Annotated in this window: 56 protein-coding genes (2 of these 56 running past the window's edge); 32 read left to right on the forward strand and 24 right to left on the reverse strand. The window is 45.5% G+C overall.

Features of this window, described 5'->3' with window-relative positions:
* From OH459_RS13185 to OH459_RS13215, 7 genes are all read left to right on the forward strand, one after another.
* Positions 1-150, forward strand: the final stretch of a protein-coding gene (locus OH459_RS13185; RefSeq protein ID WP_017189624.1) for an HAD family hydrolase. The gene continues 585 nt to the left of window position 1, outside the view; 150 of the gene's 735 nt are visible here — the last part of the coding sequence; its start codon lies beyond the left edge, outside the window; its stop codon occupies positions 148-150.
* A 4-nt stretch (positions 151-154) separates the two neighbouring features.
* On the forward strand, positions 155-1108 hold the full coding sequence (gene tal / locus OH459_RS13190; protein ID WP_049534852.1) for a transaldolase: 954 nt from the start codon (positions 155-157) through the stop codon (positions 1106-1108).
* Between the two features lie 12 nt (positions 1109-1120).
* On the forward strand, positions 1121-3118 hold the full coding sequence (gene tkt, locus OH459_RS13195) for a transketolase (protein WP_269987087.1): 1998 nt from the start codon (positions 1121-1123) through the stop codon (positions 3116-3118).
* Entirely contained in the window at positions 3118-3813 is a 696-nt protein-coding gene (gene rpiA / locus OH459_RS13200; protein WP_017818469.1) for a ribose-5-phosphate isomerase RpiA, read from the forward strand. Before tkt ends, rpiA begins: the two co-directional genes overlap by 1 nt.
* Before the next feature lie 59 nt (positions 3814-3872).
* Positions 3873-5279, forward strand: coding sequence for a Sapep family Mn(2+)-dependent dipeptidase (locus tag OH459_RS13205; RefSeq protein ID WP_188014539.1), 1407 nt, complete (start codon positions 3873-3875; stop codon positions 5277-5279).
* Positions 5280-5282: 3 nt separating this feature from the next.
* Positions 5283-6869 carry a PTS transporter subunit EIIC gene (locus OH459_RS13210; RefSeq protein WP_005453012.1) on the forward strand — a complete coding sequence of 529 codons (1587 nt, stop codon included), beginning with the start codon at positions 5283-5285 and terminating at the stop codon, positions 6867-6869.
* 101 nt (positions 6870-6970) lie between these two features.
* Positions 6971-8383 carry an alginate export family protein gene (locus tag OH459_RS13215; RefSeq protein WP_005453010.1) on the forward strand — a complete coding sequence of 471 codons (1413 nt, stop codon included), beginning with the start codon at positions 6971-6973 and terminating at the stop codon, positions 8381-8383.
* Positions 8384-8535: 152 nt separating this feature from the next.
* Here OH459_RS13215 and OH459_RS13220 read toward each other — a convergent pair whose 3' ends face one another.
* Complete coding sequence (locus OH459_RS13220) at positions 8536-9012, reverse strand: peptide-methionine (S)-S-oxide reductase (protein WP_045421786.1); 477 nt, start codon at positions 9010-9012, stop codon at positions 8536-8538.
* A 159-nt stretch (positions 9013-9171) separates the two neighbouring features.
* Here OH459_RS13220 and OH459_RS13225 point away from each other — a divergent pair, with 159 nt between their 5' ends.
* Both OH459_RS13225 and OH459_RS13230 read left to right on the forward strand, forming a co-directional pair.
* Positions 9172-9561, forward strand: coding sequence for a VOC family protein (locus OH459_RS13225; RefSeq protein WP_269987093.1), 390 nt, complete (start codon positions 9172-9174; stop codon positions 9559-9561).
* Between the two features lie 91 nt (positions 9562-9652).
* A complete protein-coding gene (locus OH459_RS13230; protein WP_005436345.1) occupies positions 9653-10393 on the forward strand; it encodes a DeoR/GlpR family DNA-binding transcription regulator in 741 nt (246 codons plus the stop codon).
* Here OH459_RS13230 and malI read toward each other — a convergent pair.
* Entirely contained in the window at positions 10390-11412 is a 1023-nt protein-coding gene (malI, locus tag OH459_RS13235; protein ID WP_005453001.1) for a Mal regulon transcriptional regulator MalI, read from the reverse strand. The genes OH459_RS13230 and malI overlap by 4 nt on opposite strands.
* Positions 11413-11649: 237 nt before the next feature.
* Here malI and malX point away from each other — a divergent pair, with 237 nt between their 5' ends.
* From malX to manA, 3 genes are all read left to right on the forward strand, one after another.
* A complete protein-coding gene (gene malX, locus OH459_RS13240; protein ID WP_269987096.1) occupies positions 11650-13221 on the forward strand; it encodes a maltose/glucose-specific PTS transporter subunit IIBC in 1572 nt (523 codons plus the stop codon).
* Positions 13222-13313: 92 nt separating this feature from the next.
* The gene (locus OH459_RS13245) at positions 13314-14492 is read left to right on the forward strand and encodes a MalY/PatB family protein (protein WP_269987098.1); all 1179 of its coding nucleotides are present in this window, start codon (positions 13314-13316) and stop codon (positions 14490-14492) included.
* Positions 14493-14513: 21 nt separating this feature from the next.
* On the forward strand, positions 14514-15701 hold the full coding sequence (gene manA / locus OH459_RS13250) for a mannose-6-phosphate isomerase, class I (RefSeq protein ID WP_269987100.1): 1188 nt from the start codon (positions 14514-14516) through the stop codon (positions 15699-15701).
* Positions 15702-15802: 101 nt separating this feature from the next.
* On the opposite strand, the gene OH459_RS13255 is transcribed toward manA, so the two are convergent.
* The 3 genes from OH459_RS13255 to OH459_RS13265 form a co-directional block, all read right to left on the reverse strand.
* Positions 15803-16696: a DMT family transporter gene (locus OH459_RS13255; protein ID WP_005452998.1), complete on the reverse strand. Its 894-nt coding sequence runs from the start codon at positions 16694-16696 to the stop codon at positions 15803-15805.
* A gap of 134 nt (positions 16697-16830) precedes the next feature.
* Positions 16831-17634 carry an alpha/beta hydrolase gene (locus OH459_RS13260; RefSeq protein WP_005452997.1) on the reverse strand — a complete coding sequence of 268 codons (804 nt, stop codon included), beginning with the start codon at positions 17632-17634 and terminating at the stop codon, positions 16831-16833.
* 188 nt (positions 17635-17822) lie between these two features.
* On the reverse strand, positions 17823-18179 hold the full coding sequence (locus OH459_RS13265; protein WP_269987103.1) for a VOC family protein: 357 nt from the start codon (positions 18177-18179) through the stop codon (positions 17823-17825).
* A 259-nt stretch (positions 18180-18438) separates the two neighbouring features.
* Here OH459_RS13265 and OH459_RS13270 point away from each other — a divergent pair, with 259 nt between their 5' ends.
* The 3 genes from OH459_RS13270 to sodC all read left to right on the forward strand — a co-directional run bounded on the left by OH459_RS13270 (position 18439) and on the right by sodC (position 21058).
* Positions 18439-19953 (forward strand): catalase, encoded by a 1515-nt coding sequence (locus OH459_RS13270; RefSeq protein WP_009697912.1) that lies wholly within the window; start codon positions 18439-18441, stop codon positions 19951-19953.
* 100 nt (positions 19954-20053) lie between these two features.
* Positions 20054-20518 carry an ankyrin repeat domain-containing protein gene (locus tag OH459_RS13275; protein WP_009697911.1) on the forward strand — a complete coding sequence of 155 codons (465 nt, stop codon included), beginning with the start codon at positions 20054-20056 and terminating at the stop codon, positions 20516-20518.
* A gap of 27 nt (positions 20519-20545) precedes the next feature.
* Positions 20546-21058, forward strand: coding sequence for a superoxide dismutase family protein (sodC, locus tag OH459_RS13280; RefSeq protein ID WP_017818482.1), 513 nt, complete (start codon positions 20546-20548; stop codon positions 21056-21058).
* Positions 21059-21157: 99 nt separating this feature from the next.
* On the opposite strand, the gene OH459_RS13285 is transcribed toward sodC, so the two are convergent.
* Together OH459_RS13285 and OH459_RS13290 are read right to left on the reverse strand one after the other, a co-directional pair.
* Positions 21158-21811 carry a nicotinamidase gene (locus OH459_RS13285; protein WP_269987107.1) on the reverse strand — a complete coding sequence of 218 codons (654 nt, stop codon included), beginning with the start codon at positions 21809-21811 and terminating at the stop codon, positions 21158-21160.
* Between the two features lie 31 nt (positions 21812-21842).
* On the reverse strand, positions 21843-22568 hold the full coding sequence (locus OH459_RS13290; protein WP_009697909.1) for an NUDIX domain-containing protein: 726 nt from the start codon (positions 22566-22568) through the stop codon (positions 21843-21845).
* A 390-nt stretch (positions 22569-22958) separates the two neighbouring features.
* Here OH459_RS13290 and pncB point away from each other — a divergent pair, with 390 nt between their 5' ends.
* Positions 22959-24269: a nicotinate phosphoribosyltransferase gene (gene pncB / locus OH459_RS13295; RefSeq protein ID WP_005452976.1), complete on the forward strand. Its 1311-nt coding sequence runs from the start codon at positions 22959-22961 to the stop codon at positions 24267-24269.
* Between the two features lie 65 nt (positions 24270-24334).
* Here the strand turns inward: pncB and OH459_RS28270 are convergent, their stop codons facing one another.
* The gene (locus tag OH459_RS28270) at positions 24335-24517 is read right to left on the reverse strand and encodes a hypothetical protein (protein WP_005452974.1); all 183 of its coding nucleotides are present in this window, start codon (positions 24515-24517) and stop codon (positions 24335-24337) included.
* 227 nt (positions 24518-24744) lie between these two features.
* Between OH459_RS28270 and OH459_RS13300 the strand changes: the two genes are divergently transcribed.
* The 3 genes from OH459_RS13300 to OH459_RS13310 all read left to right on the forward strand — a co-directional run bounded on the left by OH459_RS13300 (position 24745) and on the right by OH459_RS13310 (position 26209).
* Complete coding sequence (locus OH459_RS13300) at positions 24745-25104, forward strand: hypothetical protein (protein WP_005452972.1); 360 nt, start codon at positions 24745-24747, stop codon at positions 25102-25104.
* A gap of 18 nt (positions 25105-25122) precedes the next feature.
* The gene (locus OH459_RS13305; protein WP_009699273.1) at positions 25123-25470 is read left to right on the forward strand and encodes a GlpM family protein; all 348 of its coding nucleotides are present in this window, start codon (positions 25123-25125) and stop codon (positions 25468-25470) included.
* A gap of 220 nt (positions 25471-25690) precedes the next feature.
* On the forward strand, positions 25691-26209 hold the full coding sequence (locus OH459_RS13310; RefSeq protein ID WP_005452967.1) for a glycine zipper 2TM domain-containing protein: 519 nt from the start codon (positions 25691-25693) through the stop codon (positions 26207-26209).
* A gap of 81 nt (positions 26210-26290) precedes the next feature.
* Here the strand turns inward: OH459_RS13310 and OH459_RS13315 are convergent, their stop codons facing one another.
* Positions 26291-27382: a transporter substrate-binding domain-containing protein gene (locus OH459_RS13315; protein WP_033007722.1), complete on the reverse strand. Its 1092-nt coding sequence runs from the start codon at positions 27380-27382 to the stop codon at positions 26291-26293.
* Between the two features lie 295 nt (positions 27383-27677).
* Here OH459_RS13315 and OH459_RS13320 point away from each other — a divergent pair, with 295 nt between their 5' ends.
* Positions 27678-28337: an alpha/beta hydrolase gene (locus OH459_RS13320; RefSeq protein WP_009697903.1), complete on the forward strand. Its 660-nt coding sequence runs from the start codon at positions 27678-27680 to the stop codon at positions 28335-28337.
* 121 nt (positions 28338-28458) lie between these two features.
* Here OH459_RS13320 and OH459_RS13325 read toward each other — a convergent pair whose 3' ends face one another.
* Positions 28459-29364: a DMT family transporter gene (locus OH459_RS13325; RefSeq protein ID WP_009697902.1), complete on the reverse strand. Its 906-nt coding sequence runs from the start codon at positions 29362-29364 to the stop codon at positions 28459-28461.
* Between the two features lie 94 nt (positions 29365-29458).
* Between OH459_RS13325 and OH459_RS13330 the strand changes: the two genes are divergently transcribed.
* Together OH459_RS13330 and OH459_RS13335 are read left to right on the forward strand one after the other, a co-directional pair.
* On the forward strand, positions 29459-30343 hold the full coding sequence (locus OH459_RS13330) for a LysR substrate-binding domain-containing protein (RefSeq protein WP_269987114.1): 885 nt from the start codon (positions 29459-29461) through the stop codon (positions 30341-30343).
* A 76-nt stretch (positions 30344-30419) separates the two neighbouring features.
* Positions 30420-30806: a universal stress protein gene (locus OH459_RS13335; protein WP_038899338.1), complete on the forward strand. Its 387-nt coding sequence runs from the start codon at positions 30420-30422 to the stop codon at positions 30804-30806.
* 68 nt (positions 30807-30874) lie between these two features.
* On the opposite strand, the gene OH459_RS13340 is transcribed toward OH459_RS13335, so the two are convergent.
* On the reverse strand, positions 30875-31687 hold the full coding sequence (locus tag OH459_RS13340; RefSeq protein ID WP_269987117.1) for a 5'-methylthioadenosine/S-adenosylhomocysteine nucleosidase: 813 nt from the start codon (positions 31685-31687) through the stop codon (positions 30875-30877).
* A gap of 193 nt (positions 31688-31880) precedes the next feature.
* The gene (locus tag OH459_RS13345) at positions 31881-32390 is read right to left on the reverse strand and encodes a copper resistance protein NlpE (protein WP_269987119.1); all 510 of its coding nucleotides are present in this window, start codon (positions 32388-32390) and stop codon (positions 31881-31883) included.
* 198 nt (positions 32391-32588) lie between these two features.
* Here OH459_RS13345 and OH459_RS13350 point away from each other — a divergent pair, with 198 nt between their 5' ends.
* Positions 32589-32804, forward strand: coding sequence for a hypothetical protein (locus OH459_RS13350; protein ID WP_005452947.1), 216 nt, complete (start codon positions 32589-32591; stop codon positions 32802-32804).
* Between the two features lie 69 nt (positions 32805-32873).
* Here OH459_RS13350 and OH459_RS13355 read toward each other — a convergent pair whose 3' ends face one another.
* The 3 genes from OH459_RS13355 to OH459_RS13365 form a co-directional block, all read right to left on the reverse strand.
* Positions 32874-34115 (reverse strand): quaternary amine ABC transporter ATP-binding protein, encoded by a 1242-nt coding sequence (locus OH459_RS13355; protein ID WP_029788248.1) that lies wholly within the window; start codon positions 34113-34115, stop codon positions 32874-32876.
* The gene (locus tag OH459_RS13360; protein ID WP_029788247.1) at positions 34108-35007 is read right to left on the reverse strand and encodes an ABC transporter permease; all 900 of its coding nucleotides are present in this window, start codon (positions 35005-35007) and stop codon (positions 34108-34110) included. Before OH459_RS13360 ends, OH459_RS13355 begins: the two co-directional genes overlap by 8 nt.
* Before the next feature lie 88 nt (positions 35008-35095).
* Complete coding sequence (locus tag OH459_RS13365; protein WP_005452943.1) at positions 35096-36088, reverse strand: ABC transporter substrate-binding protein; 993 nt, start codon at positions 36086-36088, stop codon at positions 35096-35098.
* 341 nt (positions 36089-36429) lie between these two features.
* On the opposite strand from OH459_RS13365, the gene OH459_RS13370 reads away from it, so the two are divergent.
* The 4 genes from OH459_RS13370 (at position 36430) to OH459_RS13385 (ending at position 37716) form a co-directional block, all read left to right on the forward strand.
* Entirely contained in the window at positions 36430-36720 is a 291-nt protein-coding gene (locus tag OH459_RS13370) for a DUF134 domain-containing protein (RefSeq protein WP_005452940.1), read from the forward strand.
* The gene (locus OH459_RS13375) at positions 36717-37214 is read left to right on the forward strand and encodes a NifB/NifX family molybdenum-iron cluster-binding protein (protein WP_005452938.1); all 498 of its coding nucleotides are present in this window, start codon (positions 36717-36719) and stop codon (positions 37212-37214) included. Before OH459_RS13370 ends, OH459_RS13375 begins: the two co-directional genes overlap by 4 nt.
* On the forward strand, positions 37214-37420 hold the full coding sequence (gene nqrM / locus OH459_RS13380) for a (Na+)-NQR maturation NqrM (RefSeq protein WP_005452936.1): 207 nt from the start codon (positions 37214-37216) through the stop codon (positions 37418-37420). The genes OH459_RS13375 and nqrM overlap by 1 nt, the downstream gene beginning before the upstream one ends.
* Before the next feature lie 101 nt (positions 37421-37521).
* Entirely contained in the window at positions 37522-37716 is a 195-nt protein-coding gene (locus OH459_RS13385; protein ID WP_005452934.1) for a hypothetical protein, read from the forward strand.
* A gap of 71 nt (positions 37717-37787) precedes the next feature.
* Here OH459_RS13385 and fusA read toward each other — a convergent pair whose 3' ends face one another.
* The 5 genes from fusA to OH459_RS13410 all read right to left on the reverse strand — a co-directional run bounded on the left by fusA (position 37788) and on the right by OH459_RS13410 (position 44490).
* On the reverse strand, positions 37788-39812 hold the full coding sequence (fusA, locus tag OH459_RS13390; RefSeq protein WP_009703549.1) for an elongation factor G: 2025 nt from the start codon (positions 39810-39812) through the stop codon (positions 37788-37790).
* A gap of 309 nt (positions 39813-40121) precedes the next feature.
* On the reverse strand, positions 40122-41108 hold the full coding sequence (gene dgcA / locus OH459_RS13395; protein WP_269987127.1) for an N-acetyl-D-Glu racemase DgcA: 987 nt from the start codon (positions 41106-41108) through the stop codon (positions 40122-40124).
* Between the two features lie 38 nt (positions 41109-41146).
* Positions 41147-42151 carry an N-acetyltransferase DgcN gene (dgcN, locus tag OH459_RS13400; RefSeq protein WP_269987129.1) on the reverse strand — a complete coding sequence of 335 codons (1005 nt, stop codon included), beginning with the start codon at positions 42149-42151 and terminating at the stop codon, positions 41147-41149.
* A gap of 179 nt (positions 42152-42330) precedes the next feature.
* Positions 42331-43215, reverse strand: a complete 885-nt coding sequence (locus OH459_RS13405) for a LysR family transcriptional regulator (RefSeq protein ID WP_269987131.1) — start codon at positions 43213-43215, stop codon at positions 42331-42333.
* 171 nt (positions 43216-43386) lie between these two features.
* Positions 43387-44490 (reverse strand): mechanosensitive ion channel family protein, encoded by a 1104-nt coding sequence (locus OH459_RS13410; RefSeq protein ID WP_009703553.1) that lies wholly within the window; start codon positions 44488-44490, stop codon positions 43387-43389.
* Positions 44491-44839: 349 nt separating this feature from the next.
* Between OH459_RS13410 and OH459_RS13415 the strand changes: the two genes are divergently transcribed.
* Entirely contained in the window at positions 44840-45187 is a 348-nt protein-coding gene (locus OH459_RS13415; RefSeq protein ID WP_005452917.1) for a helix-turn-helix domain-containing protein, read from the forward strand.
* A gap of 65 nt (positions 45188-45252) precedes the next feature.
* On the opposite strand, the gene lldD is transcribed toward OH459_RS13415, so the two are convergent.
* Positions 45253-46392, reverse strand: coding sequence for an FMN-dependent L-lactate dehydrogenase LldD (gene lldD, locus OH459_RS13420; RefSeq protein WP_005452916.1), 1140 nt, complete (start codon positions 46390-46392; stop codon positions 45253-45255).
* A 291-nt stretch (positions 46393-46683) separates the two neighbouring features.
* The gene (locus OH459_RS13425; RefSeq protein WP_005452915.1) at positions 46684-48375 is read right to left on the reverse strand and encodes an L-lactate permease; all 1692 of its coding nucleotides are present in this window, start codon (positions 48373-48375) and stop codon (positions 46684-46686) included.
* Positions 48376-48531: 156 nt separating this feature from the next.
* Here OH459_RS13425 and OH459_RS13430 point away from each other — a divergent pair, with 156 nt between their 5' ends.
* Complete coding sequence (locus OH459_RS13430; protein WP_005452914.1) at positions 48532-49431, forward strand: LysR family transcriptional regulator; 900 nt, start codon at positions 48532-48534, stop codon at positions 49429-49431.
* A 137-nt stretch (positions 49432-49568) separates the two neighbouring features.
* Positions 49569-51608, forward strand: coding sequence for a prolyl oligopeptidase family serine peptidase (locus tag OH459_RS13435; RefSeq protein WP_269987134.1), 2040 nt, complete (start codon positions 49569-49571; stop codon positions 51606-51608).
* 280 nt (positions 51609-51888) lie between these two features.
* Here OH459_RS13435 and OH459_RS13440 read toward each other — a convergent pair whose 3' ends face one another.
* Both OH459_RS13440 and OH459_RS13445 read right to left on the reverse strand, forming a co-directional pair.
* Complete coding sequence (locus OH459_RS13440; RefSeq protein ID WP_050932550.1) at positions 51889-53520, reverse strand: ABC transporter ATP-binding protein; 1632 nt, start codon at positions 53518-53520, stop codon at positions 51889-51891.
* A gap of 101 nt (positions 53521-53621) precedes the next feature.
* Entirely contained in the window at positions 53622-54119 is a 498-nt protein-coding gene (locus OH459_RS13445; protein ID WP_005452911.1) for a hypothetical protein, read from the reverse strand.
* 197 nt (positions 54120-54316) lie between these two features.
* Between OH459_RS13445 and OH459_RS13450 the strand changes: the two genes are divergently transcribed.
* Both OH459_RS13450 and OH459_RS13455 read left to right on the forward strand, forming a co-directional pair.
* Positions 54317-56677 carry a Lon protease family protein gene (locus tag OH459_RS13450; RefSeq protein WP_017189598.1) on the forward strand — a complete coding sequence of 787 codons (2361 nt, stop codon included), beginning with the start codon at positions 54317-54319 and terminating at the stop codon, positions 56675-56677.
* Between the two features lie 227 nt (positions 56678-56904).
* Positions 56905-57671 carry the beginning of a methyl-accepting chemotaxis protein gene (locus tag OH459_RS13455; protein ID WP_005452908.1) on the forward strand. 862 nt of this gene lie beyond the right edge of the window, so only the first 767 of its 1629 coding nucleotides appear in the window; the start codon lies at positions 56905-56907; the stop codon falls past the right edge of the window.

A 57671-nucleotide genomic window follows, 5' to 3' on the forward strand; every position in this document is an offset into this window, starting at 1 on the left:
GGAGTTACAGCGGCTCGAGCGGCAGGTATTTCAACAGTTGCGGTAACCAATTACCTGACTCAGCACTTAGATGTCTCGCATGCAGACATTGTTTTATCGTCAATGAGTCAAATTTCGCTAGCGCAATTGATTATCAACTTATCGAGATAGAGTTATGAACAAATTAGAACAATTGAAAAAATACACAACGGTTGTTGCTGACACTGGTGACATTGATGCGATTGCTGCATTCCAGCCTCAAGATGCGACGACAAACCCTTCATTAGTGCTTAAAGCGGCAGAGATGCCTCAATACGATCACTTGATTGTGGATGCGATTGAATGGGCGAAAAAACAAAGCGCAGATAGAGCACAGCAGATCATCGATGCAAGCGATAAATTGGCGGTCAACATCGGCGTGGAAATCTTAAAAACCGTACCAGGGCGTATCTCTACTGAGGTTGATGCTCGCTTATCATTTGATAAAGAATCCAGTTTGGTGAAAGCGCGAAAATTGATCGCCATGTACCAAGAAGCTGGCATTGAGAAAGCGCGCATTTTGATCAAGCTGGCGTCAACATGGGAAGGCATTCGTGCAGCAGAAGTACTCGAAAAAGAAGGCATTAACTGTAACCTAACGCTGCTGTTTAACTTTGCTCAGGCAAAAGCGTGTGCAGAAGCGGGGGCATTCCTTATCTCTCCATTTGTTGGTCGTATCTTAGATTGGTACAAAAACAATACTGTTCAAAAAGAATACCTTCCACATGAAGACCCGGGTGTTGTCTCGGTTTCTAAGATTTACAACTACTACAAAGATCATGGCTATAACACTGTGGTTATGGGCGCTAGCTTCCGTAATGCTGACGAAGTGCTCGCTCTAGCTGGCTGTGATCGTCTAACGATTGGTCCTGCAATCTTAGATCAACTTGCAGCGCAAGAGGGTGAGGTTGAACCAAAGCTTTATGCTCAACGCACGAATGTGAACCCTGCGCCAACGGCAATGACTGAAGCTGAGTTCCGTTGGGAAATGAACCAAGATCCAATGGCGACAGAGAAGTTGTCTGAGGGTATTCGTAACTTTGCCGTAGACCAAGGCAAACTAGAAGCAATGATTGAAGCACGTCTGTAAGGAGCAGTGAAGATGATCTCTCGAAATAAACTTGCAGACACGATTCGTGTATTGAGTATGGATGCGGTGCAAAAAGCTGGCTCTGGTCACCCTGGTGCACCGATGGGCATGGCGGATATTGCGGAAGTTCTGTGGCGTGATTTTCTAAAACATAATCCCACCAACCCTAATTGGCCGGATCGTGACCGTTTTATTCTTTCTAACGGTCATGGCTCTATGCTGATTTACAGCTTATTGCATTTGTCTGGCTATGATTTGACGATGGCAGATATTCAATCTTTCCGTCAGTTGCATGCAAAGACGGCGGGACATCCAGAATATGGTTATGCACCGGGGATTGAAACAACGACTGGTCCGCTAGGTCAAGGCATTACCAATGGGGTTGGTATGGCACTCGCTGAGAAGGTATTAGCTGATCAGTTTAACCGTCCTGGTCATGAGATCGTTGACCACCACACCTATGTGTTTATGGGTGATGGCTGCATGATGGAAGGCATTTCCCACGAAGCTTGTTCGTTAGCTGGCACATTAGGTTTAGGCAAGCTGATTGCGTTTTGGGATGACAATGGCATCTCAATTGATGGCGAGGTTGAGGGATGGTTTTCGGATGATACGCCTAAACGTTTTGAAGCATATGGTTGGCACGTCATTGCGGATGTTGATGGTCATAACGCTCAATCAATTCGCCAAGCGATTCTAGAGGCTCAGGCAGAAACCAGTAAGCCAACGTTAATTTGCTGTAAAACTATTATTGGCTTTGGATCGCCAAACAAATCAGCAAGCCACGATTGTCATGGTGCACCGTTAGGTGAAGAAGAGGTAGCGCTAGTACGTCAAAACCTAGGTTGGGAATACGCCCCGTTTGAAATCCCGCATGAAATCTATCAAGCGTGGGATGCCAAAGTTGCAGGTAAAGATGCGGAAGCACAATGGGCGAATCGCTTTGTGGAATATGAATTGGTATACCCAGAGCTGGCAGCAGAGTTTAATCGTCGAGTAAAGGGTGACCTACCAGAAAACTGGGCTCAAATCAGTGAAGATGTGATTAAAACTTTGCAAGCCAACCCTGCGACTATCGCGACTCGCAAAGCATCGCAAAACGCGATTGAGGCCTTCGGCGCGCACTTACCTGAATTCCTAGGTGGCTCGGCAGATCTAACTCCATCAAACCTAACGAATTGGTCTGGTTCAAAAGCAATTACCGCTCAGGATGCTTCAGGTAATTACCTTAGTTACGGAGTTCGTGAATTTGCCATGTCAGCCATGATGAATGGCATTGCTCTCCACGGCGGTTTTATTCCTTATGGCGGCACATTCTTAATGTTTATGGAATACGCACGTAATGCATTGCGTATGGCCGCATTGATGAAGCAACGCAGCATCTTTGTCTACACGCATGATTCAATTGGTTTGGGTGAAGATGGTCCAACGCATCAACCTGTGGAACAAATCGCATCACTGCGTTTAACGCCAAACATGAGCACATGGCGTCCTTGTGACCAAGTCGAGACCGCAGTCGCTTGGAAAGCCGCTGTCGAGAGAACGGATGGTCCAACTTCACTGATTTTCTCGCGCCAGAATCTTGTTCAATTTGAGCGCGATGAGGAGACATTAGAAAACATCGCGAAAGGTGGTTACATCTTGTCCGACTGTGACGGTGAACCTGAGCTTATTCTCATTGCCACGGGTTCTGAAGTTGCTCTTGCTATGGACGCAAAGGCGCAGTTGAACAATGTTCGCTGTCGTGTGGTTTCGATGCCTGCAACCGACGTGTTTGACGCGCAGAGTGCACAATACCAACAACACGTTCTCCCAACCAATGTGACCAAGCGTATCGCGATTGAAGCTGGTATTCGAGATTATTGGTTTAAGTACGCGGGCTTACAAGGAGAGATCATCGGTATGACGAGCTTTGGTGAGTCTGCACCAGCTGATCAGCTCTTTGAAATGTACGGCTTTACTGTGGCAAACGTTGTGGATACTGCCAAGCGTATGATGGAGAACGCGTAATGGAAACTTTCATCACAAATACGGTGGATGAATGTGTCAGAGTCAAGGCTGCGAAAGCAGCCTTGGACCACATTTTACAAAATGTCACTCCAGATACGGTTATTGGAATTGGTACAGGTGCAACAGCAGAAGTATTTGTCCAATTATTGGCAGCTAGTGGCGTGGCGTTTGCTCACTGTGTATCAAGTTCAGAACGCTCTTCTAAAGCCATCCAGAGTTCAGGTTTGAAAGAAATCCCTCTCGCAGACTGCTTGTACGTGGATTATTACGTTGATGGCATTGATGAAGGGTTAACAAACGGCATCACAATCAAAGGTGGAGGCGCGGCTTTAGGGCGAGAAAAAGTCATTGCCTCTATGACTAAGTGCTTTATCACCATCTCAGATGAAGGACGTTTAGTGGAGACGCTAGGGAAATTCCCTCTGCCAATTGAAGTCCTCCCAGCGGCGAAAATGCCAGTTATTCTCGCCTTAAAATCCCTTGGTGGCCGTCCTTTGCAACGCCCTGATTGCGTTACTGATAATGGCAATATTATTTTGGATGTTTCTGGTCTAGATATGAGTGAGCCAACCGAATTAGAACAGCGACTGAACTCCCTTTCAGGTGTGGTTGAGAATGGCATATTTTCTCAATGCCGTGCGCACTATATGGCGTTTTCAAATACACAAGGCGTTCGTTGGTTATCGGTAAATTGAGAGCCTGATAACAAGTTTATTAATAACCTCTTCTTGGCTAGGGATTTAAGGGATTAAACATGATGGAAAGCAAGTTTTCGACAGAAGCAATCGAGTATCTTGAACAGCATATTGATGAGTTACTTAACGATTTATCTGAGCTAGTTGCTATTCCATCAGTACGTGATTTGACGACACAAACAGAGAATGCTCCGTTTGGTTATCAAATTAGACAAGCGTTTGATTACTTAATCAAATTTGCTGAAAGAGAAGGTTTAGAAGTGCGTGATCACCAAGGTTATGCTTTGGATATAAGCTTTGGGCAAGGTGATCAAGAAATCGCTCTGCTGCACCATGTTGATGTGGTGCCAGCAGGGGATGAGATGCTATGGCGAACGCCGCCATACCGTATGACTAAAATTGATAACATGGTTTTTGGACGAGGCGTAACAGACAACAAAGGTCCACTGATTGCTAGCTTGTACATCCTCAAGTTGTTTAAACAACTTACTGTCCCTCTCAATAAGAAAATAAGAGTCATTATTGGTGGTGCAGAAGAGACAACTTGGGAATGTGTAGAGCATTACTTTCAACACAATCCGCAGCCAGAATATGGTTTTTCTCCAGATGGCGACTTCCCAATCGTCAACGGTGAAAAGGGTATTTTGTATGCGTCATTGGAGAAGCAATTTTCTGCCAGAAGCAGTGATAGCGCATGCCAAATTAGACGCATCGAGAGTGAACGAGATAGAACATCCACTTGTCACTTTTTGGTGCTTGAATTGGCAGGCTCTAGTGCTGAAAAAGTAGCGCATCAGTTTGCTGCTTTTGCTGATGTGATTGACTGTCAGTCACATTACCGCGTTGAGATTTCAACGCCGTGGGAGAAATCCCGCAACCCGCATAAAGTTGATAACTGCATGGACAAGTTCGTCAACGTTATGCGTCATGTGGAAGGATTAGATCCAAACTCTGCCAGCTTGGTCCACTTGCTTGATTCCCACTTTGCAAATGACTACGTCGGGCATAAGTTAGGTCTATACCATAACGATGATGAGATGGGATACACAACGTGTTGTGTTTCTGCCATCAACATGGATTCGCATGGCTACAATTTGGATTTTGATTTTCGGTTTCCTAAAGGACTGAGTATCGAGAGAGTTCGTTCCCAATTACTGGCTTTATCCCAACAAGCTGGTGTGAACTTTGTCGAACATCAGTACTTACCTCTATCCTACCTCTCTCCCGAAAGTGCCCTTATCCAAGCGATGGGGAAAGCTTATTCCGATGTTACTGGAACGGATGCAAATTGCTTTAGTAAAGGCGCGGCTTCGTACGCGCGTGCATTGGAGCATGGAGTAGCTTTTGGACCAACTTTCCCTGAAGAAGTGACCTTTGTGCACGAGCCAAATGAACAGCTCAACCTAGAGTCACTAATAAAAGCAATAACGATATACGTGAAAGTTCTCATATCACTTCAGGAGTAAATTATGAGAGATAAGGTTCAAGCACTTGCCGGCGGTATGATGGTTTCCATCATTGTACTGGTCATTGCAGGTATTTTTATAGGGATAGGCGCTGGCGTTGTAAACCAAATGTCAGCTCAAGACTCTGTCATTTTTGCGTTCTTCAAACTGATGCTCGATCTTGGTTTGATGGTAATGCGAAACCTACCACCATTCTTTGCGATTGGTTTAGCCTTTGCCTTGTCAAAATCTGAAAAAGGTTGGGCAGCATTTACAGGCTTTACCATGTTTATGTGTTTCAACGTCGCGATTGGTTCCATTGCCGCTTTTAACGGCTGGACACCGGAAACGACCAGTGTTGATTACCTTGTTAACAACATGGGTTACGACAAAGTTGCCGCACAAAATTTCAATTCACTATGGGGTGAAAACCTAGGCGTATTCTCATACAACATGGGGATCTTTAGCGGGATCATTGTGGGCTGTATCACAGCGGCACTGCACAACCGTTTCTACAAATTTGAAATGCCAGCAATGTTGAGCTTCTTCTCTGGTCCACGTGCTGTCGTAATCTTTGCTTATCTTGCGATTATGCCGATCAGCTTTGTCGCTTATCATGCTTGGCCACCGATCGCGGGTGGGCTGCAATCTATCACGACGCTTATTACTAGCTCGGGTATCTTTGGCTCTTTCCTATTCGGCGTGTTTGATAAGGGGTTACTACCATTTGGTCTCCACCATCTCATCGCCTTCCCAATTGAATACACTCGTGTGGGTGGGGTAATGGAAATTGATGGCGTTGTGTACGAAGGTGTACGTAATATCATGAATGGTCAAATGAGCTCCCCTGAGGCAACTGGTTACATCACACATAACTTTACTAGTGGTCGTATTCCAATTCAGATTGGTGGTCTTACAGGTGCGGCTTATGCGATGTATGTCACCGCGAAACCACAAAACAAAAAGAAAGTCGCTGCGATTATGATCCCTGCCGTATTTACTGCAGCAGTTATCGGGATCACAGAGCCACTTGAATACACTTTCTTGTTTGTTCAACCATTCTTGTTCTTTGCTGTGCACGTGCCATTAAATGGTTTGGCTTATGTCATTACTGAGATGTTTGGCGTCTCTATTCATGGTAACCAACTGTTGTTTATGGTGCCAAACCTACTACAGCCAGAGAAGGTACATGCTTGGGCGTTGCTATGGATTATCCCACTGTACTTCGTTGTTTACTTCTACACCTTTAAGTACGTGATTCTGAAGTTCAACTCTAAAACACCAGGTCGTGAAGAGGACGATGATGCAGATATCGCTCTTTACTCAAAAGCAGACTTCAAGAAGAAAAAAGAGCAGAACTCTGCAGGTCTTCCAGTCGAAATTATTAAAGCGCTGGGTGGTGCTGAGAACATCGATAACGTTTCAAACTGCGCCACACGCTTAAGGGTTTCCCTACATGATGAAACGTTAGCGGCAGCAGATGATGTCTGGAAAAAACAACTGAATGCAATTGGCGTGGTGAGAATGCCAAAAGGAATTCAGGTCATCTACGGTGCGAACGTTATTACCATTGCGTCAGGTATTAAAGAAGCGCTGGGCGTCGACTCTTAATCATTCCCCCCTACAAATAAAAAACCAATAACAAGTGAACCCTCCTGTGGTGCGAGCACCACGGGTAGGGATTTCTGTACCCAAAATATGGAAATATAATTATGAAAAATATAACAAAAGTGTCCCTAACCTTGCTTGCAGTGAGTATTTCTGGTGCGCTACACGCAACCGAAGCCCCTACATGGTCTGAAAGAAACCCAATCGTGTTTTGGGGTGATCGTGCAAATGAAGATTGGAGCTACGTAGACAATCTTGCGGAGAGCGAAAAGAGCTTTTCAGAGAAGTTAAAACGCCTTGATATTACTGATGATGGAGAGTGGAAAGTTTCATTTAGCGGTAACATTAAAGCGGCTTTTGATAATCGTTGGAATCATATGTATGACTCTGATGTACGTAAGAAAAATGAGTTCCGTAGCCGAATGCAGTTTGCTACTGATGTGACATACCAAGATTGGGCTCGAATCTACGGTGAAATCCGCACCAACTACACCAACTTAGATAACCCTGGTCCGGTAGATGATGCTGGTACTGATTTCCACCAACTATTCACAGAGTTCAAGTTGCTCGATGATGGTGAACAGTATTTGAGCACACGTTTAGGACGCCAAGAGATCTACCTCAATGAATGGCAAATGATGAACCGAGAACCAACACCCGTGCAATCGAGTTGGAATGCGGCGAGTGCCAAATACAGAGTGAATGGCATCAACTTTGATGTTTATTACGGTGAAGAAGTCTTCCCATTACGCAAAGATGGCAGTTGGAGTGGGAACTGGGATGACAAAACCAACGGAAAAACCTCCACAGGTATCTTTGCGAATTGGCGCACGGACTATGGCGCAATGCAGGCTTATTTCATGAGCAATGACGTGACCAACAGTTCATTCGTTAATGCTCCTGATGGGGATGTGGATATTCAAGTGCTGGGCTTGCACGCACATGATTTTGTTCGTGAAGGCTTCGGGTACATGGTTGATGGTGTTTATCAGTTTGGTGACCATGCTGGCAAAGATATTTCAGCGTATATGGCTTATGCAGATCTGAACTACAACTGGAGTGCAGATTGGAATGTACGTGCAGGTTTAAACCTTCATTATGCATCGGGAACAAGCAAGGATAGCGATAAAGTGAACACGTTCAACCCACTATGGACGGGGGATCCTCTAGGTTTTGCTCATGACGGGGCTTACGGTAACGCGATGCAGGTTGGCGGTTATTCAGTTATTGAGTACATGCCAAAACAGAGCATTATCACTGGCTTTATGTCAACGTGGCGCGCCGATACAGACGATGCGATTTATACCTTAAATCAGGATATTTTGTTCGGTGAAAACTCTGATGAAAAATACGCTTACACTCAATTTTATCTGCAGTTCCACAACTACATTACGGGCAACCTAAAAACGGAGTTGAACCTGTACTATGCGTTGGATAGTGACTATACGCGTGATGTTGTCGGTCCTCAAAGCGACAACATTACTCGTGCCGAAATCGCAGTGATCTACAACTTCTAGTATTGCGATAGACGATAAATATCCAAGCATACTGCTTTTATCTGTCCTATTTGCCTTGATTAAGGCACGTCATGTTTTTTAAGCAGCAATTTTGCCCAGTCGACATGCTGGGCTTTTTTATTGGAAAATTGGGAAGTGCTCAGTGGATACCATTAGTTTTGCTTGTACTTATGCAGCAAATCTAACGGGATATGGCAGTAGTCGTTTGGAAAGCGTGTGAGTCGGTCTTGATGCTCATCATCACTTGGCACGTAGTTCGTGAGTGGCAGCACTTCTACGGCGATCTTATCGGCATCTGGTCTTGCAGCGATAAATGCTTTGGCAATCGCTAGGTGTTGTTCGTTTTGACTATAAACACCGGTACGGTACTTCTCACCTACGTCTTCACCTTGCTTGTTAACACTGTGCGGGTCGATGATCTCAAACAGATACCCCATTAAAGTTTCAACCGACACTTGTTCAGGGTCGAACTGGGTTTTCACGCATTCCGCGTAGCCATCGTATTCAGATTGAGTGTTGTCTGTTGAGCCATTTGCTCGTCCTGCTTCGGTGCTAATTACGCCCGGAAGGTGGCGCATAAATTCTTGAACACCCCAAAGGCAGCCGCCTGCGAAGTAAATTTCTTCCATCATTCTGTCCTGAAAAATCTTTGCGCCATTATGGGCATCACTTTCATACAAACACAACTCCAACCATAAAACAGGAACAACTCAGAAGTGATTTGCTCTCTTTTTTGTGCTGCGTTTCCTCGTTAGATTGAACGCAGTTAAGAGCTAGGGGGAATCCTAATGAAAATTGAACATATCGCGATTTGGACTGAACGTTTGGAAGAGCTTAAAGCCTTCTATGAGAAATACTTTAACGCGGTGTCTAACGATAAATACCACAACCCAACTAAGCAGTTTTCATCTTACTTTCTTTCGTTTGAAAGTGGTGCACGACTGGAGTTAATGTCGATGGAAGGTGTGACCGCATGTGAAAAATCTCATGCGATGCAGGTAACAGGGTTGGCACACTTTGCCTTTTCTCTAGGATCAGAGCAGGCAGTGGATCAATTGACCAAAACCTTATTGGATGATGGCTACCAATGGATCGACGGTCCGAGACAAACAGGTGATGGTTACTACGAAAGCTGCATCTTAGATCCGGATGGCAACCGTCTTGAGCTTACGGTGTAACGCGACTTAGCTTATTTCTATCGTTCACAGGCTGCTTTCATATGAAAGTGTTCGGGCGTATACTGCAAGCTCATCTATAAGGAGCGAGCCTGTGAACTCAAGACAAAACGAAATCCTGCAATTGGTTAATGACCGCAAACGCGTTCAAGTGACGGAGCTTTCTGACATCATTGGCGTGTCGGGCGTGACGATCAGGCAGGATTTGAATTTCCTTGAGCAACAAGGCTACTTGAAGCGTGTTCATGGCGCTGCGACGGCGCTACAAAGTGACGATATTGATACGCGACTCGAAGTGCGCTTCGACATCAAACAAGCGCTAGCCAACAAAGCGGCAGATTTGGTATCACCAAATGAAACCGTGTTAATCGAAGGTGGCAGTGCCAATGCGCTCTTGGCTCGCACATTGGCTGAACGTGGTGATGTCACCATCATTACTCCATCGGCGTACATAGCCCATCTCATCCGAAACACTTCAGCCAACATCATCTTGCTTGGTGGTGTGTACCAACATCAAGGCGAGAGCTTAGTTGGACCGCTGACTAAGCTGTGTATCGAGAATATTCACTTCAGCACGGCTTTCCTGGGTATTGACGGCTTCCATCAAGATACTGGCTTTACTAGCCGAGACATGATGCGCGCAGAAATCGCCGAAACCATCATTGCGAAAAAGCGTCGTAACATCGTGCTGACGGACTCAAGCAAGTTTGGGCAAATCTACCCATCTTCGATTGGTAAAACGAGTGAAATCTCGGTGCTGTTAACCGACGAAGCCGCTCCGAAAAGCGACCTCGAACAACTGAGAAAGCAAGGTGTGGAAGTGGTGTTGGGTTAAGCCGACTCACGAACAATGAGTTTAGGAGGCAGGATCAAGCTGTAAGGCTCGCTGTCTTCTTGCTTCAGTTGATTGATCAATCGTTTTGCTGCTTGTCTTCCCATCTCTCTTGCATTGGAATTAACGAAGGTGAGCGGTGGTTCAATTAACTCTGCTTCTTCAACGTCATCAAAACCAATCACCGATACTTGCTCGCCGATAAACTGATCTTTACCGATGGAACGTCCTGCTCGATGTATACCATAAACCGCGCCTAGTGCTGTCGAGGAATGGTGACAAAGAACCGCAGTAATCTGTGGATGTTCCAACAACAATTGCTGCACAGTTTGAGCGGCAGACGCTTGGCTTTTCTCACACTCGACCACCCATTCTGGTTTGAAAGGCAAACCAAACTGCATCAGAGTTGAACAATACCCACCAATACGCTCAGCACGACACAAAGAACTGCTCGCGCCGCCGACATAAGCGATTCTGCGATGCCCTTGCTTAACCAGATGCTCCGTCGCTAACTTGGCAGCGTACATGTTGTCTGGTCCCACGTAGTCGATTTGCTTATCCACCGAAGCGCGTGAAATGCACACCATTGGCAGGTTGTGCTGCTTGAGGTTTTCGACGTTGAACTGCTGGCTTTCACCAATCGGGCAAAATGCAATACCTCCGACACCTTGGCGTGCCATGGTTAATACACACTTCTCAAACTTTTCTTGGCTATCCCCACTTTGAGCCAGAAACAGCATGTAACCTTGCTGCTCGATTTCCTCACTCAATCCTGCTGCGACTTCTGCGTAATAGGGATCACTGATGTCTTTGAGGATCAATCCAATGATTTCACTGGAATTGGAGCGTAGGTTGGCAGCGGCACGGTTACGGATATAGCCGAGCTCTTCAACCGCAGCGTTGACCTTTTCTATTGTGTCTGGAGAGATCCGCCCTTTATTCCCCAACACCATAGAGACGGTGGTAACTGACACGCCAGCATGTTTAGCGACTTCTGTAATGGTCACTTTTTTTGACGACATAGATTCACTTTATGGATTAGAAAAACGTTTTATCATCAAACTGTAACCCTATTAGGTTGATTTTAAAAGCCCTACACAGTTTGTGGAAAAAGATATCTAACTCGATCACAGAATTTTTGGTAAAACGTTTTATCAAAATTTTTAGCAGCGTATATTGAGTGCATAAAAACAACACTTCATGCGCACATAATGTGATGTGTATGAGCCCTACAAGTTCTCAATTTCCGGAGACAAACTATGTCTAAAAGCAATAAATCGACCATGTGGGAGTTCTTGCAAAGCCTCGGCAAGACCTTCATGTTGCCAGTCGCGCTGCTGGCATTCTCAGGTATTCTTCTTGGTGTCGGCAGCTCGTTTTCTAGCGCCGCTATCAAAGAAGCCATCCCATTTTTAGACAACACCCCTCTGCAATACCTGTTTATGTGGATGACCAAAATCGGTCTTGTCGCATTCATTTACTTGCCTGTGATGTTCGCCGTTGCTATCCCGCTTGGATTAGCGCGTGAAGAGAAAGGCGTAGCAGGTTTCGCGGGTTTCGTTGGCTATGCTGCGTTCAACCTTGCGATCAACTTCTTCCTAACCGTCGCTGGTGTACTAGACAGTGAAGCGAAACGTGCCGCTTACGGTGTGAAAAGCATTATCGGGATTGAATCGATTGATACCGGTATTCTTGGTGCGGTGATCGTTGGTGTGATTGTTGCGAAACTTCACCAGCGTTTTTACACCTTCAAAATGCCAGATGCGCTAGCGTTCTTTGGTGGTGCTCGTTTTGTTCCAATCATTTCTGCATTGGTACTGGGCGTTGTCGGTGTGTTTATCCCATTTGTATGGCCTTACTTTGCTGCAGGCATCAATGGTATCGGTCATGTGATTGAAGGCGCGGGTGATTTCGGTCCAATGCTGTTTGGTACAGGCGAACGTTTATTGCTGCCAATCGGTCTTCACCATATCTTGGTTGCGCTGATTCGATTCACTGAAGCAGGCGGTACTATGGACGTCTGTGGTCAAACCGTGTCTGGCGCATTAAACATCTTCTACTCTGAATTGTCTTGTCCTGACACAACGGCATTTACACCGGAAGTCACGGCATTCTTGTCTCAAGGTAAAATGCCAACTTTCCTAGGCGGTTTACCGGGTGCAGCTCTTGCGATGTACCACTGTGCTCGCCCTGAGAACCGCTCAAAAATCAAAGCACTGCTTATCTCTGGCGTTGTAGCATGTGTGGTAGGTGGTATCACTGAGCCGCTTGAATTCTTGTTCCTATTTGTTGCGCCAGTGCTTTACTTCGTCCATGCGATTCTGACTGGTTTAGGCTTTATGGTGATGGGCTTGCTAGATGTCACCATCGGTAACACCGACGGCAACCTGATTGACTTCTTGGTGTTCGGTATCCTGCAAGGCACGGCGACGAAATGGTACTTAGTACCGCTGGTGGCGGGTGTTTGGTTCGTGGTTTATTACTCAGTGTTTAAGTTTGCGATCACTAAGTTCAACCTAAAAACACCAGGTCGTGAAGTCGACACGGCGGAAGTGGACAAAGAGCTTGAAGCCGCATTCATCAACGAATCTGGTAAAGGTGCCGCAGTATTGGCAGCTCTTGGTGGCAAAGAGAACATCACGGCTCTGGATAACTGCATCACTCGTCTTCGCTTGTCTGTTAACGACATGAGTTTGGTCGACGACGCTAAGTTGAAAGCCAACGGCGCGCTGGGCGTAGTGAAGCTTGATGAGCACAACCTGCAAGTCGTTATTGGTACACAAGTTCACCTAGTGAAGAACGAAATGCAAGCCATCATGTCTGCAAGCTAATCACTGCCTTGATAGATGCTCCCCCTCGGCACAATCTCCATCCTCCCCCCCAATGAGATTGTGACGAGGGACCTTAATATTGGAATATTCGTATGACTCAGAATTTCGACTTTAATACACCGATTGATCGCACTGGCACTTACTGCACGCAGTGGGACTACGTTCAGGATAGATTTGGTAAAGCGGGTTTATTGCCATTTACCATTTCAGATATGGATTTTGCTGCGCCAGAGCCGGTGATGAATGTGCTTAAACAACGTTTAGAGCATCCGGTATTAGGTTATAGCCGCTGGAACCATGAGGATTTTAAGTCCGCGATTCGCTACTGGTATCAAACTCGTTTTGACTGCGAAATCGACACTCAGCAAGTGGTGTACGGACCATCGGTTATCTACATTGTGTCAAAGTTGATTGAGCAATGGAGCCAGCCGGGACAAGGCGTGGTGTTCCATACACCAGCTTATGATGCGTTCGACAAAATGGTTGAAGGGCAAGGTCGTGCGTGCGTTCGCAGTCCGCTCATCAAGCAGCAAGGTCGATTTGAAATTGACTGGCAAGATCTGGAAACCAAACTCGCTGACCAGAACAACACTGTGCTGTTGTTGTGCAGCCCTCATAACCCAACAGGGCGAGTGTGGAACCAAAGCGAATTGGAAAAGATGGCGGAGCTTTGTAACCAACACCAAGTCAAAGTGATATCGGATGAGATCCACATGGACGTGAGCTTTAAGCGTCACATCCCTTACGTGGGGTTTGGTTGTTCACAAGATTGGGCTGTCGTCACATCGGCGTCTAAATCATTCAATATTCCAGCCTTGAATGGCGCGTATGCGTTGATCGCGGATTCACCAACTCGCGAACGTTATCTGCATAAACTCAAAGAGGTGGATGGTCTTTCATCGCCTTCTATCATGGGCGTGCTTGGTACGATGGCGGCTTATCGTCATGGAGAGCCTTGGCTAAAGGCACTCAACGAGTATGTATTGACTAACCATCAATACGTGAAAGAAGCACTGGAAAGCGCCTTTCCTGAGGTGAGCTACCTTGTCCCAGACGCGACCTATTTAGCATGGATTGACTTATCTGTTTTGAATCTAGATATGATGCTGCTTAATCAAGCGTTAATTGAACAGTTCAATGTCGCCATCATGTCTGGAGATGTTTATGGCGAGTCCGGTAAAGGTTATCTCCGACTCAATCTGGGCTGTCCGAGAAGCAAAGTCGAGCAGGGCGTTTCAGCCTTGATTCAAGCGATCAAATTGCAGCGTTAAAACACCGCGGGAGAGTGTGAGATGTCACTGTTCAAGCTAGATAACGTGATTCAAAACTACGCTTGGGGAAGCAAAGAGTCGATTTCTAAACTGTTTGGCATCGACAATGCGAACCATCAACCTCAAGCTGAAATTTGGATGGGAGCGCACCCCAATGGTTGCTCGCGCATCGCAGCAACTGGTGAGTTATTATCTGATGTGATTGCGAGAGACAAAGCAAGCATGTTTGGTGATTACACCATGATGCGTTTCGGTGAACTTCCGTACCTATTCAAAGTGCTTGCGGCGGATTCTCCGCTCTCGATTCAAGTTCATCCTAACAAGCGAAAAGCTGAGCTTGGTTTTGCACGAGAGAATGAACAAGGTATTCCACTTGATGCTCCTAATCGCAACTACAAAGACGCTAATCACAAGCCAGAGTTGGTCTACGCACTGACTTTCTACAAGGCGATGAATGGCTTTCGTCCGATAGAACAGATACTGACGCTGTTCCGCCAATTTGGTATTCGCAGTTTAGATGGTAAGGTGGCAGCGTTAGCCGAGCACCCAAATCAAGACGGGCTGAAAGACTTCTTCACGGCGATCATGACCTTGAGCGAAGCTCATAAAATTCAAGCCTTGGCAGAATTGGACGCAGCATTAGAGCGTGGTCCAAAGACGGCATTGGAAAGAGAAGTGCTCAGTTATGTGGCGGAATTTCAAAAGCATTACCCGAAAGACATTGGATTGCTGTCTCCGCTGATGTTGAACACGATAGAACTTGCACCTGGTGAAGCGATGTTTCTCCATGCCGAAACGCCTCATGCGTATGTGCAAGGTACAGCGTTGGAAATCATGGCGAATTCTGACAACGTGCTTAGAGCTGGGTTAACGCCCAAGTACATTGATGTGGATGAGCTTATCGCAAATACGGCATTTCACACCACGCAACCGGAACTGATTAAGCTGTCGCCAATTCATAAAGAGGGCAAGTTGAGCTATCCAATTCCGGTAGATGATTTTGGTTTTGATATTCTCTCTTCCGATGGCGAATGCAAACAACAGTTTGTGCGTGGTGCAGAGATTGTTTTTTGTGTTGAAGGCAGAGTTGAGGTCATGACATCAGAGGCAAGTCTGACCCTTAAAGCCGGAGAATCTGCATTTATCACTAACGATTGTAAGTTTTACCAATATCGAGGGAGTGGCTTGCTAGCAAGAGCGTATAACTGAGTGCTTTGTCTATCTCATGCACTGAGACCGCTATTACCGCGGTCTCAAATGGTTTGATGTTACTTGGGTATAAATATGGTGACTGCGTACTACAACGGTTGTTATGCCACTCTTTGTTTTCGCTTTGCCAGCATTGCAGCAGGAGAGAAACCTGTCACCAACATGGTTCCGCCTAGCACCAAAATTGTCCCTATGATGGTGTTAAAACCGACAGGTTCACCCAGAATCAAGTAACCCCATAAAATACCGAAAACGGGAACAAGGAAAGTGACGGTCAAGGCAGAAGCAGGACCAATATCCGAAACTAAGCGGAAGTAGAGTAAATAAGCGAAACCGGTACACACAACGCCAAGAGCGATGACGGAGCTCCATTCAAAACTGCTCGGTTCAGCGCGCATCGGTAGAAAAGGTAATAACGGTAGAACCCAAATAACCGCTGCCCACATACTGCCGTGTGCATTGTCGAAAGCTGGAACTTGCGGAGCATTTTTAGTGTAGTTGGTTGCAATCCCATAGCTGAAAGAAGCCATTAGGCTTGCCCCGATGGGGAAGATAGCCTCTCTGCCGATGGTTGAAGAATCTAAGCCGACAAGTACAGCCACACCACCAATACCAATCATCATACCTAGAATGGCTTTTGCCGTTAAAGGACTGCGATACCAAACAAAACCAATTAACGCGCCCCATATCGGTGCGGTTGAGTTGAGAATGGCTAAGGTCGACGCATTCAGTGTTTGAGCAGCGTAAGCAAAAAGCAGAAAGGGCACGGCGCTGTTAAATAAGCCAATAATGAAAAAGTGCTTAATGTGTTTTGTGAAGGCAAGTTTCTTTTTGAGATAGAAAGCTATCAAGAGCAATGCTATTGCCGCAAATGCAACACGAAACTCGATTAAGTAAGCCGGTCCGAACGTATTAGCGGCGACTCGCATAAACAGAAACGAGCCACCCCAAATAGCAGCGAGACAAAGTAAGCGAAAAAAACTGGCTGCAGTCATGATACATCCTTGGTCGAGGTCTAGCGCCCCATTGATTAATTGTTGCGCTAACAGTGGATTAAACCAAGGATGAGATCAACCAGAAATGCAATGTCAGTTCCGAATCTGGCTACCACTGACTTATTTTGATGGTCTTAAATTTCTTCTTTTGGAAACAAGATTGGTAGACTGTCTCTGTAGGTGTGGTACCACATCTTCCCGTGATCTAATTTTTTGTACTCGATGAGCGGTGGCAAATTAAAACCCATGTAGCCCTTCGATTGGATATGTTTATAGAAAGCATCAACCGATGGATGATTTCCGATGTTTGTTGAGCTCAATATAGCGGTGGCTTCTAACCATGGTGAAGCCTCGTAACGTTGCTCCTCCAAAGAATAGATGGTGTCATCAATGCGCCAAAATGACCCGTCAGAGATGATGAAATTTTTGAAGAACTCGACGCCAATGTCTTCCGTTAGCATGATATAGGCAGTTTTTGCGCCTCCAAATGAATGTCCAGCCAGTGTGCGTTCATTTGGATCGATATCGTATTCGGCTTCAACAATTGGGATGAGTTCTTGGGTTAAGAAAAGGTAGAAGTCATCGACACCTGGTGGCAAATAATCAATGTTTCTGCGTCCAGGAGGACCTTCATGAATGGCGATTAGAATGACATCGAGTTCGGCATTGGCGATGAGGTTACCAAACCCCTGACCTGTCCCATTACCGTCGGAAACGTAGATGACGGGTAAAGATGTCGTGCGCTCTTCATAGTTTTCTGGCAAGTAGATGTCGTAGGGATAACTAACGCCAGTGATATTGGAAAAAATATTGTCTTGTATTTTTTCCGCAGGAACATATGCGGAGCTGCTGTCAACAGAGGAGCCATCTCCCCCGCCACATGCCGATAATACAACCCCTATTGAAAGGGCGATGAACCAACGCTTCAAAACTTCCATGTTTTACCTTTGCTTTTGTATTTAAAGAACAAAAACAACTGTATAAGATTTAACCGCTCTAAAAGCCCCGCGTTATCAATAAATGAGAAGGCGAGGCGAGCTGGTTTGTAACTCTTCGAGTCAACTATCGAATGTAATGGTACGTTGCTGTTTTACTTGTCATTAATTATTGTTTTACCTGTCATTAATTAATGGTTTTCAGACCAGACCGCGAATTCATTGCCACCTGGTTCGGTGAAATGGAAACGACAACCGCCGGGAAATTCGAAGATCGGACGAATTACTTGACCTCCAAACTGCTCGACTTTAGCTAACGTAGTGTGAATATCTGAACTATAGAACACCAGTAGTGCCGCCCCATTTGTTGTTTGGCTCACTTGCTCTGCTGCAAAAAAGCCACCGTCTAAACCTTGACCTGAAAAGGCGCTGTACTCTAGTCCATAGTCAACGAAGCTCCATCCAAAGGCTTGCTCGAAAAACTGTTTAGTCGCATTGATGTCTCGCGTGCCAAACTCAACGTAATTTAACTTTTCATGTTGGTGCATTCTGGTGTCCTTTTCATCGCTGTGCTTTTCTGTCAGTGTATTAACTCTTCCGTCGAGTTTCTCAGCCCGAGTCTAGGTTTTATTAATCAAACCGATAAAACCTCAAAAATTTCATTGGTTCTCCCTATTAAATCTATCGTTATTTCCCATTAAACAAATGTAATTGTTGAAGATATATTCTCGGTGGGCAGAAAAGAGCTTTTGAGTATCCATTGACCACTCGACTGGTCAAATGGTTAGCACGCATTGGAGAGCAACCATGCAGATGTCAAAAAGCTTTTTATTAATTACAGTTGGCTTAGCCAGCACATCTCTACAGGCGCAAACCCTGACAAGAGACAATGGTGCACCAGTTGGTGACAACCAGAATTCAATCACAGCAGGTGAAAATGGCAGCGTATTACTGCAAGACGTTCACCTGATCCAAAAATTGCAGCGTTTTGCTAGAGAGCGAATTCCTGAGCGTGTTGTGCATGCTCGTGGTACAGGTGCTCACGGTGAGTTTGTTGCATCGGGTGATTTTAGTGACTTAACGGTTTCCGCTCCTTTTACTAACAAAGGAAAGGTAACTCCTGTTTTCGTACGTTTTTCGACCGTTATTCACTCAAAAGGATCACCAGAGACACTTCGCGATCCTCGTGGTTTCGCCACTAAATTTTATACTGAACAGGGTAACTGGGATCTGGTAGGGAACAACCTGCCTGTGTTCTTCATCCGTGATTCGATTAAGTTCCCGGATATGGTGCACTCTCTCAAACCGTCTCCAGTTAACAACGTTCAGGATCCAAACCGATTCTTTGATTTCTTCAGTCATGAGCCGAGTGCGACCAACATGCTGACTTGGGTTTATAGCAACTTAGGCACGCCAGCAAGCTATCGCACGATGGATGGCTTTGGTGTGCACGCTTACAAGTGGATCAATAAGCAAGGCGATGTGAACTACGTGAAGTTCCAATGGAAGAGCCAACAAGGTATTGAAAGCCTTCGTCCTGATGAAGTAACTGCGATGCAGGGTAAGGACTTCAACCATTTAACCAATGATCTGTACAAAGAAATTGGGCGTGGTAACTATCCTAAGTGGGATCTCTACGTGAAAGTGCTGTCACCAGAAGCTCTGAGCAAACTGGATTACAACGGGTTAGATGCAACCAAAGTATGGCTGAATGTACCGGATCAAAAAGTCGGCACTATGACGTTGAATCGCCTACCAGAAAATTTCTTTTTAGACACTGAACAGTCGGCATTTGCGCCTTCGAATCTGATTCCTGGTATCGAACCATCGGAAGACCGTTTGCTACAAGGTCGTTTGTTCGCTTATGCAGATACACAGTTGTATCGTTTGGGTGTGAACTTGTTCCAACTGCCAGTAAACCGTCCGTTAGCATCAGTGAATAACCATAACCAAGATGGATTGAGCAACAACGCGAAGCAAGGCAATGGTGATGTGAACTACGAACCAAGCCGTAAACTGGCGCTGGCAGAAGACACGCAGTTTAAAGCAGTTGAAACCAAGTTGGTTGGCACTGTTCAACAAAAAGCGATCAGCAATCCTCGTAACTTCTACCAAGCGGGTGTGTTGTTCCGCAGCATGAACAAGCAAGACCAGAGTGATTTGATTGCCAACTTAGCGGGTGACCTGAACAAGGTGATGGATAAAGACGTTAAGGAAACCATGGTGAGCTATTTCTACCGCGCAGACAAAGAGTACGGTACGCGTCTGGCTGAGGCGACAGATACCAATCTCAAGCAAGTGAAAAACAAAGCGATGATGTAAGCAATAAGTTTTGACCTGCGGGAGATTTATCTGCTCTTTTCTGCCCGAAAATCAGGGCTCCCGTGGGTCATTCTCCAATTTTGTTAATGAGGGTGAGTAAATGAAAACCGTGTTTTTGCTCAGTGCCGTTCTGTTCTCTTTGAGCTTTTCGCTGAGCTTATTGGCCGCCGAAGACAAGCTGGAAGAGGAATACCAATCTCTGGTTGAACTGTTCTTCGATGCTGCGCGAATTGGTAATAACGAAGTGGTCGATACATTTGTTTCTCAAGGCTTCCCAATCGACCAACGCAATAACCAAAGTTATACCGCATTGATGGTGGCCGCATATCAAGGACATAGAGAAACCGTTCGCTTGCTGCTCGACTCCGGAGCCAACGCCTGCCTACAAGATAAGCGTGGTAACACTGCATTAATGGGGGCACTCATCAAACGTGAAATAGGCATAGCTAAAGACCTCTATCAAGCGGATTGTTCACCAGAGCTGCGCAATAAAGCTGGGCTAAATTTGAAAGAATTTGCCGAGATCTATGGTCAATCCAATGTGTTGAAATCGCTTCAACACTGATAAATAACAATAAATAGGACCCACAGTATGAATAAAACAACATGGCTTGCTGCACTAACGCTTCTCTCTTCTCCAACTTTTGCCGAGACAGTAAGCGTAGAAATGATTGACCTTGGCTCTGGGCAATCAACTGGTACCGTGATGATCAGCGACAGTGATTACGGCACCGTTTTTACACCGAAACTACAGGGTTTACCCGCTGGTACGCATGGCTTCCATTTACACGCTAACGGCTCGTGTGACAGCATTACCAAAGAAGGTAAAACCATTCTTGGCGGTGCTGCTGGAGGGCATTATGACCCAGAAAAAACAGGCAAGCATGGCTTCCCTTGGACGGACGACAATCATCTTGGCGATTTACCGGCGCTTTACGTGAATGCTCATGGAATGGCGGATCAGCCAGTATTGGCACCACGAGTGAAACTTGATGACGTAAAAGGTCGTGCTTTGATGGTTCATGCTGGTGGTGATAACCACTCTGACCATCCGGCGAAACTTGGCGGCGGCGGTGCTCGCATTGTGTGTGGTGTGATTAAGTAATCCCCTTCTTAGACGCCACAAACAAAAAACGGTCCAGATAAGCTGGACCGTTTTCTTTTTAAGCAAAAGCTGATGGGCTTATATTTAAATCGACATATATTACGCGAAGTTCTCAACGATGATGTCATCCGCCTTGTCGACAAATATCGCACCTTTCTCTTTCATCTCTGCAATTACCGCATCGACGGTATCTGGCAAGACCGCACGGCTAGAAGCTAGGTTCACAATTACTTTGAAGCCTAAGTCGAGTGCTTGAGTGACGGATTTTTTTACACAAAAATCGAGCGCTAAGCCGCCGACAACAACTGTATCGATGTTGTTGAACTTGAGGAACTCATTCGCACCTGTGGTTTTGGTATCAGCCACGTCGTGGAAAAAGATACCGTAAGGATGTGCGTCTGGGTCCATGCCTTTGTTCACTTGGAAATCGTACTCCAGAACAGGAGGTAGACCGTCCAACAGTTGAACGCCCGTAGTGCCAAGCACACAATGGCGGTTCCACTTAATATCCACGTTAGGTAAGCCTACTGGTTCAAGCATATTCGCTGGCGTTTCTGCGTCCCACGCCGCTTTTGGTGGATGCAAATCACGGCTGACGAGCTTTAAGCGACCTTTCGCGTGGTTCTTTAGTAGTTCTGGAACGATTTCTAATGCGCCAGTGACTGGCAGTTCGTCAGGGCAAAGTTCGGTGAAACCTTTCTCAGGATCCACGTCGATCACTGCTGTGGTTTGGTAATTAACTCGAACTGTCATGGCAGACTCCTTGTCTGTCTTTATGCTTGCGTTAGCCACGCAAACAGTTTTGGAAAAAGGTTACTTCGTCGCTTGCTAGGGTGTAGACCATCGCTGGTTTGCCGCCTTTACCTTTGTTAGTGGAAGCGACTTTGTTGGTTGGCTTGAGTACACCTGAATCAATCAAGCGTCGTTTGATCGTCATGCGACTGATGTCGATACCGAACTCTTGATAGGCGGCAATGATGTCGGCAACCAGAAACTCTTTATCAAGTGCGAACAACAGGACCGAGGTGTATTCGATAGAGGCGCGCAACTTCTGCCATGCCTTTTCAATCATCTTTTGGTGATCAAAAGCGAGGGTCTCTTCGCCATCAAGGATTGCTTGTAGTGGGAACCACTTTAGATGACATTCTGGAACGCCAGCGTTGTCGATTTGCTCTTTGTTGTTACGGTCAACCAAGGCGTAGTGAGTGATGTTCAGACTCCAATCTTCAGGATCGCGTTTTGGGTCGCCATCGACAAAGGCTTCACTAAAGTGACGGGGGTAGGTATGGATTTTTTCGCGGCAGATACGGCGTCGTGCTGCTTCAAAGTTCTCGTCCGCCGGGCGTCCACCTTCGTGGGTCATGTCTTTATCAAACACAAACCCGCCGGGTAGGGCCCATACACCGTGGTACGGACGTTCCGGGTTCGAACGCTTGATCAGCAACACTTCCAACCCCTTATCGGCGCAGCCAGATAGTCTGAATGGAATAATGTCGACGGTTACGATCATGATTTGGTCCTGAGAATAATTTGTAAGTAATCTAGCGCATAACAAGTAGTCAATCAATGGGTAAGTAACCGATTGTTAGAAACGTGTTCATTGTTGTCTAGCGTTCATCTTTAAGCAAAGGTGTGCTTATCTGCTCAGGTTATCCACAATAACTGTCCGAATTTTGTGCGTAAAAACCTTATAAAAATGAGTGGTTAGTAACAAAAGTTGACAAACCCTAAGTGGGTGTTTATTGTTTACGCAATTAAGTTAGTAACAACAAGTTATATACCCAAGTTTGCCTTGTTGAGAACTTTCCCCCAACTTTGTCGGGAAAACAATAAGATGCGGTTTGTACCGTGCTGAGGGAATTTGGGTATAAACGAAAAAGGGCGTGTAGAAGGGCTCCGAATGACCACCAATTTATTTTCGTCTCGCATCATCCAAAGTGCGTTAGATTTTGACGTATACAAAGTGAACATGATGAGTGCTGTTGCAGCGCTTTATCCCGATGCGATGGTGTCTTATAAATTCATCGTGCGCAGTGAAGAAGACCTATCTGAATTGCTGCCAGAGGTGAAAGCTGAAGTACTTAAACTGCAAGATATCACCTTCTCTGCAGAAGAAATTGAGTACATGAAAGGTGTTGCGCCTTATCTAAGTCCTGAGTTTGTTGATGCACTGCATGCGTTTCGTTTTAACCCTCAACGCGATGTTTCTTTCAATACGAAAACCATGGCTGATGGCACAAGCCAATTACGCATTACCATCAATGGTCTTTGGAAAGAAACCATTCTTTACGAAACCATCATCATGAGTATTGTGTCCGAAGTGCGTAGCCGTGCACGTTGGGCAGAGATCCCAGTCGAGCAGTTCCAATCGGTTTTAGAAGAGAAGGTTCGTCTCCTTAAAGCAGAGCTGAAACGTCGTAATATCACCAACTTTAAGTTTGCTGATATGTCGACTCGTCGTCGTTTCTCGTTCCAAGCTCAGCGATCAATGTTGCAGTATCTGAGCGAAGAGTTGCCTGACAGTCTAACTGGAACCAGTAACTACCATTTGGCGAAAGAGCTCGATCTCACGCCAATCGGTACAGTGGCACACGAATGGTTTATGGGGCACCAAGCGCTCGTGAATGTCCGTGATTCACAAAAGGTAGCTCTGCAGCGTTGGCAAAAGATGTTTAATGGCGCGTTAGGCATTGCATTAACGGACACCATTGGTATTGATGCGTTCTTAAAAGACTTTGATGAAGAGCTCAGTAATGCTTATGTGGGAGTGCGTCATGATAGTGGTTGCCCTTACACATGGGGCGAAAAGATGATTATGCATTATCAATCGCTTGGCATCGATCCAATGACGAAAACCTTGGTGTTTACCGATGGTTTGAACTTCGATCAAGCGCTAGATATTTGTGAGCACTTCCAAGGTCGTGTTCAAGTGAGTTTTGGCATTGGTACGTCGCTTGCGAACGATATGGGTGATTACGTGAACGCACAAGGTGTTGCGTACAAACCTTTGTCTATCGTTATTAAAATGGTGTCATGCAACGGCTCACCTGTTGCGAAAATCAGCGATGAGCCAGAGAAAGCGATGTGCGAAGACATCTTCTTTTTAATGAATTTGAAGCGTCGTTTTGAGCAGCCGCTTGATCTCGATGAGTGTCGCGTACTGATCGATCGCCTAGAAAACGAAGGCGATAACTACCTTATTGACGCGTAGTCCGGTAAGAACGGTGTTTATCGGCGGTAAAGTTGAAATACTGAGAAAAGGGTGGTGCAGAATCATCACTCTTTTTGACTGTCGCACACTTCGTTGTACTTGATTTCACACAATGCGCCACACTTCGTTCGATATGGGAGCCTCTTACTGCCTGTATTCGCTCGTATTCTTTTAACAATAAGCCCTTCTAAGTTGGCACTCTTTAAGTGCTTTTCACGAACCTTCTTCCAATAGTCATCAAAAGCCATACGTCACCTTATTGTTGTCGTTATTTTTATAAATATGACGCCATTCTATGCAACAGAAGTTGTTTTATATTGTCAGAAAAATCCTAAAATTCGTTAAGGAAAAGGCGAATTGTTGTAAAGCTCCCGTTTCTTGATTTTTATCTTCTATGGTTTCGACAAATTAAAATCGGCAAACCGAGAAGGCGATTTGGTTATAGTACAAACAAAGGTCAACTCGGGAATGAGCGATGAATTTGGTTGTGCATTTACAGAAAAAAGCGATTAACAAACACGGTTATGAGTGGGCAACGCGCCAAGCATGGAAGTGCGGAATAAAAGCGAACCTTGTTAAACGTGTAATTGGCATTTTTAAAGGGCAAATCGTCTGTGTAGTTGAAGGATGCCGCGCTGAATTGTCGACACCAATCAATAACCCTTTGCATGATGATGAAAAGCAAGGTCGCTACGTTTTCGTGGGTGGCATCTTCTGGGAGCCAAACAACGTCATTGCTCCAGGTTTTCCTGACTTTATGTTTATGCACTTACGCAGTCTAAGCCATCGTCATAAATATCTGACAGATGATGAGCTGTTTTTGAGTTTAGCTTAGACGGTTTGATAGATATTGATGACCAGTCTTTTTCTCAAATCGTTACTCGGTGCGGTGGCAGTACTCGTCATTGCCATGCTCTCTAAATCAAAAAGCTTCTATATTGCAGGTTTGGTGCCTTTGTTTCCGACCTTCGCATTGATTGCGCACTTTATTGTGGGCAGCGAGCGAGATATGGAGGCACTGCGCCAAACCGCACTGTTCGGTATCTACTCTCTAATACCTTATGCGGCGTATCTGATGTCTGTCTTTTACTTTAGCTACCGCTTGAGCTTGGTGGGTACACTGACAGCCGCGACGCTGGTTTGGGTCATGTTCGCATCGATTTTGCTCGCCTTTTGGACTCGATGGATGGTGGTTGCTTAAAGTTTGCTCAATCTGACTTAGTAGTTGCTGGGCGATTCATAGTCAGCATTGATGTGATCTGGCTCCGATTGACCTTTTCAAGATTACCTCCTGACATTCCGTTTATAAAACGCCGTTTTTTAACCTGCTAATGACCTCGGGCTTGTTTTTACCTGATGTGAATTACAGTTCTCGATTTACTATACCGCCAATCAAAGATAACTGTACTGGGAAGTAATCCATGAATATGAAATCTATCGCAATTGCGACGGCAGTTGTTGCTGTACTGGCAGGCTGTAAAGACAAAACGCCACCTGCACCAACTGAAGCAAACATTACGCTTGTTGAAGCGGTAACTGAAACCGTGAAGAACCCACATCAAGTGTGTAAAGATGTTGTAGTGACGCACCAAGTTGCACCTAAAGACAACAACAAGATCCTTGGCACGGTTGGCGGTGCGGCGGCGGGTGCTGCACTAGGTAACCAAATCGGTGGTGGTTCAGGCAAAGTGATTGCAACGGCGGCAGGAACCATCGCCGGTGCAATGGCGGGGCGTGAAATTCAAGACAATGTGCAGAAGGGCGATGTTGTGACTTCAACAGAGAAACAATGCCACACTGAATACACCACTTCAGAAAAAGTAGTAGGTTACGATGTCACTTATGAAGTTGCAGGTGCACCAACGACTGTGCGCATGAAGAGCAAACCTGCAGGCAAAACTTTCCCAATTCAAGATGGTAAAGTGGTTCTACCGCAATAATCGCCAACTAGATTGAATACATAAGCCCTTTTGTTCATTGAACTTAAGGGCTTTTTTCGTTTTAGAAGATAGTGGTGGATACTACTTGTCTGCGAAATAGTCGACCAACGTTTTACGCCACTTTCGTGATTCACGGATTTGTAACAGCGCGCGGTTAATCTCTTCCTCATAACGGTTGTTCTCTGTGATGATGAAGCCGTAGTTCTGTTTTTCTAGTTGGTACGGCAACACTTCTAAATCCTCAAATTGCCCAGATAGTCTGCTACTGCCAATCATGTATTTGAGCACAACATCATCCGCGACAATCGCCTCGACTTCACCTTTGTCTAAGGCAGTTAAAAGCGCCGTCATGTCTGCATAGTCTTTGTGGCGAATGCCAAAGCTAGTGAGTAACAAGGAAGAGGTGGTGGCCGTTTTGGTACCGACTTCAACATTGGCAAGATCATTGATACCTTTGATTTGTGAATAACCTTGGCTAAGGGTGAGTTTGCTAGCCAAAACTGCAGTAATACTGGCGATAAAAAGCATGCTGAAAACACCAATGAATACCGTCACAATTCGCCCAGTTAAGCTTTTAAATTCAAAGTAGTTAAACGGTCCTCGGGTAATAAACAGCAAGCCAAGAATAAAGCTTTCAACCCAGCGACCGCTTCTGTTTTTCATTGAATATAGCTTTTCGTTTTTCCCTTCTTCTAACGCATAGAAAAATGCTCCGACTAAGCCAGCTACCAATATGATGGCACCAACGATGAGCCACAAAGCCGGGTTCAAAAAGATAGATTGCAAGGTATGCAGATAGCCTTGGTTTTTTACCGCAATCGCGAGATGGGTTTCGTAGAAAGAATGAGAAAAATCAGCGAACAGTTCGCGTTCTGGAGTGATAGAAATACATGAAACACCTATATCTATTTGTTCTGTTTCTATCGCGTTGAGTAGATCGTCTAAAGGTTGGTTTTCAAAACGAAACTCGACGCTCATTTCTTTGGCAATTTGCTCCCATAATTCAATGCTGAGACCGTTCAAATCACTGTCAACAGAACCAATAACAAAAGGAGGACATGGGTAAGTCCCGACCTTAAGCGGAGAAGCGTTAGAGGAACTAGTCAGTAAAGAAAGAAGCAAACATGTTGTAATTACAAGGAATTGAAGTGTGGTTTTCAAACCAATTTGCATGCGCAGATCCTCAAAAAAGTGGCAGCGCTGAATTGAATCAAGAGCGATTTCTTGCACAAAAAAGCCCGAGTGTTGAGAGTTTCCGAGAGGTAATGATGAATTCAATGCTGCCTTAATTTTGTTATTTACTGTTTTAACTATAGCAGGCAACGCTTCATTGAATTTCAAGTTCGATGACGTTAACAGCGAGACGAGCGTTGGGAGAGTCTGTAAGCGTATGTAAGCATCGATAGAAGAGGCTGTTTTTTTGTTTAAAATTTGTCTCTTTATTGAATGATGTTTTATTGGAGTAGTGATGAAGAAACAAACATTGACGATGATTATTTTGATTGCGTTGACAGGCTGTGGTATCGAGGGACAAAGCCATTCTTCTACTCCAGCTAATGCACCTAATTTGTTTGTATCACAATGTGGAGATCAACTGTTTCCAGATGAACCTAGTCTGTCCTTTGCAGTTAAGGGGGATGTGGCAGAATTACAAGGGGTCGTTTGTAAAGGGTCGCCTGCTGCATTTGAACGTATGATGAAAAAGCACCCAGAGATTAAACTACTTAAGTTTATTAGTATTGATGGCTCTGCTGATGATGATGCAAACCTAGAGCTCGCTTACCAAGTACGTGCAAGCCATTTAGATTCTTACATTGCTGCTGATGGAGAAATAGCCTCTGGTGGTACAGATTTGTTTGTAGCTGGCGTGAATAGAACGATAGAAAGTGGGGCGACGATCGGAGTGCATTCTTGGGGAGCTGGGGATGACGTTGCCACAGACTTTCCTGTTGGTCACGAATATCATCAGCCATACATTGATTACTACAGAAAAATGGGATTACCCGACCCAGAAGGCTTTTACTACTTCACTATAAACGCAGCATCGGCTGACAATATCTACAATATGAATGAGCGAGAAATCACGCTGTACGGGCTAGGTAAGATAACCTCTTCTACAAGTAATTAAGGGCAACGACAATTCGGGTGTTGTGTTGATGTCTGTGCATAGACCGAATTTCAGAAGCGAGCATGAATATCGGATACTAAAATACAAAAGCCGAGCGATGAACGCTCGGCTTTTTAGATACTTACGCTGCAGGAGCTCGGTGATGTTGCTCTTCTGCGAGTTTGGCGGCTTGCGCTTGCTTTTGTTTGCGGCGTTCTCGTTTGGATAGCCAAATCAGAGGCACGACAATCATTACCGTGCCGATTGCCATAAAGATATCTGGCACTTCACCGAACCAAATCAAACCAACGATCACGGCACCAATTAAGCCGCTGTATTCTGCGCTAGCAATTTTGTTGCTATCGATAGAGCGATAAGCCAACACGCAGGTTGCTGCATAAATCATGATGAATAAGCTTGAGCCTGCTGCTACAGGGAATGAGCTCCAATCCCATGCTTCGCCCTCGATAAACACCAACAAGAGTGATACAGGCATACCGGCTAGATTCGTCATCAAAAGTGTGTGTGGTACGGATTGGTTCTTCGGTAACTTCCGAATTAGCAGGTTGTTGATCGCCAAAGTGACTGCGACAACCAATGCCGATAGCGCCGCCCAATCAATCTGATCAGGGCGAATAATCACAAGTACACCTGCAAAACCCATCACTGCCGCTGCAATAGATTGTGCAGAAAGTTTCTCTCCAAAGAAGATCGCTGCCAGTGGCAACATGATCAAAGGAGCTGCATAAAAGATCGCATTTGCCGTAGCGAGTGGCATTGATGAGATGGCAAACACCATAAAAATCGCACCAGTTAACCAAACGTGCGCACGAACCGCATGCCATTTAAAGCCTTCCATTAATGGGGCTTGTTTAGTGAGTAGGTACACGGGTAATAACATCATCACAGCTGACAATTGTCGGTAAAACACAAACTGAAAAACCGGCACCTCATTACCGACGCTTTTGATCAAAGCGTCTGAGAGCACCGCAATTAGGTTACCAACAATTAATAGCAGCATGGCTGCGCCGACAGATGTGACTTTCACGTTATTCCTCTCCTCATTCTTTGCCAAAGAGTAGGTGATGTCATAGGATGAAGTGAAATGATATTTATTAGTTTAAGTATGAGATTTTTAGATAATGAAATTGCCACCTCTTAGAGCGGTCCACTGTTTTGAATCCGTTGCTCGTAATTTGAGCTTTTCCTTTGCAGCAGAGGAGCTCAACGTGACGCAAAGTGCGGTGAGTCATCAGATTCGCATATTAGAAGACTACCTTGGTGAAGCCCTGTTCATTCGTCAGGGGCGTAAGTTATCGCTCTCGGATACTGGCTTTCGTTATCTTGAAGATATCAGTCCTGCTATTAGTGCCATTGCGATGGCGAGTCAAAAAGTGCGTGAAGGCGAAAAGGGCAGTCTACGCTTGGCAATTTACAGCTCGCTGGCGGTGAAATGGTTAATCCCACGATTGGCGGACTTCAAGCGTCAGCATCCGGAAATTGATCTTACGCTCAACATGGTTGCAGGAGATCCAGAACAAACCGACAGCGTTGGTGACTGTTTTATCACAGTGCAGAAGCCTAAGCGTAATTACGTGGCTGTGCGTTTATATGATGAGACTTTGTATCCGGTATGTAGCCTCAATATCTGGAAAGAAATTCAAGACCAACCAATGCCGAATGCACTCTGGCACTATCCGATCCTTTCGACCGACTCTATCTATCGTGAGCGCGGTAAAGATTGGTCAGAGTGGTGCAAAGCCGGTGGGTTTGAGTTGCCAAAAGATATTGATATGCAGCACTTCAGTCACATGCTGCTGGCTATCGAAGCTGCTCGCTATGACCAAGGCATTACGTTTGCCAATGACTTTATGTTGAATGAACGAGATAAGGCTCAAGACTTGGTTTATATCCCCTCTCACGGCTTAGAAACTGGGGATAGCTTTTACTTTGTACATAAGAAGAATCGTGCTCGTCAGCCTGAAATCATCAAGTTGACTAACTGGCTTAAACAGCAGTGCTTATAGCGCAGATTGTGTGATTGCTTCGTGGTATTCCTTGTGATGCTAGACTTAATTTAGGCAGGTCAGTTGGGAGAGTATCATGAGCTACGCGCACATTTTGGTGGCAGTTGATTTATCAGATTCGAGTCGAGTAGTGATCGACAAAGCTATTGCGATGGCAAGAGATGCAAACAGTAAGGTGTCTTTTGTTTTTGTTGATCACGATAGGGTCGCGCTGGAATCGAAGGACGAGCAAAAGCTAATGCAAGAACTTGATGCTTTAGCTAAGCAGAGTGATTATCCAATTAGCGAGTCCATGGTGGTGGTGGGGGATCTACATATTAAGTTGGCTGGTATAGCGAAGGAAAATGACATCGATTTGGTGGTGTGTGGTCACCATCATAAGTTTATGAGCCGCTTGTTCTCTTCTATTCCCAAGCTCGCCAATGCTATTGAGGCAGACTTGCTCGTCGTATATTTGGACTGAGCCCTCACTCAAGATTACAAAGTAAAAGGGAGGCTTTGCTAAGCCTCCCTTTATGATTCTAAAAGCGACTATTGCTTTTTGATCAGCGCTTTAATCACATCAATCGTGTATAGCTGACAATCGACCGCGGTTTGCGGATCGAAGTCTTGCTTGTGTTGATCTGTGTTCGAAAGTATACGGATACCAACGAAAGGCACTTGGTAAGCTTGAGCAACCAATGCCGTAGAGGAAGTCTCCATTTCTTCAACAGACGTACCGTATGTTTCATGGAACCAGTTGATACGATCCACTTCGCGGTTCCATTCGTCCGCTGAGCCAATCAAGCCTCTCACGACTTTGCCTTTTTTGTATTCTTCAGACAAAGAAAGAGCGGTTTCAACCAGTGCCGGATCCGCTTTAAATTGTTTGTGTTCAACAAACTCGCCGTTTTCACGTAGACGCATGGTTACGTCGAAGTTCTGCCACTTCGTTGGGTCGATGCCTTTGCCTTTTTTAGCAAACTCAGACTTGTAAGCGCCCATGTTGAAACTCGCTTCGCCAACCACAATGTCACCGCGGTATAACTTAGGATCGTGACCACCAGATGTACCTTGGTTGATAATATACTTTGGATTGAAGTGTTCAATCGCAATAGTGGTAGAGGCTGCAGCGTTCGCCAAGCCAACTTCGGTACGAGAAACCACGACTGGATAGCCATCTATATCACCTTGCCAGAAGGTCCAAGAACCAACGGTGGTTTGTTTGGCATCATCCAATGCTTCAACTAGGGTGCTGGTTTCAATATCCATCGCTCCTTGCACAAGGATTGGTTGAGTTTGAGCGAAAACAGAGAAAGAAAGTACTGCAGGAACAAGTGCAGCGAAACGTTTAAAGATTTGCATACGACATACTTACAAATGAGAAAGATGGCGAAATCTATCAATGGCAATCGTTTGCGTCAATTGGTTGAATTGTTATTTTTCTTAATAAATGAAAATTCTTGATTGTCGTTCTAAATAACAAGAATGAAAAAATCCGAGCGGGGGAGGCTCGGATTTGGTCTTTATCAGGACTAGATTAAATGGTTATACCGTATTAAGGCATCTTGCTCAGGTTGTAAAATGAAGCCAGTTCGCCAGTCGCTTTTTCGCCGTTCATATCCAACTTCATTAGCATGTTTTCACCAACGAAGTACTGGTTTGGACCAGACTCATCAACCAATGTAATGGTGTTGCCTGATTCATTCCAAGTGAACTTACCTTCTGATTTGATTGGGTTGCCTTCTTTGCCTTCATACAGCTCTACTAATGTATAAGTGCCGTCTTCGTTAATGGTTAACGTTGTATCGATACCCGCGCAATCTGCACAAGGAAGTTTGCCTTTGTAAATGCCGTTCCAATCCAACGAATTTTGCGCATTGTGACCAGAATCTACAAAGGTATCTGTCGTGATCATTTGCTCTTCTTCAATCGGTGTTGCATCAACGGTGCTTTCAACTTCTGAGGCCTGAGGAATGTCAACCGCAGTTGTCTCTGCTGGTTTCTCATCCTGACAGCCTGCTAGAATAACGACCGCACCAGTGAGTGCTAATAGTGTCTTTTTCATTTTATTCCTCTCTAAATCAACAAGTTGATATACCAAAGTAATCTCGTTGCATGTATGCTAAGGTCACTTAGGTATACCGTGATAATAATAGACTTGTTTCCTAAACCTGCGTCAGAACAAAGCAAACCATTGAACGACCTCTGTAAGAAAAAATCTTTAACGTCAGTGATTTGCAAATAAAAGGGATAGGAGAAGAAAATGGAAGAATTGGTTACAGTCGTTCTTCGAGCAATTGTTCGTTCTATTATTATAGAAATTTTCCTGTGGAGATTGAGTTATTGCACCGGTTATATCGGGCTGTCGATTATTACTTTAGGCAAGCGTCCGCACAAACCAATGTCGAAAGCGATGCGAATACGCATCAGCTATTTTGGTATTTTTCTGTTGGTTGTGTTCCTTGTGTTTATGTTTTGACTTTCGTAGCGCAATTTTTAAACCGCCACCAGATAAAAAAGGCTCATCAGATGATGAGCCTTTTGCGTATTAGGATGCTTTATCCATTGCGGGTGGTGTTTTGACCTCCTTTGACGGAGACTCCTCTTCGGTATTATCAGTAAAGATTTCAGCCACGGCGCTACGTTCTAGTTCACCTTGCAGATTACCTTCGTCATCCACAACCGGCAGTGAGTAGTCACAAGACATGGTGTCTGGAAGTACTTCTTCAATTACGGAATCAGGAGAGACAACAGGCACTTCTTCGTAGATCTCTTCTGCCAGCTCTTGTGCTGCATCGGTTTTCGCAGCATCTAGCAAGCTCTCTTTGGTAACCACTCCTTGATAGCCATCATCGGTCACGTGGTACGCGTAGTCTTGTTTCACGCGTTTCATCTCAACAAGGGCTTCTTCAATGGTTGTTGCTGCAATGCGATACGCTGGTGGCTGCATCACGGTTTCAACCGTCAGAGCGCGTGCTCGGTTTACGTCCTTCACGAAGGCCTCTACATATTCATCGGCAGGGTGTAGCAGAATCTCGTCTGGAGAACCTTGTTGTACTAACTCGCCATCTTTCAAAATAGCGATACGGTCACCCAAGCGAAGCGCTTCATCCAAATCGTGAGTGATAAAGATAATGGTCTTATGTAGCTTCTCTTGCAGTTCAATCAGCTGATCTTGCATCTCGCTACGGATCAGAGGGTCGAGTGCCGAGAACGCTTCATCCATCAATAAGATCTCGGCGTCAGTCGCCAGTGCACGAGCCAAGCCTACACGTTGTTGCTGACCACCAGAAAGCTGCGCAGGGTATTGGTTCTCGTAACCTTTCAGACCAACTGTCTCCAACCATTCATTGGCTTTCGCAAGACGCGCTTCTTTTTTGATGCCTTGGATTTCCAAGCCGTAAGCTACGTTGTCAACCACAGTACGATGGGGCAAAAGACCGAAGCGTTGAAATACCATCGACATTTTATGGCGGCGAAACTCTTCTAGCTCTTTTGGTGACAGCTGCATTACGTCGACGCCTTCAACTAAGATTTGCCCCATGGTTGGGTCAATTAAACGGTTGAAGTGGCGAATCATGGTCGACTTACCAGAGCCAGATAGCCCCATAATAACGAAGATTTCGCCTTTGTTAATTTGCAGATTGATGTCTTTTAAACCAACGGTATGACCCGTATCAGCCAGAATTTGGTCTTTGCTCTGGCCTTGTTTTACTCGCTCAATCACTGTTTTTGGCTTTGGTCCGAAGATCTTATACAGCCCGCTAATTTCAATAAGTGGCTTAGTCATGTTTCAGATCTCCTAAGTGTGCTTGGGTTCGCTTCGCGTAAGCTTGCGACGCTCGGTCAAACAGAATCGCCAGTGCCACAATTGCTAGCCCGTTAAGCAGACCAAGGGTGAAATACTGGTTGGTAATTGATTTTAATACTGGCTGACCTAAGCCTTTAACGCCAATCATAGAAGCGATAACAACCATAGAAAGTGCCATCATGATGGTTTGGTTGATACCAGCCATAATGGTTGGCATTGCCAAAGGTAATTGTACGCCGATTAAGCGTTGCTTGTTACTTGCACCAAAGGCGGTGGCGGCTTCAAGAACTTCCTTATCTACGAGTCGAATGCCTAAGTTGGTTAAACGAATGACTGGTGGAATCGCGTAGATCACAACAGCAATCAAACCTGGGATCTTACCGATACCAAGGAGCATAACGACCGGAATCAGATAGACGAACGCGGGCATGGTTTGCATCACGTCGAGCAGTGGTGTCACGACGGATTGCACGCGATTGGATCGTGCCATGGCAATACCGATAGGAATGCCGAGCGCAATGGCGAGCATGGTACACACCGTGATGATGCTGAGCGTCCGCATCGTGTCTTCCCACATGCCAAAGTACCCAATCAGGATTAATGACACGAAACACGCGACAGCCAGTTTCCACGATCGGCTTGCGGCATAAACCAACGCGGTACATACACCAAGGATGATCATCCATGGTGTAGAAATGAGGAGTTTTTCGAACCAAACGAGAAATGAGAGAAGAGGATCGAAGAATGATTCAATAAGGTCGCCGTATTCGCGAGAGAAATCGCGGTAGGCACCATCTAGGGTTTTGCGGATAGCTCTGAGATCTGAGCGATCCATTTCTGGGAATTCGCTAAGCCAATTCGAGTCAGACATGTTTACTTCCTTTTCTTGCCGAGACCCAAGTGAGCCTCGGCATACAACAATTTTGGTATTCCTATACCATTTACGAAACGTCTAAGTCTTACAGTGCACCTTGCACTTTTTTAGCTACGTCTTGAGGAACCCATGCGGTCCAGATCTGTGGGTAGTTTTCTAGGAAATGGAACATGGTTTCTTCACCGTCCGCTTGGTTGTCTTCCATCCAAGCCAGCAATTGGTTCATGTCTGCATTGGTGAAACCACGTTTAGTGAAGTAGTTGTATGCAGCCGGAGAGCGTGAAGCAAACTCTTCAGTCGTAATGGTGTGAACCGGTGAAGGTGGGTACATGGTTGGTTTTGGATTTTCGCAATCAGCTTGTGTCGTACAGCTGACAAATTCTTTCTCATCAACGCCGCTACCGAAATCCACTTTCACCATATCGTACTTACCGAGAACCGCAGTTGGTGCCCAGTAGTAACCAAACCAGGCTTCTTCACGTTCGTAGGCTTTTGCTATTGAGCCAGACAGACCTGCACTTGACCCTGGGTCGATAATATCAAAGCCTGATCCGGCAAGGTCCATCGCTTTGAAAAGGTTACCGGCGCTGATTTGACAGTTCCAACCAGCTGGGCAGCTGTAAAATGCCGATTTTGCTTTGTCTTCTGGATGAGAGAACAGCTTCGCGTGTTTTTTCACACCTTCGATGGTTTTCATTTCAGGGTATTGTTTAACAAGGTAGGCAGGGATCCAGAAACCTTCTTCACCGCCATCGACGAGTGCTTTACCAGCATAGCGTAGGCGCTTTTCTTCAACACCTTTATCTAGTGCATCTTTAAGGCTGTTACTCCAAAGCTCTGGTGCCACATCGGGCTGTCCTTTTTCGATCATTGAGGTGCCAGTTGGCATGGTGTCGCCAGGGATGAGTTCGGCATCACAGCCGTAGCCGTGCTCAAGAATAAAACGGTCCACGTTGGCAATCAGTGTTGCAGAGTTCCAGTTCATATCTGCAATGGTAACCGTTCCACACTCACTTGCGTTTGCGTTGGTCGCTGCTAGCGCACCAATCGCTAGTAGTAAGGGAGTTTTGTACGTCATATTGAGTTTCCTTTCTCTAAATTGCTCACTTAGGGTAACTAATTAATCATTAGTGTTCAAACTAATGTGTTAGGTGAATTATAGCTTTGTTTATTAATGAGCGTGAAAGTGATGGTGAATTTTTGATGAAAATAGCCACAGAAATGAAAGGTTTTTTATCGACTCATGTCAATGAATCGTATGGTGGTTTGTATGTACTGTTGCATTATTATTAGATGTCTAACGAATATTTCGCTATGAATACGATTTTTGCAAACTAAGATATTGGCATATGCTAAAAAATATAATTGGCATATGCCATAAACGAGCGTAAGGTTAAGGCGTTTTGTAGAGAGGATGTGATGGCGAGACCAAAAATAGAAAGACGCATATGTGGACGTGCAGCACACCATTGTTTTAAGCCCAATGGCGTACCGTTTTATGAGCTGGAGAAAGTCAACATATTGCCAGAAGAACTAGAGGCATTGCGATTAGCCGATCTGGAAGGATTGAGCCAGCAGCAAGCTGCCGACCAAATGGGAGTCTCTCGCCAGACCTTTGGTAATACGGTTAAAAGCGCGCGTTTTAAAGTCGCGAAAAGCCTAGTTGAGGGTCATGCACTTGTTTTTCCTGACCAGGAGTCAAACTCATGATTTACGCTATTCCGAATGACGGCGAACGCGTCGCCAATCATTTTGTTAAAGCCCCATACATTGCGATTTATTCCGACACGGAAGGGCTGTTGAAAAACCTAGCTAATATTGCTTCTATGCCACAAGCTGGCTGTAAAGCAAAATCTCAACTTATTCAATCTTTGCAAGAATATCATGTGGATGCAGTGTTGGTTCGCAACATTGGGGAACGTGCGCTTGGTAAGCTTTTGAGCAGTGGTAAACAAGTCTTTAAGCTATCGACTCGCAGCTCACTGGATGATGTAATGGGTGTTCCTCGATCGCCATTAACGGTTGCGACGCAAGGTCGCCCTTCGACCAATCACGTCAAAAAAGGTGGTTGCGGTGGCTGTGGTAGCAAAAAAGCACCTTCGCTATTGATCAATCCTCAATCTCAATCAAAAAACACACTCATGACGTTGCGCCCAACTAAACTTAAAGCATTGGTTTCTTCTTACGTGAAAGAGGTGAAGTAATGGTTTGGTTGTTCACTTTTCTTGGGTTCTTAGCCATCATTTTGTTGATGTCACTGGGTGTGATCTTTCACAATAAACGCATTCAAGGCAGTTGCGGCGGCTTGAATAACGTCGGCGTTGACAAAGTGTGTAACTGTGAGACTACTTGCGCAGAGAATGAACGCCGCCTCTATCAGATCCAAGAGCCAAGTTCGAAAGGTCAATAGATCCTAATATTGTCTAGAAGATCAAATTTTTAATGATGAGTTTTTGCGCATTTTTTGTTCAGTTCTACGATTAAGATTCGTCTTAATAAAGGAGAACCAAAATGGCATTTATGAAGCAGGATATCCCAAACCGTGTAACGGTGTACCATGACAATGTCGATCAGGAACAAGAACTCAAGAATGCGATGTTGCCAGAGAAGCCACGCTATTTTAACGGTTCTCCTACCTATAAAGCCGACAGTGTAGAGCAGTTCCAAACCAAGCTGAATCAGATTGGTATGTCGTTAGACAAATAAAGACCAAGAGAATACAACAACGCCCTCAAGTTTCGAGGGCGTTTGCTTTTTTAGGGGATAAATGAGAGAGGTTAATTTTGTTGCGTCGCTTCATTACACACTTGTTTTTGCACTGCTGGTGGAGCAGGTTCGTAGTGGCTGAGCGTCATGTTAAAGCTACCTTCACCGCCAGTAATTGAGCGCAGACGACGAGCATAATCTTGCAGTTCGTTGACTGGAGACTTGGCTCTTAACATGGTGAAGTTTGCGTCGATAGGCTCTGTTCCTTCAATTAGCCCGCGATTACCGGATAAGTCGCCGGATACATCACCCACATTCGCGGTTGGAATATGAAGCTCCATTTGCACAATCGGTTCGAGCACTATCGGGTCCGCATTGTTGATCGCATCTAAGAAGGCTTTCTTACCTGCGATGACAAACGCGATTTCTTTCGAGTCAACCGAGTGGTATTTACCATCGTAAACGGTCACTTCGACATCTTTGATTGGGTTACCAGAAATCGCCCCTTCTTCCAATGCCTGAACAATGCCTTTTTCCACTGCAGGGATGAGTGCAGTAGGAATCGCGCCGCCAACCACTTTATTAATGAACTTGAAGCCCGCACCGCGTTCGAGTGGGCGTACTTTTAATTGCACCTCACCAAATTGACCCGCGCCGCCGCTTTGTTTCTTATGACGATAGTGGCCTTCTGCTGGTTTGGTTATGGTCTCAAAGTATTCGACGCTTGGCTGGCTGGTTTCCACTTCCAGTTTGTAGACTGCAGACATTTTCTCAAGCGCTACTTTGAGGTGGAATTCACCCTGACCGCTGATGATGGTTTCATTGGTGCGTGCACGATGTTCGATTCGAAGAGAAGGATCTTCGCTGGCGATTTTATTCAGCACATCCCCAAGCTTTTGCTCGTCGCCACGCTTAACGGGCTTGAGGCACAGTGAGTACATCGAATCTGGGAAGTTGAGGGTTTTGAGTTGTACGCCATCTTCTTCATGAGAGTCATGAACAATGGAATCAAATTCCAACTCATCCACTTTGGCGAGCACACAGAAATCGCCGGCAAGCGCCCTTGGGATCTCCGTTCTGTCTTTGCCTTGCAACTGGTAAAGATGACCAACTTTGAACGCTTTGTTGCTTTCACCAATGTAGAGTTGGCTGCCTGCGTTGATTTCACCTTGGTAAACACGCAAATAGGCGAGTTTACCCATGTAAGGATCGACGCTGATCTTGTACACATGCGCCACGCTGTGCTCAAGTGCTTCACAGTTTACTTTTACCTTCTTGCCGTTTTTCTCCAACAGCGGTGGGTTGCCTTCATTTGGCATCGGCATGATTTCCGCTAGGGTTCTCAGCAGTAGTTCTACCCCCGCGCCTGTTTCGGACGACACAAAGCAGATTGGAATTACGTGTCCGGTTCTCAATGCTTCTTCAAACGGATCATGCAGCTGTTCTGCTGTCAGTTCTGAGCCTTGTTCGAGATACAGTTCCATCAGCTCTTCATCGACTTCAATCACTTGGTCTATCAAGGTTTCATGCGCTTCTTCGACTTTGGCGAGCAAGGTGTCGCGTTCGATCTCTGGTTCGAAATAGCAATCCACCACCGATTGAGCATCGGCTGAAGGTAAGTTGATTGGTAAGCAATTATCACCAAAGTGTTCGATGATATTTTCCATCACGGCTTCAAGTTGGTTGCCGTGATTGTCGAGCTTGTTGATGATGATCATCTGGCACTTTTGCTGCTCTTTAGCAAAGGCGAACAAGCGGTCAGAAGTTTGGTTGATGGGCATTTGTGGGTCGATGATCAACGCAGAAGTTTCGACGGCAGGGAACACGCTGAGTGTGCGCCCGAGTAATTCACTTTGTCCGGGAGTGTCGATGATATTGAGGCGGTGTTTGTTCCAACTGAGGGCGACTGGTGTGGCTTCGATACTGTGTTGATATTGGATGGATTGTTGGTCGAAATCGGTCACCGTATCGCCTTTTTCCACACACCCTAAATGGCTAGTGGCTTGGCAGGTGTAGAGCAGTTTTTCTATCAGTGTGGTTTTGCCGGTGCCCGTTTGACCGACAAAGGCGACGTTGCGGATCTTATTGATAGGCATAGAGCCTCCTTGCAAATGACGTGCGAAACCGAGTGAGCCGTTATCGGCAAATCAACGGTTCCAAAGCAAACCTGATATCAGGTACGAACTGCATTGGAGTAGGGCGGGTTTACCGCCTGTTCGTCTTCCATGTCATTTTTCGGATGACTCTATACATACAACCACCACCTTGCTGAAAAAGCGCATTAGAGGTTACTACCGTGTTAGCATGCCGTAATAACCTCGTAATTTATGTGACTTATTTCATGCTGATGGTGATTATTTTTTAATCTAGGTCATGAAATCGGTGATGGGGTTATCATCGCTTCTTTACAGAACGATTTCTCCTTCTCGATATACCAAAGCGGGCTCAATATCCTGACCCAGTAAAATCGGACCATCTAAATCAACCACTTTCGATTGGACCGCGATGGGTAGCGCTGCACGCATCGCCAATGAAGTGCCTAACATGCAACCGGACATCAAGGTAAAACCAAGATGTTTCGCTTCTTCTGCAAGCAATAAGGCTTCGGTAAGACCACCCGTCTTGTCGAGTTTGATGTTGACCATTTCGTATTTGCCTACCAATTCATGCAATTGTTGGCGTGTATGGCAACTTTCATCGGCACAAAGTGGAATTGGGTGCGAAATGTCTTTTAGCTTGTCATCGTCATTCGAGGGTAAAGGCTGCTCAATCATCGCAATATTCAGTGGCGCTAGCGCGGCAAAGGTGGCGTCTAAGTCCAGTTCTTGCCATGCTTCGTTCGCATCCAGCACGATCATCGCATCGCCTGCCGCTTCACGAACTGTGCGAACACGTTCAATCACTTGTTCGCCATCGAGCTTCACTTTAAGTAGTTTTGCGCCTTGTTCGATGTAGTTGCGGGTCTGGTTTGCCATTGCCTCTGGCGTGTTAATCGACACGGTCATCGCAGTGACAATCGATGCCGGCAATTCAAATAGATCTTGGGCATGTTGCTTGCCTGCGAGTTTGGCTTGTAAGTTCCACATCGCGCAGTCGAGCGCATTACGTGCCGCACCGGCAGGGAGAAGAGTTTGTAGTTTTTCTCTGAGGGAGACTATGTTCGCGTCACCTTTGGCAAACAAACCTTGCAGTTCATGAGCGGCTTGAGAAATGGCTTTGATCACCGATTTCACCGACTCGCCGTAACGAGGGTAAGGCGTACATTCACCTTGGGCACTGATGCCACTTTGTTCTACGGTTACGCGCACCACGTGACATTCAGTTCTGCTGCCACGGGATATACGAAAAGGCGTCGCCATCGCAATGGTGACGGGCTCTACATGGATTTTCATCGCATCTACAATCCTTAAATCGCAACTTAAATCGCAACTTAAATCGCAATAATCTGTTGAGCAATTTGCTCTACGCCAAAACGCACAGGATCGGTTACGGACACTTGGTATTTGTCCGTCCATTCTTGGCAAAGCTGTGCGGCATCATCTTCACTGATTGCAGAGGTATTCAAGCAGATTCCAACAAGTTGTGTGTCAGGGTTTGTTAAACGTGCTGCTTGTAAATTTGCCTCGATGGTTTGTTCAATCGTTGGCAATTTCGCATGGGGAAGGTTGCGAATGTGTGGGCGACCGATCTCGTGACACAATACCAAAGCGTCCGCTTGTGCGCCGTGAAGCAAGCCTAAACTCACGCCCGCAAAAGAAGGATTGAACAACGAGCCTTGTCCTTCAATGATGTCCCATTCATGGTCTGTGAACTCAGGGCTGATGGCTTCCACCGCACCAGAGATAAAGTCCGCGACAACAGCATCAATCGAAATACCACTGCCCGCGACTAAGATGCCCGTTTGACCTGTGGCTTTGAACTCAGCGTTACAACCAGATTGCTGTAAAGCTTTCTCAATCGCGAGGGCAGAGAACATCTTGCCAACCGAGCAGTCGGTGCCAACCGTTAGTAAGCGTTTCCCCGATCGCGCTTTACCATTGCCCACTTTGAGCGAGGCATCGTAATGGCGTACATCGTGTAACTTGGCTAAGCCACGTTGTTGTAAGTCATCTAAAGGAGCGAATTCAGAAAGACGTTGGTGCATACCTGAGGCGATTTCAAACCCCATTTCCGCCGCTTCTAGTAACGTCGCTTGCCATGATTCAGGAATAACACCACCAGGGTTTGCTGTGCCGATGACGAGCGTTTTTGCGCCTTGCTGCTGAGCCTGTTGCAGCGTCATATCGGTTAAACCTAACGAAACGGTTTCTGACGTAAGACGAAGCTGCCCTAAGCAAATCTCTGGGCGCCATTGATGGATACCGCGCGCAGTTTTTGCGGCTAATGGATCGGTGACGTCACCAAGAAAAAGTAAGTAAGGTTGAGCAATTTGCATGATGGTTCCCTCTGTCATTCTGTATGTTTTTAAACAGTACGTTTTCAAACAAGACGTTTTTAACCAATACGTTCAAGTAATGGCGTTTTCAAACAATGTAGCCAGTTTGAAGAGGGAAGCCGAATGCCTATTTATTGTGCGTCTATAACTTGAGGTTATAGGGTAAGGTGAGTGCTAACTTACTGATTCACATGTTGCTTAAGTGAATCAATAAAAAGCTTGGTCGAAATGGATTGCGGTGTATGTTCCGCAAACATGATAGAGATTGAAAATGACAGCGCAGGAGAAAGTGAGCGCACGCTTACCGATTCATCATCTTGATACTGTTTTGCTGTCCATGGATCGACAATCGCAAAGCCGGCATGGTGTTTGACCAGTTCAGCAGCAGCGGCGTAACTGCGTACTGTGATTGCGTGGTGATAATGTTCGTCGCGTGCCGAGAGTGTTTGATGAAGCAACAAACCGAGTGGGTCTCGACTGTCCAAGCCGATGATTGGCAATTCGTGCTGAATCAAATCATCAAACGACATTGTGTCTTCGGTCGAACTGAGTGCCAATTTAGGCGCAATCAGGACAAGTTGCTGCTTGAGTAAAACCTCACTCAAAATTGCGGGTGGGGCTTCTTCACCAAAGGCAATCGCCACATCCAATTCGTGTTTAAGTAAGCCTGAGCAAAGTTCATCGCGGTTTGCCGTTAATAGCTCAAATGAGATGCCTTGCTGCTTAGACAAGGTCGCAATGGTTGGAGCAAGCAATTGGGAAGCTAAGACAGGCGGCGCTCCAACTCTCAAGTGCTGAGTGCCTTGTTTCACCTTATTGGTGAGAGAGCGAAATTGCCCAAGCTGTTGGTAGACTTTCTCTGCTTCTGGCAGTAGGGCTTTGGCTTCTTGGGTTGGTACTAAGCGACCTTTGACACGCTCAAACAGGGCAAAGCTAAGTTGTTGCTCCGTATGGGCAAGTACCCGAGTGACATTGGGTTGCGATACATGCAATAAGCGCGCGGCACCAGAAACGGTTCCGGTTTGCATGATGGCGTAAAAGACTTCCAATTGTCTTAAATTCACTGCGCTGTCCTGTTCATTCGTTTGAGCTTGAAGCTAGCTTATCCAATTCCTACGCTTTTTAACAATAGTTGCTCGAACTTGTCCTATAGATAAAAAGAAAGCCCCAGCATAACGTCCGGGGCTTGGTCCTTATTTGATAAGCCATCGTTAGATGATGGCAGTCTGCAATCGCTAGTAGCCTTGATCTTCTTGCGCTTGTGCTTTCGCCATTTGAATTGGATCGAGTTTGAGCGTTTGAGTTGGGAATGCGATGTCCGCTTCGTGTTCTTTAATGATCGCCATTACTTGCAGTAACACATCTTGCTTCACTTCATGGTAACGCACCCAGTTCACTGTTTTAGTGAAGGTGTAAATGAAGAAGTTTAGTGAGGAAGCTCCAAACGAATCAAAGTTCACAATCAGCGTTTGACGCGTATCAATATCTTTGTGGTTTTGTAGCATTTCACGTACTGCATCGATGATGACGGGTACTTTTTCTGCATCATCATAACGTAATCCTATCGTTTCAAAGATGCGTCGGTTTAGCATTCGCGATGGGTTTTCTACGACGATATTGCTGAACACTGAGTTTGGTACATAGAGCGGTCTTTTATCGAAAGTACGGATACTGGTCATGCGCCATCCAATACGTTCAACAGTGCCTTCGATTTTACGATCTGGCGAACGAATCCAATCGCCAACTTTAAATGGACGATCGAAGTAAATCATTAAGCCGCCAAAGAAGTTGGACAGTAAGTCTTTTGCTGCTAAACCGACAATCAAACCACCGACGCCACCAAAGGTTAGCAAACCAGAAAGGCTAAGTCCGAATGCTTGCATGACGGTAAGCACACCAATCACGATGAAGAACAGGCGCGCGACTTTGGCGATCGCTTGCACCGTGGTTTCATCACGAGTTTTCTGTTCCAGTACATAGTCTTCAACATTAGTGATAAGACGCATCACTATCCAAACTAATATGCTGATCACTAGGATGAGTTTGAGTGTGCTAAGCCAGTTGAACTCGTTGCCTAACTCACTTTGCAAAACAATGCCGATTGATACCGTAGCGGGCCAACACCAAATGAGTGTGCTGACGGGGGTTTTTAACGCTTCTAATAAAAGGTCATCCCAATGGAAGGGGGTTTTCTCTACAAGAATCGCGAGGCGCGAATGCAAGACACGCCAAGCAATCCAAGCAAAGAAGCTGGCTATCGTGATAAATAAAACGCTGCTGCTCCAATCTTGGTGGTTAGCCATGACGTAAGTTTGAAGTTCTGTAAACCACTGTGGCATAAGTAAAGTTTCTTTTTATAGAACAATGGGGGAAAGGTAGCAGAATTTACCAATTCGCCCTAGAAAAATGATGAGGCGGAACGAAAGTGACAAAGTCTCGTTGTGTTGTAACAGGGATGTTTTGCTGTTTACATTGCCATTAATGACTTTTATCTTAATTCAAGATGATGATAGGTATGACGAAATGTAAAGTATGAGTAAATCAACCTATGAGATGTGATAGAACTCGTAGATTGAAAGATAAGCACTACCATACGAACCATCAATTGTAGGTTCTTTGACTCATCGCTAACATTTATCACATTTAAATATGAGACTTTAAGGTCACTTTGAAATGCGGAGACGAACCATGGAATTTACAGAGCTAGACCGAAATGCGCTCTACGACATTTGGATGTCGCAAAAAGCAAAAATGCACCTTACCCAAATGGAGATGGCAAAACGTCTAGGTTTAAGTCTACATGAGTTCTCTTCGTTGTTACGCGGTAACGCACCATTAACTTTGGGCTTTGTTAAGCAGTTATGTGAGCAATTGCACGTTCGTCCCGGACAAGTTATCCCATCAATGACCGAACGCGATGTATCGGGTTCTGGTTCGGTTTACTTACAAAACAGAGTGACCGTAGACGGCGACATTCGTAACGTTTTTATTGAAGGCAACCAAGTGGTGATTGAATACGAACATCACGTCCGCTAATTCAAATTTCTAAAAAAGCGAGCTCATTGAGCTCGCTTTTTTGTTAGGGGGAGAGTCGGCAAGGTCTATGGAATCTTCACCAAAGAATCACGCGACAGATCGGCGATAGTTTTTGCGCCAGTGAGTGTCATCGCTACGCGCATCTCTTTGTCATACAAATCAAGCAAGTTTTCAACACCCGCACCGCCTTGTGCCGCTAGTGCGTAAACAAAAGAGCGACCAAGCAACGTACAGTCAGCACCAAGCGCCAACATACGAACGACATCCAGACCAGTGCGGATACCGGAGTCGACGAAAATCTTTAGGTCACCTTTTACTGCATCTGCGATGCTAGGCAGAGCTTTCGCTGTCGAAAGGACACCGTCAAGTTGACGCCCACCGTGGTTGGATACAACGATGCCGTCTGCACCGAAGCGAACTGCGTCTTTTGCATCTTCTTCGTCTAGGATGCCTTTGATGACCATTGGTCCGTCCCAAAAGTCACGAATCCACTCTAGATCTTTCCAAGAAATCGAAGGATCAAAGTTTGCACCGAGCCAGCCAATGTAATCTTCCAGCTTCGTTGGTTCGCCACGGTAAGTAGAAATGTTCCCTAAGTCGTGAGGTTTACCTAATACACCGACATCCAGTGCCCAGCTTGGATGGCGCATGGCTTGGAATACTCGGCGCATCGCCGCATTTGGACCACTCATACCAGAGTGCATGTCACGGTAACGAGCACCTGGAACTGGCATATCTACGGTGAAAACCAGTGTCGTTACACCTGCCGCTTTCGCGCGCTCAAGTACGTTCTTCATAAAGCCTCGGTCTTTTAGAACATACAGTTGGAACCACATTGGGCGTTCGATCGCAGGTGCGACTTCTTCAATAGGACAAACGGATACCGTTGACATGGTGAAAGGAATGCCTTTCTTTTCTGCGGCTTTCGCGGCTTGTACTTCGCCACGTCTTGCGTACATACCAGTAAGACCAACAGGAGCAAGTGCGATTGGCATAGCAAGTTTCTCACCGAAGATCTCAGTCTCTAGGCTTAGATCGCTCATGTCACGCAGAACACGTTGTCGCAACGCAACATCACCTAAATCATCGGTGTTGCGTTTCAGCGTGCGCTCGTCGTATGAACCACCATCAATGTAATGGAAAAGAAATGGAGGCAGCTTGGCTTTCGCAGCAGCGCGGTAATCTGTAGAAGCAGAGATAATCATAATAGTGTGTCCTGGCTGTTATTCTAAGATTGCGTCCTGAGTCAATGAGCACCTGCTCTGTCAGTGTTCCACTGACTGCCATCCTTTCGGCAGTCGACGTCAGAATAGAGTATAGATAAGTGATTGAGCTGTGGTGGATTCCATACACTGAACAATCAATTATCTGCACTGAAAAAGACTGGTACACCGGTCGGGGGATTGATGCAGCAAGCCACACCAAAAGTGTCGGGGTAGTAGTGCAGACCGATGTACCAGAGAAAGAGCAGGGCGGGGGAAGCCCTGCATTTATTATTAATTCATTAAAGCGTCGGTGATTTGGAAACCGTAAATTAGAATCAGACCGATGATGCCAGTTACCACGAGGTAGTAGAACGTTGGAATTACCGTCTTACGTAGCGTTGCACCTTCGCGTCCTAACAGGCCAACGGTTGCGGATGCAGCAACCACGTTGTGGATAGCAATCATGTTACCCGCAGCTGCGCCTACCGCTTGTAGAGCCACGACAATGGCACTTGAGATGGTCAGTGTCTGTGCTACTTCGAACTGGAATTGGCTGAACATCATGTTCGACACTGTGTTAGAGCCGGCGATGAATGCACCAAGGGCACCAACGGTAGCACTCAACGCCGGGAATGCTGAGCCAACTAGGTCTGCTGCGAAGTTTGCCGTGGTTACTGGCATACTTGCGAGATCTGCACCGTTGACACCTGAGTTAATGAAGATGCGAACCATAGGAATGGTGAACACAAGAACAAAACCTGCACCAATTAACGTCTTACTCGATTCGCCAAACGCTTTACCCAATGATTTCGCACCACCACCTTGTAGAAGAACCGCAAGCAATGCTACGAAGACTAGGATGCCACCAGGAAGGTATAGAGGTTGAATCGCTGTGCTGATGCCTGTCTCGCCAAGAATATTACCAAACGAAAGGCTTACGCTCTTAAGTAGACCTTTGAACTCAGGGCTAACACGGCTTGCAACAAGGATAATCGCTAGTAGTACGTATGGAGCCCATGCTTTGGTCAGACTCATTGGTTTGCCTGGGTTGTCATCCAGATTGATCTTTAGAGAGCCGAGCCATTCTGCTGGCCATTTATCTTCGCTTTCGAAATCCCATTTTGTTTTTGGAACAAGGAAGCCTTTCTTCGCCGCGGTAACCACAATGGCTAGACCAACTAGACCACCAATGAGTGATGGGAACTCTGCACCCAAGAACACGCCTGTAAGTGCGTAAGGAACGGTGAAAGCAACACCAGCAAATAGTGCAAATGGCAAAATGTCTAGACCTTCGCTCCAGCTCTTGTTTTTACCGAAGAAGCGAGTCAGCATCATTGCCATTAGCACAGGAATTAGCGTGCCAACGGTCGCGTGAATCATTGCCACACTTGCGGTGATTTGTTGCAGGTAGGCATCCCACGTTGAACCGTGTGCGACAAGTGCTTCACCAATGTTGTGTGTATCTAGACCTTTATTCACACCCACGATGATTGGTGTACCAACCGCGCCAAATGATACTGGTGTTGATTGGATCATCATGCCCATCAGGACCGCTGCAAGAGCAGGGAAACCAATCGCAACCAATAGTGGTGCTGCGATGGCTGCAGGTGTACCGAAGCCCGATGCACCCTCAATGAATGAACCAAAACACCAAGCGATGATGATGGCTTGCACTCGACGGTCTGCCGAAATATCAGTAAATCCATTGCGGATAGTCGTGATCGCTCCGGTATGTTTTAAAGTGTTGAGCAAGAAGATGGCACCGAACACGATCCATAGAACAGAGACAGTAATTCCTAACCCTTGGAATACAGAGGCCAGTACGCGAGTAGCTGACATATCCCAAAACATTAGGGCGATAGCGACGGTTAGACCGAACGCAACAGGCATAGCTTTTTTAGCAGGCCAGTTGAGACCAACCAATAATATGGCGGCGACAACAATTGGCGAAAACGCCACAAGGGCAAGTAGGGTTTCACTCATTGGTACATCCTCGTACGCTGACTTCTCGAACGGCTTTATGCTGTAGAGATGATTTTTGTTGTAATGGTTTTGTTAATTTGGCGTGAATTTACCCCTTTATTTTTTATAGATATAGGGAAATAATGAAATTAATTTATTCCAAAAGTGACATAATCGATGCGTGCAGACGACCTAATCCTATTCTCTCAGGTAGTAGAAATGGGCAGCTTTAGTAAGGTGGCTGAAGAAAATAACCTTACAAATTCGGTAGTTAGTAAAAGAATTGCTCGATTGGAAGAAGAAATTGGCGCTCAGCTATTATATCGAACAACGCGTAAATTGACCCTGACCGAAGCGGGAAAGGTTTTGTTACATAGTGCTAAAAATGTGAAGCAAGCCACTCAGGAGGCTATGGATGCAGTTTCAGGCTTTGGTGAGAATGTCAGTGGTCATATTAAAATGTCGGTGCCGACTATCTCCGGTGATTTGATTCTAGCGGACGCGGTTGCAGAGTTTTGTAATATGCATCCTGGTTTAACAGTGGATATGTCGCTTGATAACCGCTTTGTCGACTTGGTTGCTGGTGGTTTTGACTTGGTAATTCGTACCGGCTACTTGGAAGATTCCAGTCTGATTGCGAGGCATATTCTGGACTCTCAATGGGTAGTATGTGCTTCTCCTTCTTACATTGCTAAACATGGTAAACCGATCGAACCGATCGATTTAACGACACACAACTGCTTGCAATACGCCTATCAAACCACGGGGGCAACGGATTGGCAGTTCAAAGGCAAAGATGGCGATTACATCGTTAGAGTCTCTGGATGTTTCTCGACAGATAACGCTACCGCATTACGAAAAGCAGCTTTGGGTGGGCACGGCATTGCCTACGTACCGCGTTGCTTGGTTTATCATGACATTCGTAGTGGGGAGTTGGTGGATATCTTCCCAGAATTGGTTGGTAAAAAGCTAGGTATCTACGCGGTTTACCCTTTTACTCGTCAACCGCCTAACAAAGTGAAGCTTTTAATAGAACACATTCGAGAGCGATATCTCACTATCTCACATTACTTTTAGTCGGTTCATAAATATAAGAAATGTTTCAATCTATTGGTTGAAATTCTGTACCTGAACCCTAAGGTAGGTATTGAGAATAAATCTCAATAAAATAATAAAACTAAACACTTAACTTCAAATGGAGTAACACGGACGTTATGCATTACCCAAAAACTCGTAAAGATTCTGTCGTCGACACTTATTTTGGTCACGACATCGCAGACCCATATCGTTGGCTGGAAGACGATTTGAGCCAAGAAACCGCAGAGTGGGTTTCAGGACAAAACTCAATCACCTTCGATTACTTAGGTCAGATTCCTTTCCGTCAACAAATTCGTGAACTAGTGGCGAACAGTCAGAACTATGAAAAGTATTCTCAACCTTTTGTTCATGGTGACTATACCTACTTCTATAAAAATGACGGTTTGCAGAACCAGAGCGTTTTATACCGCCGTAAAGGGGATGAAGAAGCGGAAATCTTTCTCGATCCAAACACGTTTTCAGAGGAAGGAACGACATCGCTTGGGGAAGTGAAGTTCTCTAATGACGACACTCTTGTCGCCTATTCAATTTCTGAGGGTGGTAGTGATTGGCGTAAGATCTTTGTCATTGACGTCGAAACGAAAGAGCAACTTGAGCCTGAAATCGTAGATGCTAAGTTCACTACGATTTCTTGGCTTGGCAACAAAGGCTTTTATTATGCAAGTTATGACAAACCAAAAGGCAGTGAGCTTTCAGCGCGCACTGAGCAGCACAAGCTTTACTACCATGAGCTAGGCACATCACAATCTGAAGACAAAGTGATCTTTGGTGCATTGGAGTCACAAAAGCACCGTTATGTAGGAGGAGTGACAACCAAAGATGATCGTTTCTTGATTATCACTGGTGCAGAATCGACATCAGGAAACAGACTGTTTTATGTCGATCTTACTTCAGAAGAGCAAGCAGTGAGTACGCTTCAAGATACTGTCGAAGGTGACACTTATCTTATCGATAACCAAGATGACACATTGATCTTTTACACCAATTTGGATGCGCCAAACGGCAAGGTGGTTGGCTACAACACTCAATCTCAACAATGGACAGAGATCATAGCCGAGCAGGAACAACCACTGGATATCAGCAAAGGTGGTGGTTATTTGTTTGCCACTTACATGGTTGATGTTCTCTCCAAGGTTCAGCAGTTTACTTATCAGGGGGAGTTGGTACGCGAAGTCACTCTACCCGATCAAGGCACCGTATATGGCTTACAAGGCAAAGCAGAAGACAAGACGCTTTATTATACTTTTACTAACTACGTGACCCCTCCAACCATCTTCTCTTTTGATGTAGAAAGTGGTGGTTCAGCGCTTTACCAAGAATCAAAAGCGCCGTTTGACCGTCAAGAATACGAATCTCAACAAGTGTTCTATACCTCGAAAGATGGCACGCAAGTACCGATGATCATCTCTTACAAAAAAGGCACCAAACTCGATGGTAGCGCACCAACCATGCTTTATGGCTACGGTGGTTTTAATATCAGTTTGACGCCGATGTTCTCGGGAAATATTGCGAACTGGCTAGAACTGGGCGGCATCTACGCGGTGGCAAACATGCGTGGTGGCGGTGAGTATGGCAAAGCTTGGCACAATGCAGGTACTCAACAACAAAAGCAAAATGTGTTTGATGACTTTATTGCCGCGGCGGAATATTTGATTGAGAAGAACTACACCAGTTCAGAGCGTCTTGCGATTCGTGGGGGCTCAAATGGCGGCTTGTTAGTTGGTGCGTGTATGACTCAACGTCCAGAGCTGTTTAAAGTCGCGATTCCTGCGGTTGGTGTATTGGATATGCTTCGCTACCACACCTTTACGTCTGGTGAAGGCTGGAAGTACGACTACGGCACGTCAGAGCAAACTGAGGCTATGTTCAAGTATCTACTCGGTTATTCACCCGTACACAACGTGAAAGAGGGCGAGTCGTACCCTGCGACGCTTGTCACGACCGCAGACCACGATGACCGTGTGGTACCTGCACACTCATACAAATTCATCGCAGAGTTGCAAGACAAGCATCAGGGAGACAATCCAGTATTGATTCGTATTGATGTTAACGCAGGACATGGCGCGGGTATGCCTTTGAGTAAACAAATCGACCTGACCACGGATGTTTACGCGTTTGCGTTACATAACATGGGCATTACTGCACTCGATATTTAAAGGCTAACGACCTGACGCTAAGTTGTTTTCCTTGGCGTCAGAGGCTAGCAGCCAGTCAGGTGGGAGATACCATCTGAAACACATAAAAAATGCCGCGAAATCATTCGCGGCATTTTTCATGGTTGGGGGAACTCAATTTGATAGTTAGGGTGACTAAGCCTAACTTTGAACCAACCAGTCTCGGCGGCCAAACCGAATGGCAGCTATACCATTTTCGTAGTTATGGTGAAAATCTCACCATACTTTAATCCTAGTGTATGAATATGAAACTGTGATTAATCTAAGCAGCATCATGTTGATTTTCATTGTTTTCAAGATCAAATGAGGCATCAATCAGCTTTCTAGTGTAATCACTTTTCGGGTTATGGAAGATCTCTTCCGCAGTCCCTTGCTCCATTACCTCACCCTTTTGCATGACCAATACACGATCAGAAAGTGCTTTAACGACAGAAAGGTCATGGCTGATAAAGAGGTAGCCAATATTGTGCTTTTTCTGCAGATCTTTTAGCAAATCAATGACGGTTAACTGAACAGAGCGGTCGAGAGCTGAGGTTGGCTCATCAAGCAAAATGAAAGAAGGCTCAAGAATCAACGCGCGCGCAATCGCAATACGTTGACGCTGACCGCCAGAAAACTCGTGTGGGTAACGGTTAATAGATGCTGGATCTAGACGCACTTCACGCAGCACATCACGCGCCTTTTGCATTCGTTCCGCTTTGTTCATTTGAGGTTGATGAACGGTTAGTCCTTCAGTAATGATTTCGCCAACGGTCATACGAGGCGAAAGCGAACCGTATGGGTCTTGGAAAACCATCTGCACGTCTTTCTTTAGCGCAAAGCGTTCTTTGTCCGTCAGAAGCGCTAGGTCTTGCCCTTTGAACTGAATTTTACCCGTTGACGGTAGTAAGCCAATCAATGCACGACCAAGGGTTGATTTGCCGGAGCCTGATTCGCCAACGATACCTAGGGTCTCTCCTTGTTTTAACGCCAAGGAGATGCCTTTCACGGCTTCAAAGTATTCATTTTTACTCGCAATGAAGTGAGGTTTAACAAGAAACTTAACGCGGATGTCATCGGCTTTTAGCAGTTCAGTTGCATCTTCTCCAATTGGGTCTTTGCTGCCTTTTGGAATCGAATTAATCAACATCTTAGTGTAATCATGTTGCGGGTCTGAGAAGAGCGCTTCAGTGATGCCCTCTTCGACGACTTCACCTTTACACATGACTAATACTCGGTCTGCAAAGTGCTTCACAACGCCTAAGTCATGAGTGATAAATAGGATCGCCATGCCCATCTTGGCTTGAATCTCTTTAATCAGATAAAGCACTTCTGCTTGGACGGTGACATCGAGCGCAGTGGTTGGCTCATCAGCAATCAGGATATCTGGTTCGTTGATCAATGCCATGGCAATCATGATGCGTTGCAACTGACCGCCTGAAAATTCGTGCGGGTACTTATTATAAGCTTGTTGAGGATTTGGTAGATGCACCAAATCGAACAGTTCAAGTACTTTTGCTTTGGCTTGTTTTTTACTTACAGGGCGATGACACATAATGGCTTCTGCCACTTGAATACCAACGCGCATGTAAGGATTGAGTGAGGTCATCGGCTCTTGGAAGATCATGCCAATACGATCGCCGCGGATACTCTGCATCTGACGTTCGGTTTTATCCAGTATGGACTCGCCTTCGAAGAAGATAGAAGAATCTGTGTGCAAAATGGCATTGTCTGGCAGCAGTTTCATCAACGCATTGGTTGATACTGATTTTCCTGAGCCGGATTCGCCTACGATAGACAGTGTTTCACCAGCTTTGAGATCAAAGCTCACCTTCTTTACTGCATCGACGATACCATCGTTTGTCGTAAAACTGACAGATAGGTTACTCACCGAAAGAATGGTTTGTGTGGACATCACGTTTCCTTGTGTATCGAGTTGTTATTACTTTTATGCTGTCGCCTTGCCGTGGCAAATTCCTATGCCTTATCGCTCAAATGATCAATTATCTTGAACGATCAATTATATAGCTGAGTCGCTCCGGTTTCTGCAGAACTCATGGTTTGTAAATACAAGAACTGCTCATGAGCACGAGTGACATGATCGAGTTCTATCATCCACTCTGCATTTCTCTGAGCAGAGCAAAACGCTGCCATATGAGCCAACAAATCTTCACTGTGTTTGCTGAGCATCTGGCTCACTCGACCAATTAAATCGTGGCTTTCTAGCTGTAAAAACTGGAGTAGCGCATAAGATTGATTAAGAGCCGAGAACGCTTCTTGCTGCATTCCTAGTTTGTTTAGGATTTCAGATTGCGCCACGCTGGCATCGCGTAAACCACTCACTAAACATACGAACTGGCATGGCTTAGTTTGTTCATTTTCAAGAGCGGAGTGAATGTGATTTGGCAAATGGTTGAGCACATCTTCGTACAGACGATGGGCTTCAGGCCAGTGACCTTGCTCCATCAATTGCTCTGCTTTCAAGTAGCGCATCCAGCATTGCTCAATATTCATCTTCGTCTCCACAAAATTCGATTTGGATAGATATTAAATGAAATTAATTATCAATTGCAAGTGCGACTTATTAGCATTTTAAACTTAGAACAGCTGCTCGTAAAATGTGCAAACGAACCGGGGTGGAAGATAAATCACTTAAATTTAAACAAATAATCTCTACACTGAGGTAAAGACAATAAGAAAAGGAGGCAAGTATGGCAGTACAAAGATTGGAAGCTAAACAGCTGTATTCTGTAGCTGAGTTAGAGAATATGCCATGTAAGTCGACCAAGGAATTACCTCCGATTGACGAAATTGTTGGACAAGAGCGCGCACAAAAAGCGGTTGAGTTTGCTATGTCAATCAAGGAGAAAGGGTACAACATCTACGCCATAGGTCAGAATGGTCTAGGTAAGCGCACGATGATCCTGCGCTATTTAAACCGTCATCAACATGATGCTGCGGCACTGTTTGATTGGTGTTACGTTGCGAACTTTGAAGATACGCGTATACCGAAAGTGCTTAAGCTGCCTTGTGGCATTGGTAATAAGCTGAAAGTGGATATCGAAAAGCTGATGGGCAAATTGCTTAACGCATTGCCACTCGCCTTCGATAACGAGATGTACTATAGCCGTGCCGATCGCCTAAAAAACCAATTGGCGAATAAGCAGCAATCAGAGTTAGACAGTATCAGTAAAGAAGCCAAAGAGAAGGGCATTAGTCTAACGATTACGGCACAAGGCGACTACCAATTTGTGGCGATGAACGGTGAAGATCTGCACACCGAAGAATCTTTTGATGAGCTAAGTAAGAAAGAACAAGAGTATTTCGGCAGCAGCATTGATGAATTGGAAATCAGCCTGCGCAACATGGTTCGCGAGTTGACCGAGTGGGAAGACACGTTCAGTGAGAAGATCAAAAAGCTCAACGATGACGTGACTCTGGATGTGATCACCCATTTCATTAAGCAATTGAAATTGGATTATGCAGAGTACCCAGAAATCAAAACGTACCTGACCGATCTGCAAAAAGACATTGTTGAAAATGCAGAGATCTTCTTGGAGCAGAGTGGAGAGCAAGGTGAGATCGCAACAGCATCTTTAGATAAGAAGCTTCCACGCCGCTACAAAGTAAACGTGTTGGTGAGTCGTAAAGATTGTGATTTCCCTATTGTGGTGGAAGAAAACCCAAACTATCACTCACTGTTTGGCTCAATTGAAACGGCGACGTTCAAAGGTACCGTGTTCACGGACTTTTCTTTGATTCGAGCTGGTAGCTTACACAAAGCGAACGGTGGTGTGCTGCTGATGGATGCACAAAAGGTGCTGGAGCAACCTTATGTGTGGGATGGGTTGAAGCGCGCATTGCGTTCTCGCCAATTGAGCTTCACTTCGCTAGAGAAAGAGGTGACGTTGACTGGGGCGGTTTCGCTCGATCCTGAACCGATTCCATTGGATATCAAGATCATCTTGTTTGGTGATTACCGCACTTACCAATTGCTACAACACTACGATCCAGAATTTGGTGAACTATTCCGTGTTACGGCTGATTTCGAAGATGAGATGAAGCGTACACCGGATTCAGAACTACAATATGCACGCTTTATTTCAAGCGTGGTGAACGACAATAATATGCTGCATTGCGATAAGAAAGCCATCGCACGCATCATTGAATACAGCTCTCGTTTGTCTGGTGACCAGACGAAGATTTCACTGCACTCTGCCAACATTGCAAACCTATTACGTGAGTCTAACTACGTGGCTCGCCAAGCGAACTCCAATATGATTCGTATCGGACATGTAGAAGAGGCGCTGAGTAATCAGGAAATGCGAGTGAGTCGTTTGCAAGACAGCGTGATGGAAACCTTTGTCAACGGCACGACTTTGATCCATACCGAAGGTTCTGCGGTAGGGCAGGTAAATGCATTGTCAGTGCTGAGCACCAGCGATCACATGTTCGGTGCACCTAACCGAATTACAGCGACCACTTGTTACGGTGATGGCGACGTGATTGATATCGAGCGAAGCGTTGATCTTGGCGGCAGCATTCACTCGAAAGGTGTGATGATTCTGTCGGCTTATCTATCGTCTGTATTTGGTAAGACGGCACGTGTTCCACTGACAACCACGATTACTTTCGAGCAATCATATGGTGGTGTTGACGGTGACAGTGCGAGTATGGCGGAGTTCTGTGCGGTAGTATCGGCATTCTCGAAGCAGCCAAACCGTCAGGACATTGCTATCACAGGTTCGATGAACCAATTTGGTGAAGCACAGCCTATCGGTGGGGTAAATGAGAAGATCGAAGGTTTCTACGATGTGTGCGAAATTAAAGGTCGTCACGATGGACAAGGGGTGATTATTCCGCGCTCAAACGTACATAACCTGATGCTTCGTTCTGACATTGTTAAAGCGGTAGAGAAAGGGGACTTTCATATCTGGGCAATCGACCATGTTACTGAGGCTGTTGAGCTGTTCACTGGCAAAGCGGCGGGCGAAGCAACAGATGAAGGCACATACCCAATCGATACTATTTTTGGTTTGGCACAAGCTAAGCTCAATGCGTTGAGAAAATAGGCGCTTATTAACATAAAAATTGATAGAAAATCGTACAAATTTTCATAACTTGTCATAACGACAATATCCCGTCGCACTTGACGGGATATTGTCGATAAAGTTATGAAATTGATGGCTTTTCGTTCTGGACAAAAGTGTGATCTACCTCTAGTATTTGCCTCCTTGTTTATTCGTCTGGGAATAATCCCATCGCAAGGAAGCCAACACTCAAATACCTGAGGTTACTCATGCAGCTATCACTGAAAAACTTGTCGGTACGTACGCAAGTTTTGGTTCCAGTTTTATTCACCGCGATCACTCTGTTTATTACATTGTGGATCACTCAAAACAACCTAGAAGCAGAGCAAGAATTGGTTGCTTCTAACTCCGATTCTCTTGTGTTCTATAAAGACACATTAGCGAAAATCGATGACCAAGTTTACCCATTGCGCATAAGCGCGGTTTACGCGATCTACGATGCTTCTCGTCGTGATGCATTCCTTGCCGATCTAAAGTCAGGCGCGAAAGCGATTGATATCGATCTTGATCTTGTTGATGAGCGCGGCACGTTCAGTAAAGAAGCGCAAAAAGTACGTCAAAGCATCGATGCATACATTGATTACTCAACACGTGCTGTAGAGTTCTTCAACCGTCATGATCGTGGTCTGGTTTCTGATAGCGAATACACAAACTTCATCTCAGGTTACCGCCGTGTTGGTAACGAAATGGTGGCAACCATCAACGCACTATCACAACGTGTGAATGAGATTGCGACTGAAGCAACTGCAGCAAGCGCTCGTGAGCATACTCGCGTACAAAACAACGCAATGATCTCTGTGATTGCGGTATTTGCGTTCTCTTTGCTGGGTGCTTGGTTCCTATCTGGCATGATTGTTACGCCAATCCAAAAACTGCAAGAAGTGATGCGTAAGCTAGCAGGTGGTGACCTGTCAGTGCGTGCAGACATTGATGGCGACAACGAAATTTCTCAGCTAAGCAAAGACGTAAACCAAAC

It is taken from the genome of Vibrio sp. MM46 (assembly GCF_027587135.1).
Taxonomy (GTDB): domain Bacteria; phylum Pseudomonadota; class Gammaproteobacteria; order Enterobacterales; family Vibrionaceae; genus Vibrio; species Vibrio harveyi.

What these genes read in the sequence shown, in the direction of transcription:
- OH459_RS13215 (WP_005453010.1), top strand. Translation starts at nt 6,971, where the DNA reads ATGAAAAATATAACAAAAGTGTCCCTAACCTTGCTTGCAGTGAGTATT.
- OH459_RS13205 (WP_188014539.1), top strand. Translation starts at nt 3,873, where the DNA reads ATGATGGAAAGCAAGTTTTCGACAGAAGCAATCGAGTATCTTGAACAG.
- OH459_RS13430 (WP_005452914.1), top strand. Translation starts at nt 48,532, where the DNA reads ATGCGTGCAGACGACCTAATCCTATTCTCTCAGGTAGTAGAAATGGGC.
- OH459_RS28270 (WP_005452974.1), bottom strand. Translation starts at nt 24,517, where the DNA reads ATGGCTTTTGATGACTATTGGAAGAAGGTTCGTGAAAAGCACTTAAAG.
- OH459_RS13375 (WP_005452938.1), top strand. Translation starts at nt 36,717, where the DNA reads ATGATTTACGCTATTCCGAATGACGGCGAACGCGTCGCCAATCATTTT.
- OH459_RS13315 (WP_033007722.1), bottom strand. Translation starts at nt 27,382, where the DNA reads ATGCAAATTGGTTTGAAAACCACACTTCAATTCCTTGTAATTACAACA.
- OH459_RS13290 (WP_009697909.1), bottom strand. Translation starts at nt 22,568, where the DNA reads ATGATCGTAACCGTCGACATTATTCCATTCAGACTATCTGGCTGCGCC.
- OH459_RS13320 (WP_009697903.1), top strand. Translation starts at nt 27,678, where the DNA reads ATGAAGAAACAAACATTGACGATGATTATTTTGATTGCGTTGACAGGC.
- OH459_RS13245 (WP_269987098.1), top strand. Translation starts at nt 13,314, where the DNA reads ATGACTCAGAATTTCGACTTTAATACACCGATTGATCGCACTGGCACT.
- OH459_RS13270 (WP_009697912.1), top strand. Translation starts at nt 18,439, where the DNA reads ATGCAGATGTCAAAAAGCTTTTTATTAATTACAGTTGGCTTAGCCAGC.
- rpiA (WP_017818469.1), top strand. Translation starts at nt 3,118, where the DNA reads ATGGAAACTTTCATCACAAATACGGTGGATGAATGTGTCAGAGTCAAG.
- OH459_RS13365 (WP_005452943.1), bottom strand. Translation starts at nt 36,088, where the DNA reads ATGACGTACAAAACTCCCTTACTACTAGCGATTGGTGCGCTAGCAGCG.
- OH459_RS13210 (WP_005453012.1), top strand. Translation starts at nt 5,283, where the DNA reads ATGAGAGATAAGGTTCAAGCACTTGCCGGCGGTATGATGGTTTCCATC.
- OH459_RS13385 (WP_005452934.1), top strand. Translation starts at nt 37,522, where the DNA reads ATGGCATTTATGAAGCAGGATATCCCAAACCGTGTAACGGTGTACCAT.
- fusA (WP_009703549.1), bottom strand. Translation starts at nt 39,812, where the DNA reads ATGCCTATCAATAAGATCCGCAACGTCGCCTTTGTCGGTCAAACGGGC.
- OH459_RS13445 (WP_005452911.1), bottom strand. Translation starts at nt 54,119, where the DNA reads ATGAATATTGAGCAATGCTGGATGCGCTACTTGAAAGCAGAGCAATTG.
- OH459_RS13305 (WP_009699273.1), top strand. Translation starts at nt 25,123, where the DNA reads ATGACCAGTCTTTTTCTCAAATCGTTACTCGGTGCGGTGGCAGTACTC.
- OH459_RS13435 (WP_269987134.1), top strand. Translation starts at nt 49,569, where the DNA reads ATGCATTACCCAAAAACTCGTAAAGATTCTGTCGTCGACACTTATTTT.
- OH459_RS13425 (WP_005452915.1), bottom strand. Translation starts at nt 48,375, where the DNA reads ATGAGTGAAACCCTACTTGCCCTTGTGGCGTTTTCGCCAATTGTTGTC.
- OH459_RS13415 (WP_005452917.1), top strand. Translation starts at nt 44,840, where the DNA reads ATGGAATTTACAGAGCTAGACCGAAATGCGCTCTACGACATTTGGATG.
- OH459_RS13225 (WP_269987093.1), top strand. Translation starts at nt 9,172, where the DNA reads ATGAAAATTGAACATATCGCGATTTGGACTGAACGTTTGGAAGAGCTT.
- manA (WP_269987100.1), top strand. Translation starts at nt 14,514, where the DNA reads ATGTCACTGTTCAAGCTAGATAACGTGATTCAAAACTACGCTTGGGGA.
- OH459_RS13260 (WP_005452997.1), bottom strand. Translation starts at nt 17,634, where the DNA reads ATGGAAGTTTTGAAGCGTTGGTTCATCGCCCTTTCAATAGGGGTTGTA.
- dgcN (WP_269987129.1), bottom strand. Translation starts at nt 42,151, where the DNA reads ATGCAAATTGCTCAACCTTACTTACTTTTTCTTGGTGACGTCACCGAT.
- OH459_RS13440 (WP_050932550.1), bottom strand. Translation starts at nt 53,520, where the DNA reads ATGTCCACACAAACCATTCTTTCGGTGAGTAACCTATCTGTCAGTTTT.
- OH459_RS13330 (WP_269987114.1), top strand. Translation starts at nt 29,459, where the DNA reads ATGAAATTGCCACCTCTTAGAGCGGTCCACTGTTTTGAATCCGTTGCT.
- dgcA (WP_269987127.1), bottom strand. Translation starts at nt 41,108, where the DNA reads ATGAAAATCCATGTAGAGCCCGTCACCATTGCGATGGCGACGCCTTTT.
- OH459_RS13265 (WP_269987103.1), bottom strand. Translation starts at nt 18,179, where the DNA reads ATGCACCAACATGAAAAGTTAAATTACGTTGAGTTTGGCACGCGAGAC.
- lldD (WP_005452916.1), bottom strand. Translation starts at nt 46,392, where the DNA reads ATGATTATCTCTGCTTCTACAGATTACCGCGCTGCTGCGAAAGCCAAG.
- OH459_RS13410 (WP_009703553.1), bottom strand. Translation starts at nt 44,490, where the DNA reads ATGCCACAGTGGTTTACAGAACTTCAAACTTACGTCATGGCTAACCAC.
- tal (WP_049534852.1), top strand. Translation starts at nt 155, where the DNA reads ATGAACAAATTAGAACAATTGAAAAAATACACAACGGTTGTTGCTGAC.
- OH459_RS13340 (WP_269987117.1), bottom strand. Translation starts at nt 31,687, where the DNA reads ATGCAAATCTTTAAACGTTTCGCTGCACTTGTTCCTGCAGTACTTTCT.
- pncB (WP_005452976.1), top strand. Translation starts at nt 22,959, where the DNA reads ATGACCACCAATTTATTTTCGTCTCGCATCATCCAAAGTGCGTTAGAT.
- OH459_RS13275 (WP_009697911.1), top strand. Translation starts at nt 20,054, where the DNA reads ATGAAAACCGTGTTTTTGCTCAGTGCCGTTCTGTTCTCTTTGAGCTTT.
- nqrM (WP_005452936.1), top strand. Translation starts at nt 37,214, where the DNA reads ATGGTTTGGTTGTTCACTTTTCTTGGGTTCTTAGCCATCATTTTGTTG.
- OH459_RS13370 (WP_005452940.1), top strand. Translation starts at nt 36,430, where the DNA reads ATGGCGAGACCAAAAATAGAAAGACGCATATGTGGACGTGCAGCACAC.
- OH459_RS13350 (WP_005452947.1), top strand. Translation starts at nt 32,589, where the DNA reads ATGGAAGAATTGGTTACAGTCGTTCTTCGAGCAATTGTTCGTTCTATT.
- OH459_RS13310 (WP_005452967.1), top strand. Translation starts at nt 25,691, where the DNA reads ATGAATATGAAATCTATCGCAATTGCGACGGCAGTTGTTGCTGTACTG.
- OH459_RS13220 (WP_045421786.1), bottom strand. Translation starts at nt 9,012, where the DNA reads ATGGAAGAAATTTACTTCGCAGGCGGCTGCCTTTGGGGTGTTCAAGAA.
- OH459_RS13360 (WP_029788247.1), bottom strand. Translation starts at nt 35,007, where the DNA reads ATGTCTGACTCGAATTGGCTTAGCGAATTCCCAGAAATGGATCGCTCA.
- OH459_RS13450 (WP_017189598.1), top strand. Translation starts at nt 54,317, where the DNA reads ATGGCAGTACAAAGATTGGAAGCTAAACAGCTGTATTCTGTAGCTGAG.
- sodC (WP_017818482.1), top strand. Translation starts at nt 20,546, where the DNA reads ATGAATAAAACAACATGGCTTGCTGCACTAACGCTTCTCTCTTCTCCA.
- OH459_RS13255 (WP_005452998.1), bottom strand. Translation starts at nt 16,696, where the DNA reads ATGACTGCAGCCAGTTTTTTTCGCTTACTTTGTCTCGCTGCTATTTGG.
- OH459_RS13345 (WP_269987119.1), bottom strand. Translation starts at nt 32,390, where the DNA reads ATGAAAAAGACACTATTAGCACTCACTGGTGCGGTCGTTATTCTAGCA.
- OH459_RS13335 (WP_038899338.1), top strand. Translation starts at nt 30,420, where the DNA reads ATGAGCTACGCGCACATTTTGGTGGCAGTTGATTTATCAGATTCGAGT.
- malI (WP_005453001.1), bottom strand. Translation starts at nt 11,412, where the DNA reads ATGTCGTCAAAAAAAGTGACCATTACAGAAGTCGCTAAACATGCTGGC.
- OH459_RS13300 (WP_005452972.1), top strand. Translation starts at nt 24,745, where the DNA reads ATGAATTTGGTTGTGCATTTACAGAAAAAAGCGATTAACAAACACGGT.
- OH459_RS13285 (WP_269987107.1), bottom strand. Translation starts at nt 21,811, where the DNA reads ATGACAGTTCGAGTTAATTACCAAACCACAGCAGTGATCGACGTGGAT.
- tkt (WP_269987087.1), top strand. Translation starts at nt 1,121, where the DNA reads ATGATCTCTCGAAATAAACTTGCAGACACGATTCGTGTATTGAGTATG.
- OH459_RS13355 (WP_029788248.1), bottom strand. Translation starts at nt 34,115, where the DNA reads ATGACTAAGCCACTTATTGAAATTAGCGGGCTGTATAAGATCTTCGGA.
- malX (WP_269987096.1), top strand. Translation starts at nt 11,650, where the DNA reads ATGTCTAAAAGCAATAAATCGACCATGTGGGAGTTCTTGCAAAGCCTC.